Genomic DNA, 56741 nt, shown 5'->3' on the forward strand with positions numbered 1-56741 from the left:
CGGCGGCTCGCCATCGGAGCAACCGCTGCTGGCGACCGGCTGTACTTCTGTCTGTACAATCACAAAGACACCGCACTGGAAGAGCGTGCTCAGCCGTCGCGGTTTCTCACGGACGCGTACCGGCAGTTGCCGTGGGTGAAAGAAGCGACAGAATCAGAGATCAGGAGCCAGCGAAGAGCGGAAGAATATCTGCTCTCTCGCGTCGACAACGCCCTTGCAGACGTCCGTCGCTCTCACAGCCAGGATGTGACGGTCTCTCTCGACGAGGTCGAAGCTGAGCTTTCGGAGATTCAGCACCTCCTCAGTGAAAGCGGAACCCGTGGCGAGCAGCTTCGGGATGCGCTGCAAGCACGTATCGAGTTCGCCGCTGGAGGGGTTCGACGTGACTGACGTTACCTTCCTCTCACCGTCGCGCCTCGCGACCTACGCGGACTGCCAGCGTAAGTTCGATTATGAGTACGTACAGAAGGTCAACGCCCCAGAGAAGACACGGTTGTACCTGAACCAGGGGCGGGCCTATCACGGAACGATCGAGGTAGTCTGCGAAGCAACTAACCCAGAAGATGACGCCCAGCTCATCTACGATCGGGCAGTAGAGGCATTCCCTGAGCAATGGAGAGAGCATATCTCTCCGGACGAGTACGCGTCAAACGCTCACCAGGAATACCAGCGCCTCGAAAATCTAGAGGCAATCAAGACCTTCTTTGACCCTGATGGTGGCCACGGCATCGATCACGCTCGTCAATCCGTTGCGACGGAGAAGTGGCTCGATTGCGTCGAGAACGGCCTCGGATTGCGTGGGAGAGCCGATAATATTCTCCGGACGGACGAAGGGATCCACGTCATCGATTACAAGCGGAAGCTCAGGGACGTAATTACGTCCAATACTGCTAGCGTCCTTGAGGACCATCTAGACGGAACGGATCACGACCCGAAGAGAGTCAAGAACGTATTCCAGGCGGCCACATACATCGAGGGCGTCAAACAATCTGACCTCTACGAGGACGGGATGAATATTCGATTCAGTTTCTACGGTCTCCTGAATCACACGTCGTTCGAAAGTACACCAGACGGATATGAAATCTCTATACGAGGCTATCCACGCGATACCACAGACATCTACGAAGAGTATCATGACACGATATGGAATCTCCTACAACGTGCACACGAAGGGATCACGAGCGGCTCTCACGACCCAGATCCGTTCCCACTCATTCACGATGAGGCCTGTCCCGACTGCAAGTACCGAGAGATGTGCACAGAATCTCTCGCAGAGGGGGTGAAGCGATGAGCGACGACGTGCCTGATTGGCACCCAACCATCGAGGACGATGAGGATCCGAAGCCACAGCAGCGGACGATCATCGAGTCGGAGCGGTATCCCATGCGGGTCCTCGCAGGTGCGGGGACCGGAAAGACGTTCACAATGGTCCGGAAAATCGAGAACCTCATTGACGAGCACGGAGTTTCTCCGGATCGGATTCTCGCGTTGACCTTCACCAACAACGCCGCTGATTCGATGCGTGAGAAACTCAACGCAAAACTCGGACCCGCAGGGTATGACGTCGACGCGTATACGTACCACTCTATCTGCAACGAGATACTGACGGACTATGCCTATGATGCGGGATTAGATCCAGACTTCGAGATCGCAACGGATGCTGAAAAGTACGTCATCGTGCTCGATGTCCTCGACGAAATCGACTACCGTGCCGTCAAACCCAACGTCTACGGCCCAGATTCATACGTGAGCGGCGTCGCATCGAAACTCCTCTCCTTTATCGGGTCGATGAAGCGAAGTGGGATTTCGCCCGCAGAGATCGAGGAGTATCTCGGGTCACCGGAACAAGTCTATGAGCTCGATGCTGTGCCAGACCGTGTTGAGGAGATTGCAAGTGACCATCTTGGTGGTCGTTCAGTTTCGACCGTTCTCGACGGCATCCCGGATACACGAGCCGACCTCGTCGCAGAACGGGATACCCTCCGCGATGAAGGATTAGAGGCGAGCATCAAAGACTTCCTCGACCGACTCGTTGACCTCTGTGACGCACTCGAAGTAGCGTTTGAGGAGCATGAGGCTGGTCGGCGGTCGCTTCCCGAGGATGCACACAAGCTGCCGAAATACCTCCTTGGAGGGTACAGTAGTGCTCCGAGCGGGATACCAAACGACCTGAAGCTCGAACTGACAGACTACCTCCGAAACACTCTCGACGAGTGCAAAACTGCCCTGGATTTGAACACAGGGTATGAGGCATACGAGCGAGAGCTCGACCGTCGAAATCTGCTCGACTTCGATGGTCTCGTGGTCAAGACAGTAGAGCTGCTCGAGACTGACGTCGGAGAGGGTCTGGGCGACCGATGGGACTACGTTTTCTGTGACGAGTTCCAGGACACTGATCGTCTCCAGTTCGACCTCATTACATCCCTCGTCTCAGAGGATCGCCTATTCGTCGTGGGCGATGACGACCAAGCAATCTACGAATGGCGCGGCGCGAACGTCGCAAACATCACTGACGAACTCGACGACGTCTTCGGGCCCGACCTGGAAGACGAACCGCTAGAACAGAACTTCCGGTCACGTCAGCCCATTCTCGACCTCGCAAATGAAGCACTAGAGCAGTTAGCGGATCGGCGGAGTACGAAAACGCTCACGCGTGTCGACGAACCCAACTTCGACGGAGACACGGTCGCAGTCGTTGAGGAAGCCGACGACGAAGACGACCGAGCTGTGCAGTTGGTGACTGTCACCCGAAATCTTCTGAGTGGCGATGCAGAAGCAATAGATCGGGCGTACGATCCGGGGGAGATAGCACTCCTCGTTCGGAATAATGACCACGCAACCCCAATTCTCGAAGGGTTCGACGAGGCAGGAATACCCTATCAGGTTGCGGGAGATCTCTCCACGGAATCAATCGGGGTCGGCACCGTCGTTGCCTATCTAAAGGCGCTGGCTCGTCCCGAAGAAGACGACGTAAGCTGGAACCGGGTACTGACGATGCGTTACCGTCTCACCGATGCTGATCTGCGTCGTGTCAATAGCCACGATGACGGTACATATGCTGGAGTATGCAACCAACCCCTCGAAGTATTCGATGAGCCCGACCGTATTCAGGAAGTACGAGAACACATTTCTCGCCTTCTCAAACTACGTGAAACAGCCTCCCTCAGCCACCTTTACCGGAAACTCAAACGCCTGACCAACATCGATTGGTACCTCAGCGAGCAAGAGCGTCGTGACCTGGCGCAACTGGACGAGATTATCGACCAGTATGGAAACGACGCTGTACAGCCCCCACTCACGCCGCAATTCATCGATTCGCTGCAGCATTATGACTCGCTCCTCGAGGAGAGCGGGTCGGCACCGACAAGTCAGCCAGAACTGGCCAACGACGCGGTCAACGTCATGACCATTCACAAGAGTAAGGGACTCGACTTTCCCGTGGTTCTGATGCCCCGGTTGACCGCTGACGAGTGGGAACCAGGGTCACGAACCTACGACACATTCGAGTCAGCACTGTCTGAAGGTCCAGAATCAGTGTTCGACAAAGATCTCGTCGCACAAGATGCCAACGAGGCCCGCAGAATACTTCACGTGGGGATCACTCGTGCCGAAGAGATACTCGTACTCCACGGAAGCAGAGAGGAAAACGACACAGACGACGAAAGGCCCGTACACGATGCTGTCGAGAGCATCCTTCCAGAATCCGTTCCCTGGCGGCCAAGTAACGGTCACCTCCCGATCTGGCGCGATTTACAGGAGTGTCTTCCATCGAACCATGCTGATTGGACAGCCTCTCTCGCGAGCACAGTAGTTGGGGACGTCTCTGGACAAGTGACGTACGGCTCTGAGAACCTCTCAGCATCAGACGGACGAGACCGCGTGATCACATTCGGAAACAAGCTCATAGAAGGCTCAATCGAGAGAGAACCTGAGAACCGACGATTTTCAATTGACGCCCTGACTGGGCCAATGACCCCAAACCCGGCACTCCAACACAGTTACACCTCACTTGAGGCCTACGAGGAGTGCCCCCGACAGCACTTCCTGGACTACGTCGTCAACGGGTTCTCCGACTACCGTGAGAACGGCTATGGCGGAGACGGTATCTCACAGCGGATAGTCGGGCTTCTGTTTCACGATACCGCAGAAATCGCTGCGAAGGAACAGGCAGCAGAGCGAGCAGAATGGTACGCTATTTGTGAGCGGCTGGCCGGACAACGGCGTGCCACGGATGAATTACCGGTCGCGAAGGAATGCATCGACCGGTATTTCGACCTCGATCTAAGCGGCTGGGAAATCGTCGATGCTGAACGAGAGTTCCAGCTAGAAGTGGATGGCCACGAACTCGTCGGGTTTATCGACGCCGTCTATCGGACCCCGGACGGTGAGTTGGTCGTCATCGACTACAAAGCCACCGAGCGTCACCGAGACATTGACGAGAACAAGCAGCTGCCACTGTACCTGCTCGCCTGTCGTGACCTCTACGAGGAACCGATTACCCGCGCGGGATACGCCTATGTCGGCGATATCGGTCCGAAAGTCGAGACCCGTTCGTTCGGTGAGGGTGAACTAGATTCAGTACGAGCAGCGGTGTCGACGACGATGGATCGAATCAAGGAGACATCGTTCAGCGGGTACGAAACTGGGGAGCACTGTCGGTGGTGCCAGCACAGTTCCCTTCCCTGCGGGGAAGAGTGGCGTCAAGAAGACGGAGGCCGCTAGTAGGTCATCGGGAATGACGGTTGACCGGTCGACCGCTCATCGTCAGCTATAGCGAACAAGGGATGGATGTCTGCGAGCGTATAGGTTTCGAGACACGCATACAGGTTCGAGGCTCGGTTGTCCTCTCCTGCTGCGCTAGCCGTTAGCCACGCCTCGCCGAAGTACGGAACGTCGCTGTTGAATACGGTGGGATCCGCAAGATCGTCAGACGGAGGGTCGCGGTCTTCCTCTCGCATGATCTCCCACTGGCTCTCGCGCCACGTCTGCGGTTCAAGCCCAGTTTCGTAATCTGTCCAGAGCGTCTTCGGTGCGGGCGATCCAACATGTTCAGCCATATCCTCGAGTGAACCCTCCCCAAGCACCCGATTCTTTGCCGACGAAAGGTCGGCATGGTAGTACGACTCGAGTGCTGTACGTACATTCTCTGCTCGTCCAGGCTCACCGATTTCCGCAGCGGCCCGTTCCGCACGACCCACCAAGACTGGAAGGTCGAACCACGCGCCCCCGAAGGTGATGAGAACATCGACATCCCTCGCATCGATCCAGTTCACAACCGCCTCAATAGCGTCGAGTTCTGCAGAAGCCGTCTCGTCTTCACGGAAGAGGACCTCAGCCTCAATCTCCTCGCTCGGACTGCCTCGGTATCCAACGCCGGTACAGAGTAGTTCCTGATGGTCTGGGTTCGGTGGTTCGAGCTCTCGCTCGGAAACAGTCGTAATCGTCTCGATGTCGAGTGCTGCAATGGCATCGGCTGCACCGAGTCGACGAACAATATCAGTCGTATCTGAAGGCGGCATCTCTGGGCGGCCAGAGAGCTGGCGGACCTGCCGATCCCACTTCGCTTTGATACCGATGGTTCCCTGGTACACGTCTGGGTTGACGTCGTCGAACTCATACCAGGTCCCTTCTTCAAAGGAGTAGTCAACGAGATCGCAGTCGTCATCGTCGAAAACTGTGAGCTTCACGTGCGTCCCCAGCACATCTGAACAATGGACCAGCTGCGCCCACCAGTCGTGGTCTGGGGTTCGTTCGACCTTGTCGATCCGCAACGGGACTGTAAGACCGTACTCGCCATCTCGTTCCGCTGCGACGAGATTACTCGCGGTCAGGGTGTCTGTTGCCATAATAGTCCCACCAGACTAGAAGTATAACTACTTTTTGATGGCAGTATTTCCATAATACTGTGTTTGGGATGATTCTAGTCGGAACGCTTATTTCCTGACAGAGTATTGGTGGCCTCAAAGAGGATGGCATATGAACACACAAGCGGCATTCATCCGACAAACGAGCCGGGATTACAGCTAGATGGATCGAACCTACAAATTGTCGTACGGAAAGTGGCCCTAACGAACCTCGGCCGGATTACACCTAAATGATGAAGGACCAATTTCGAATCCAATGAAGTTCGACGTTCCACTCGATACCGGAAGTAGTGATCACAGCCACGTCGAGATTTTCAAGAGCTGGCGGTCATTCTCCGACGTATTCGATGGCGCAAAACGAATGCGTGTCGTCACCTACTGTGACTCTCCCGAGTTTATTCTGGATCTCTTCGAAGACCTCGACGACTTGGAGTCCTTAGAGGTGGTCGTCGGGGACGTCTCCGACTACCGCGAGCGCCTCATCGACAAGCCCGACCTCGCAGATCGGCTTGAACAGCTCAGGAGTGAAGGCAAGCTCGTAATCTACCTCTGTGAGAACAAGGAAGTTCACTCTAAGCTGTATCTCGTCGAGTACAACGACTCTGTCTTAGAAGAAGCGGATGAGGACGGCGATGAGGATCAGATGACCCTTGGCGGAGAGGCTCCGGTTGAAACCGAACCCGAGGACACCGATGACGGTACACCGGCGAAGGTCATCGTTGGCTCCCCGAATCTCTCTCGAAATGCATGGTCGAATCAGACGAACATAGGCGTCGTCTACGATACGAAGACGGACAGTGAGCTCTACGGGGAGTTTGAGGAGCTTTATCGCGATCACCGGGACTCGTACAACAGTGGTGGACCCTTCCTGGAAGATCTCTCCGAACAACTCGAACTCTCTGACGATGACCGAGAAGAAGTAATCAAACTGTACACCGAAGGGCGTGTGGGTACACAAGACGAACTAGGGGAGGTTCACGGTCGTCTCGCGGACCATATCGATGCAGAAGTTGAGGCGGTAGATCTCGCGCTCGATGGAGGCACGGATACCGTCGCAGAGCAGGAGTCAGAGGAGCCAGAGCTCGATACAGAAGACGAACCTGTCGAGAATGATCCTGATTTGGAAGATGCGCCACAGGACCGCATCACCTTGTCTCTACGCGGGTACGAAGAGTCAACAGTTGATACGTTGTCGCAGATGACTGACTTCGATGCGACAGTGTCGAATGATACGTTGACGACGACCCCAGATGCGTTCCAGCGGTATGCCCAACAGGTGTTCGATGTCCCGACAATGCACCTGAACGAGTCCAAGGACGAGCTGAAGTTCCATTACGACGGCACGGTCTATCGTGTCACGCAGCCACCGTCTAATCCAGAACGTGTCGACGAAGCGCTGGCCGAGATTGAGGACTACTTTGCGACGGTGGACAACTATGGGAATTCCAACAACCCAACAGCGGTCAAAGCCCACATGTATGAAGCACTACTCTGGTTCTTCTGGGCGCCGTTCGCCAATCGACAGGCTCAGTTCTATCGTGAGCACGGGATTAACCTCGACAAGGCTCTCCCGTACCTCTACGTCTTTGGCGAGTCAAACGGAGGAAAAGGGACATTCTGTCGATTTGCCCTGTCACTGATCAGTGGAAACCGTGTCGAAGCACCCGTCGACGCAGACGAAATTGGGAAGCGAAAAGTCCGGAATCTGCGTTCAGCACACACGTCGTTCCCCGTCGTCGTCGACGACATCACCAAGCAGAAGGTGAACTCGCTGGATACCCTTCGAAACTATTGGAGTGGATGGACCGGCGAAACGGCCTATCCGATGTTCGCCTTCATCTCGAACGATAAGCGCCCTGGAGAGTGGTTCCGTAACCGTGCTAAGATCCTCCGATTCGACGTGAATTTCATGACCTCACATCAGGGGGAAGCTGAAGTAAACCGTCTAATCGACACGGAGAACCCGATTTTCCAGTGGTTTGGGTACGAGTATCTCAACCGCGATCTCGAACTGGGAACTGACTCTGACGCACTTCGGGAAGTGAGAGCGGCCATGCAGGACCTCTATGAGCATGCCGACCGTCCACTGCCAGACTACTTCCCAACCGAACCGGCTGAGCAAGCATATGACACTGGCAGAGAGCGCTGGCGAAACCTCATCGACCGAGAGGACGTCGAAATTGCTAAAGACAGTGATACGCTACAGGTGACCTTCCCAGAGTCGATGAACTTCGAACTCCACGAGTACAAGCGCGACCCTCCGATGACGGTTCGAATTGAAAAGCGGGGGCTCGATTTGATCATTAAGACGCCGGACGAGTTCTTCGACTGGCTTGGGGAGACGACTACCGGCGATCCGCGAGAAGGATTCCTCTCACGCGCTCGTAGCCTTCTGAAGCGGTAACCAGGAAGCTTGTGTAGATCGGCGGACGCGATGTGACCTTCTCGTGGAACTCAACATTGCTGAATACACTCCATAGATTGTCGTTTGGCCCTCGAGCTGGCGGATTTCGTACACTGGGGAGTCAAATTTGATTGATCTACACCATAGCATCCCCCAACGTAGAGATGTATTTTCCAATTTAGCGTGTTTCGAATGTTGCTAGTGGCAAGATATAAGTCATCCCAGAATAGATGTAGTGGTATGGGAGCTGAAGACCAAGGGGAGGAGAACCGGACGTACCCGATCCACATCGGGAATACGACGATTCGGTTCGACGACCCCGTTCAGACCGCAGAGACGATTATGATCGACGCAGGAACAGACGAGGATAAGACCGACCAGAAGTGGCTCTACGCTCTGGAAGGAAAGAACAAGCCCAAAGACACTCAGTTCGAGGACTCCGACACCGTCGACCTCAGTGACGAGAATCGGAAGTTCTTCCGAATTGTCCCGAAGGGGAGCGGTCGGTCGTGAGTGAAGGCGAAACGTCGACGGGCGAGATGGATGGGCCTTCCCCACCAGCCAGGCTCGCAGAAGAGAATCTGAAACCTTCGTTTCAGAAGGCGCTTTCGGCCCTCCGAGAAAGACACACACCAGCAATCCCGGTCGGAAGACACGACGGGGAAATTGCAGTCTGGCTTGGTGAGTTCGACTTCTCCAAGTACTCACCCCCGTACAAACCGGAACGGGCGGAAGTATACACATTCCTGCCCGAAAATTTCGTGAACAGTGATCCACACTGGGTCGTTACCGTTCCACCAGTCGAGCGTTCCGACCGCACTGGATGGCAAGACAATAACCCTGACCGACGAGATCCAGACCGTCACCTCCAGAATGAGTTAGGTACTGATTCGGGTATCACATTCAGTCTAAGATGGTCGAAGCTGAATTTTAAGCCGGACAAGCCAGAGCACGCTGTGCGTGCAATCGAAGTGATCAACGCCGGCTTCGAAACAGGATAACATGACAGGAGCGTACCGTGCCCGTGCAGTCGGTGAGAAGTCGCCACCCAGTCAGGCGGCAGAATTCCAGTTTGCGCTCAGTGAGGAGGCATGGGACACACTTGATGGATTCCTGAAGCCGCCCGAAGGCCACCATCTGCATGGTTTACCCGAGCGAGGAGCCATCGGAATCATCACCCCCAGCACGGGAGACAGAAGGACGACGTACCTGTTACAGAAGGTCGTCGAACCGGGCCCGGGAGACGTCTACTTCGACGGCCAGCTAAAGTTCCACCCAGACTATACGCTGCGAGCAATCAACGAGGCTGCAGAAGTGCCAGGAGCGGGTCTAATCTTCATCCACACCCATCCGGGAAGCGGTGCGACCCCGTCTGGCCCCGACAAAATAGCTGATAAAGAAGAACTGTACGACATCGGTCTGAATCTCGGCTCGGAGGTCCCGCTCGCAGCGGGTATCGTGACAGATCGACCTAACCCCGAGACTGGCCAACGCGAATGGTCGGTTCGGGCGTATGAGTTCGTCTACCCGAACTCATCAAAGGCTGAAGGGGCAAGCCGTACCGGAGAGGAAACAGGTGAGTTCACGCACGCAACAGCGGTCCGAGTTGTAGGTGAACGAATCAAAAAGCTCCCAACGATCAGGGATGCTGCTGGGCCGGCTGGTACGGGCGGAGCGATCGACTCGGAAGCTCAGGATTCAACGGTAGAGCTCTGGGGGGAACGCGGTCAACAGACGCTTGCTGGCTTCCGCGTTGGAGTCGTAGGTCTCGGAGGCGTCGGTTCGCTCCTCGCCGAACAGTTAGCGCGTCTCGGCGTTGAAGAAACGGTCTTCGTCGACTTCGACTACCTCGAACGTGCGAACCTCAATCGGTCTTACGGCGCTACAGCTGATGATGTCGGTAAGCCGAAAGTCGAGGTGGCAAAGAAAGTCGCGGAGCGGTCGGCGACGAACCCGCGATTCACCGCACAGGCAGAGTACGGAAGCGTAGTCGAGGAAGACGAGGAGCACGCTTGCCTTCCACAACTACTCAACTGCGATGTCATCATCAACGCCGCTGACACGCACTGGGTTCGATTCCTCCTTGACGAGGTTTCGCATGCTCACCTCATTCCCGTTCTTGACGGAGGAACCGAGCTCATCCCGAATGACGAAAAAGATGAACTCGACATCGGGTCTAGATCGCTCATCTCCGCTACGGGACCAGGACATCCCTGTCTCGAGTGTACTGGCCACTGGTTCCACGGAGATGAGGAAGAGGGCGTGATTCACGACAGAGAGCCAGATGCCGCCCGTGGGGCGGGATACGTCCAAGGCCTGGATGACGGTGAAGAGCTGGCAGATGATGGCGAAGGTGATGAGCGGGCGCCCTCCGTGGCCACGAACAACGGGCTCGTGGCATCACTCTTGGCCCTTCGTTTCCAAGCGCTTGCAGTCGGCATCACCTCACAAGCTCTCGTTGGCAGTCAGGAGTACGATGCTCTCTTTGGTACGGTTGGCTGGCAAGAAGATAGCAATAATGAAAAACGGATCTCGTGCAAGGAGGACTGCGCCCGGAAAGAAGCACTCGCACGGGGTGACCACTACGAGTTGCCGACTGAGCCCGATCCGACATTCCGGAAGGTCCTTGAAGAACACAGAGAGGGCGATCAGCAACGAGAGACCGCCGAACCGGATGATGAAGAGCAAACAGAGAGGGGCGTCTTTCAGCGCATTACTGCGTATGTCGCTCGTCTCGTGAACCGAAGCTCGAAGGAATCGTCTCAGTAGAGCGAAAAATAGACAATCACAACATACGATCACGTGAATCGAGAATCGTCCGTGGAGAAGACAATCGAGTGGCTTAGAAACCGGCCCTACTACGAGGGGCAAATCACCCATCAGGAGCGAACGCCAGGGGCCTCGGCCGAAACCTCACCAATCGATCTTGATCACCGGTTAGCGAGCGCACTCTCTCGTCACGATATCAACGAACTCTTCCAACACCAAGCGGACGCAATCGAAGTCGTCCGAGACGGAGACAATGTCGTACTCGCTACTCCGACGGCTAGCGGTAAGAGTCTCGCCTATACGGTGCCAGCACTCGAGCGCGCTCTTGATCACCACGGTAAGACGCTCTATATCGCACCGATGAACGCTCTGATTAACGATCAAAGAGATACTATTTCCAAGATTGCTGCAGGTCTTGAGGGGAGTCGGAGCGTCGACGTTGCGACATATACAGGACTACTGACGGACTCCGAGAAACGTGAAGTCTGGGCCCGCCAACCAGATGTTCTCTTGACCACCCCCGATATGATCCATAAAAGTTTGCTCCCATATTCTAAATCACCAAAACACTGGAAGTGGCTCTTCCAACAGCTCGAGACGGTCGTCGTCGACGAAGTACACGAGTTCCGAGGGATATTCGGAAGCCACGTCTCACTAATTTTCCGTCGTCTCTCGCGTTTGGCAGAGTACTACGATTCTACTCCCCAGTACATCTGCTGCTCTGCAACTATCGGGAATCCAATCGAACACGCAGCAGCAGTCACTGGACAGCAACCCAGCCAGTTCTCACTAATCAACGACGATGCTAGTGCGACAGGCCCTCGCCAGTGGGTATTCTGGAATCCACCGCTAAGAGAAGACGAGGAACTGGAGGCAGAATCGGCGACAGCCGACGGACCACCTTCAAATGCGGAAGGCAGTTCTGAAGCGAGTCCACCACCATCAAGCCCGGTTGAAGTACCCCACCACAACGAGATTATAGGCGGAGAGCGCCGTTCCCATCACCCAGAAACGGTGCGGTTGTTCTGCGATCTTGTTCAACGAGGGTATCAGACGCTCGTCTTCACACGGGCCAGACAGGGAACCGAGCAGTACGCAAACTGGTGCGATAGCAAGCTTCGAAAGCGTGGTGAACACGAGCTAGCCGACCAGGTTACTGCATACCACTCAGCACTCCAGGACGAACGTCGGACCACCATCGAGGCGGGGCTTCGCGATGGATCCATTCGAGGTGTCTGGAGTACGAACGCACTCGAACTCGGCATCGACGTCGGCAGTCTTGACGTCGTCCTTCTCGACGGACATCCAGGAACAAGCATGAGCACATTCCAGCGCGCGGGGCGGGCAGGACGTGGAGAAAATCCGAGTCTCGTTGTCCTCGTAGCAAGTCCGAATCCGTTAGACCAGTACTGTATGGCGAATCCGGATCTCCTGTTCGACGGCGACCCTGAACAAGCAGCAGTCAACCCCGCAAACACCCAGATACTAGATGACCACGTCTGCTGTGCGGCTCAAGAGCTGTTCCTGCGCACCAGTGATGACACCTACTTTGGCGCTGAATATCCGGCGACTGTTGCGTCTCTTGATGACGCAGACCAACTAGAGCGATTTAGCTCTCGAACCGGTCCCCGGTGGAAGTACATGGGAGAGGACAGCCCGCAACACACGATGGACATCCGCTCTATCGATGATCGGCAAATCGAACTGTATGATCGACTGCGTGATAGGACACTTACCTCGCTGCCGTTTGGCGATGCGCTTCGTGATGCACACCCCGGTGCAATCTATCATCATCAAAAGGAGTCGTATCGTGTGACGGAGGCAGAATTCGATGCTGACCGTGTGCTCCTGAAGTCAGTGAACACGATGGGGTATACCCGTCCACTCACTGAGAAACGAATTACTATCGAAGAGGAGCTCAAGACGGGCGGTCTCGCCTCACAGGAGACTGTCTCTGTTGGATTTGCGGATCTCACCGTCGCCGAAGAAGTGACGGGATACATGCTCTATGACCACCCATCAGATGAGGACGGCGTCGAGCGGGCTTTCGACGAGCCGCTTCCTGAACGGACAATTCGCACCCGTGGGCTCTATTTCACAATTCCGCCGCAGATCGAGCAGGACATCAAAGCTGCGAGTGAGGAAGAGGACGGATTTCTCGCGAGTATTCACGCTCTGGAGCACGCACTGATCTCTTTGTTCCCACTCGAGATTCTCTGTGCTCGTCGCGACGTCGGTGGGCTCTCGACCGAGTATCATTCACACACTGGATGGAGCACGATTTTCGTCCACGATGGTCATCCAGGTGGAGTAGGACTTACTCGAGAAGCGTTCGGGAAGCTGGAGACAATGCTTGAGCGCACGCTGGAAATGCTCTCTAGCTGTCCCTGTGAAGACGGGTGTCCATCGTGCGTTCACTCGCCGCAATGTGGGAATGCGAATCGGACGCTAAACAAGCGGCTCGCAATCCGTCTTCTGAAGCAACTGTTAGAGGTTCCTGTTCAGCCATAGGGAAGACTATACTCAGTTATTTCAGTACTCTAAAGATTCACTGGCTGGTGAGAGCATAGTGATTGATAGCTACCACGGATCCCCGCAGATCCACTTTTGAATTCGTCTAACTACTAAGATAGGGACATCGCAGAGTTGCTAGTCAGAAAGTATAAGCCAGAGGGTTACGATAGTGAGTGTATGACCAACACGCGAAACGAGGGACAACCTGCTGATAGCCAACCGGGACAGGGGACAACCACCCACTGAGACATGGCGGGCGACCTTGGAGTACGTCTGCTTGCTCTCCGGTGTGACGCGCTAGTCGACGCTACGACGACCGCCATCGAAGATCTCGTCGATTACTTCGATGCGGATCTCATCTACATTGTCGAAGAAAAGTTGGATATGCGAACCGTAAGCACTGTCGAGCGTACCGCCTCGTGCCCGGTAATTTACACTCGGGGGAGCGCGGTTCACACTGAGACTGTTGACGGGATTACTGTATCCATCGTCAGGTCGCTCGACTTCATTGGTGGAGCCTCTACCGCCAGCGGGCAAGAGATTCCAGACGACGTCGACTACGTCATTTGTGATGAGATACAGACGAGCGTCGACTCGGTCTCTTTAGATGTCTCGCTCGATGGCCTCGAACACCTCGCTCGCTTCCAACACCGAACCGACCGAGAAGCGACGTTCCTCACCGGAGCCATGGAGGCTAGTTACGATTTCGTGTGGAAGGCCGACGTCGACGACGAGAGCGTTCGCCTTCCCGTCCGCGGGCTTGCTCCAACCCGTCGGCAAGGGGCACCCGAACTCGCCTGCCTTTCGCTTGATTCGGGTGGCCGCATCGCTTTGTCCACGACACCGGCGGATAAATTCGGCCTCCGAGCGCTCTCGGGTGTGGGCAAGGGAACCGCCCCGAAGCTCTCTCGGAATGGGTATGAGACGCGTGACGACGTCGCAGCCGCGACGGAACACGATCTTCGTGAGGTTCGAGGTATCGGTGAGTCGAAAGCGCAGAGCATCCGCCAGAGCGCCCACGCATTGTCCGAAGGATGCGTGCTCCGTCTTACAGACGAAGCTGTCCCCGCAGCAGACTACAGTCCGCTATTCATTGATATCGAGACTGACGGCCTCAACCCGAGTATCATCTGGCTCATCGGGGTTTACGACCCTGAAACCGACGAGTACGTGGACTTCATCGATACGGAACCGTCACGAGACAACCCAGGGAAAGCCACTCGAGAGTTTGTTGCGTGGCTAGCCAGCGAGTACGATCGCACGTCCCTCATCGCGTGGAACGGCCACAACTTCGACTTCAAACACCTCAGCCGATTCATCCGAGGACACGCACCGGAGTACGCAGACTACTGGTCGGACTCCGTGTTCGAGTACGACCTGTTCGATTGGGCCGTGCGAAAAGACAACGCCATCCTCCCCGGTCGGACGAATCGGGTCGAAGACGTCGCTGAGGCTCTCGGGCATGGGCGCGACTCGGCTGCTGCCGCTGTGGATGGGAAATCACTGGCGAAGACCATCCAGCGGCTTCTCGTATCTCCAGACCGCGCTCGTGACGTAGACTGGGACACTGCTCGGGCATACTGTGAGGCAGATGTCCGTGAGCTGGCTGGAGTCTACGAATCGATTGCTGAGGCGACACCTGGACACAAGCATGCCCGCGTTTCTGCTGATGAAAACACCACGCAGACCGGACTCATGGACTTCTAACAATGCACGACGACCACGATACTGACCACAGCCAGACAGACCTCACGACCAACCCAAAGGACAACACCAACAACGGTGACATCGATATCGAGACGGACATCCTCCAACTCACCGGCGAGGAGCTCGAGAGTACATACCCGAATAACCGCTACTTCGGGCAGGTTCACGAGAACTTCGAGATTCCCGCTCGTGAGGAGCAGACTGTTCCAGCAGGAGACGTGCTTCCGCCCAAGATCGCTCGAAACCTCGAATTCGACCCGTGGAGCCACCAAGCAGATGCTCTCCAAGTGCTCGAGCGCGGTGACAACGTGTGTGTGGCGACTAGTACATCCTCGGGGAAGACGCTGGTCTACGGTCTCCACATCGCTCGTCAATACCTTGAGGATCCAGAGACGCGGTCGCTTATCGTCTATCCAACGAAGGCGCTCAGTCGCGATCAGGAGCAAGAACTCAACGAGTTCCTTCGTGACACACTTGGACTCGATATCAGTGTCGGCGTCTACGATGGTGACACGAAGAGCGAGGAAAAGTCTCGAATCCGCGATGAGTGCAACGTCGTAATCACGAACTTTGTCGGGCTGAATCAGTATCTGGAGAGCCACCATCTGTGGGCAGACTTCCACTCCAACTGCTCGCTAGTCGTTATCGACGAAGCCCACATGTGGACTGGCCTCGGCGGGATGCACGTCGCTTGGATCCTCCGACGCGCCCAACGGATCATCGATTACTACGGCGGCGATCCTCAGTATGTCCTCACGACGGCGACGATCGGCAATCCTGCCGAACACGCTCTCGCACTCACGGGAGAGCCCGCGGCAGTCGTCGACGAAGATGGATCACCGCGAGGCATCCGTCACCTCGTCTTCTGGGATCCTCCGATGAGTGGTGATGACGGTCTCACCGACGATATTGACTCTCCGGCGCTGTCGAAGCGTCCGGCCACGGTCGAAGCCCCGGAAGTGTGGGCGCACATGTGCCAGAAGAACGTTCAGTCGCTCTTGTTCTGTGACTCGCGAAAGCTCACCGAACTGTCCGTCAATCGCGCGAAGAGGTTCATCAGCGATCCAGAGAACCGGTATCAGGGAAGACCGGACTTCGCATCCTACCACGCCGGACACGGTAAACAGTCCCGTCGGGGGACGGAGTACCAGCTCAAAGACGGACAGCTCGACGGCGTCTCGACGACAAGTGCCCTGGAGGTCGGCATCAATATCGGCGGCGTTGATGGGACCGTCCTCATGGGCTATCCGGGGTCGCGCCAGTCGTTCTGGCAACGAATCGGTCGATCGGGCAGAGGAACGCGAGATGCGCTCTCAGTGTTCGTTCCGAGCCACTCCACGCTCGACCAGTACATTCTCCAGCACCCGGAGTACGTCCTCGAAGAAGACCACGAGAGCGCCGTCGTCGACCTCGACAACAATCCCGTGTACCTCCAGCAACTCAACTGTGCCGCGCAGGAACTTCCCCTCACGCGCGATGATGCGGAGAATTTCGGAGGCGAGGAACGACTGGAGCGTGCAGTCGAGTACGGCCGACGGAAGGGCGACCTCGAAGGATCTCTCGAAGGCGGCGTGATGTATGCTCATCGCGACCGCCCGCAGGACGAGATCAGTCTGTACTCCTCTGGAGGGAACACCTTCGACGTGCGGCTAGCTGGTGATGGATCGATTGACCATCAACCAATCGGTCGTGACCGGGCCTACAGAGACTACCACGAGGGCGCAACTGTTCTCCACCAGGGCGAGCAGTATCAGGTCGTTGAGCTTCGGGAAGACATCCCTCAGCCGTACATCTCACTTGAGAAAGCGAACGTGAGCTACTACACTCAGTCCCAGGGCCAGGTCAACATCTACGACACGGTTGTCGAGGACTCGCGCGAGGTCGGACCGTTCACGCTCAACTGGGGGTACGGAACGGTATCTGTCCACTATAGCACGTACCTCAAGCGAGAGATCGGAAGTGGGGACGTGCTCGAACTGGGCAATGAAACTGGGGTCCCGCCGCTAGAGATGCGAACCCAGCTGTGTTGGGCGGAGACCCCCAACAAAATTGAACGGGCGATGCTCAACAAGCACTCGGAATACCACAACCCGGAATGTATCAACCTTCCACCACGGCTTCACGGGTATCTCGGTGGGATTCACGCCGTGGAACACGCTATGATCGCTGTCTCGCCACTTGAGCTGAAAGTTGATGGTGGTGACATCGGGGGTCTCGCGACCAATCGGCTTCCTGGTAATCCCGACAAAAGTGGATGGTTCATTTACGACGGTATCGAGGGGGGTCTCGGATTCTCGCGGTCGATTTACGAACACTTTGAGGACGTAGCCCAACGCGCCCACGACCTCATCGTCGACTGTTCGTGTGGTCGTGATGAAGGTTGTCCGGCCTGTACAATGGACGACCGTTGTGGTAACGATAATCGTCCACTGTACTCACCAGCAGCTGCGGATGTTCTTGAGCATCTGCTGGCCGATCAGGATGTAGATGACCTCGAGGAACACCTACCGGAGACGGATAGCGAAGTGCATCCTGTCGATGACCAGCGACCACCTGCTTCGATCTCCTAATCGATAGAATCTCTCAGCTTAAGATAGGCTATTCTTGAATCACCTACTCTGAGTGCCGGATCACTTTCCATCGACGACATTACTGGGGTCCGTGAAGGAACTGGTAAAAATGAGTATAACGAACTAAACGAACAAAACGAGTGAAACGAACGTAATGAAGGAAGTCTTAAGAACGAACTGGTTGAGACTGACCTTGCCCCCCGGGCGCAATGAACAAAACGATGGAAACGAACGTAACGAATAGAACGAATAGGTTGATAGCAACGAGTGTGTTTACTTCCACGAACGAAACGAACAGTTGGTTTTAACATCGTAGTAATCCTCACACCGAGTGAAACCCCCTCACCGAACGCACCGAACTAAACGACCAAAACGAACGAAACGAACACAACGAGAGAAACGAAGATAATGACCGACACCAATACTGCACGAATCACGGTGGCGAATCAGAAGGGCGGCGCAGGGAAGACTACCGACGTCATTCATACTGGCGGCGCACTCGCCGCCCGAGGCCACGACGTCCTCCTGGTCGATATCGACTATCACGGAGGGCTCACCTGCTCGCTTGGCTACAACGATCTGTACTACGATACCGACCGTACGACGCTGTTCGACGTCCTCGACTTCGACCAGATGGAGTCGGTGAACAACATCATCGTCAAGCACGAGGAATTCGACATCCTTCCCGCCAGCGAGAAGCTCGCGAACAACAAGAACATCCAGACCCTGCTAGAGGCGCCGAAGAGTCGCGAGCGGCTGGAGATGACACTCGACGAGCTCGACAAGGACTATGACTACATCATCGTCGACACGCCGCCATCCCTGAACGTTCTCACCGACAACGCCCTGGTCGCGACCGGCAACGTCGTCATCCCCGTCATTCCCGAGAAGCTCAACGCCAACAGCCTCCAGATTTTCGCAAAGCAGCTGAGTTCCCTCGAACAGGCATACGGAGACATCAATCGGCTCGCGATTGTCTGTAACCGCGTCGAGCAGAACGCTGAACACCGCGACACCATCGAGGAGATCAAGTCGGCGTACTCCCTCCCGGTGTTCGAAATCCCGAAGCGGACCGACCTCTCCCAGTCGATCGGCGAGGGGGTGTCCGTCTTTGGCTTCGGCAAGGAGAACCAGCGCGTCGAGGATGCACGTGACCTGTTCAACGAGATTGCCGACCTGTTCGACGAGACGTTTGAGAAGACTGCCCCTGAGGAGGTGGAAGCATGAGCGACGGCTGGGGTGATGCTTCCGGCATCGAGGGCAACTACGAAGAGGAGGACGACGAGGCTGATTCCAGCGAAACGAGTGAGGTGAGTGAAACGGTGGAAACCAGTTCATCGACCGAAACGACCGAATCGACTTCAACGAGTGAAACGAACGAAACGAGCAAAACGAAGACGAATATCAAGGACGAATGGAACGGGCGGACGATCTACATACCCGACGATGTCCTCGACGAGATGGAAGATACCTACCTCGAGTCCCAGCTAAAGCTCCGCAAGGCGGGCCAGGACGAGTTCAAGAAGAACCGCCACTTCTACCCGCTACTCGTCCAGTTCGGTGTTGAGGCGCTCTCTGAGGCGGATGCCGAGGAAATCCAGGATCGGCTTTCGGAACTCGGCGACGAATGACCTCTCGGAGAACGAGGCCTGAGATTTTGTATAGCGGTATACGATATATAATTTCCCATAGTGCGGTTTTTCGGTGCTAAGGGGCTCCAGATACTCGATTTCTCTCGATGGGGCGAATACAGCGAGTGGTCCTGATTATGCTGGTAATCACGACCACTTTGAAGTACCCCGACGCCGTCCGGTAAGCACGAATAATGCAATCAGCTCAGAACGGCGCTTCCCCCAGGGTAGAGCCGCCGAGACCCGGCTTCGAGTTTGCTGAGGTTCCAGTCAGCTACGTCGAAGAACGAGCGGAATCTGGCAGTTCGATATAGAACGAATGCCCTCAACCTATATGGAGATAGAGTGTGAACGGTACCGTATGACCGAAGACGAATCGAACTCCAAGGGGCTGATGGAGCGCCAGACCACGGGTGAAGATCGAGTGAGGATGGCCGCCCGGCAGCTGTCGGAGCCGCGGACGGCCAACTGGATCGCCTCCGAAGCGGGCTGGTCACACGAGCCGACCAAGCGGGTCCTCGAACGTCTCGTCGACGATGGTATCCTCCACCGTGATGAGAGCGGGACGCACACGACGTACTACCCCGATTACCGCCGCCAGGCGATGCAGGAAGCGATGCGCCTCCGGGATAGCGGGCACACTGTCGAGGAACTCACGGACCGGCTCGCCGATATGAAGGCGCAGATCCGCGACTGGGAGGACGAATTCGACGTCGAGTCGCCGAATCAGCTTCGCGGAACGCTCGCCGAGGAGGGTCTCGACGCCGACGAAGAAGACCGCCGGCGTGAGATTGCCCGCGAGTGGGAACATCTCCAGCGGCGCATCGACATCGTCGGCTTCGCCATCCGCGAATGGGACTTCCTTACACCAACGAACGAGCCTGCCGAGGCCAGTAGCTGACGGATGTCGGTCCCGCATCCCGGTGGCGACCCGAACGCAAACCTCTACGCCCAGCTGAAGCGGGACGTCCTCGATCGTGTACCACAGATCACGACGGTCGAGTTCGTTCCTGATGATATCGAGGCCAAGCAGCTGCGGGCCCGTTTTGATCCGGCCCGCCTTTCTCCTTCGATAGGGCCTGAGTCGCCAGAACTGTCCATCAAGTGGTATCGACAGGACCCCCACGATTGGTTCCGTATCAACTACACCGACCCGAACACGGGCTTTCACGCTGGCTGGCACCAGGACGAAGACCATCCAGATCTCGGACGAACGCATTTCCAGTACGCAGCCGACGATGAGGAAGATCGCTGGGGAATCACGTTCGACCACGAGACCCCCTCGCTAATCCTCTGGGAGATCATCGAAGCGCTCCTCGAGGATGTCCGTCCAACCTACCAGTACGGGAACGAGGACTCATGACACCACGAGAACGCGCCGACCGGTCGCTTGCGAGCTCTTTCGAACGGTATCTCCAGGACAAGGGGAAGGGTCGTGGTGGCGACGGCGGGAACTATCGACGGAACGCAGCGCGTGAGCTGGAGCGGTTTGCCGAGTGGGCCGCCGGCGACCGTGGTGACGACGACTGGACCGGGATCGTTCCCGACGACGTCGACCGGGAGCCGACCTTCGACGATCTCGACGAACGCGTCTTCCGGGAGTACGCCCGGCATCTCAGTGGAGATCGCGGACTCAAGCAGAACACGGTACAAACCTATTATCGCTATATCTCCGCGTGGTGTGGCTGGTGTGTCAACGAGGGGTACCTCGAAGCGCATTACGCGCAGCGAGCGAGTGCGATGGCGCCGTTGCCGGAGGACGACGGTCGCAAGCCCGGCGACCAGCAGGCCTGGACGTCCGAGCAGCGCCACGCACTCACCCGCCACGTCGACGAACGGGCCCGCGACGCCATCGAGACGTACACGACACTCCCGGAGGACACTGACTCCCTAGACAAGCAGCGAGCGCGCTACGCGGCGCTGAAGGCGGCTCGTGACCGGGCTCTGGTGTTCGTCCTCGCGTACACCGCCGTTCGCGTCGGGGAACTCCTCCGGGATCCGAACGACCCACGCCGGCGCGGTGTCCGCTGGGAGGATCTCTCCCTCGACGACGGGAGTATGGACGTCTACCGGAAGAAACAGCAGTGGGACGCCGCGAGTCTCCCCGACCCGGTGATTTCGCCGCTGCGGAGCTACCGGAAACTGATGGATCCGCCAGCGGACCGATGGCCAGTGTTCCCAACGTTCGATCAGCGGACACTCGCGACGCACGTCCGAGAGGAGCTCGCTGACCGAGGGCTACAACCGGACGCCATCGACGAGTACCGTGATGAGTTCGCTCGCGACCTTTTACTTACGCTTGAGGAGGATATCCGACCTCCTTCTATCACGACTGATGGCGCGCGGTCGATTCTCAAACGACTCTCCGAGGAAGGAGAGGTTGACATTGATCACCCGAAACACGACTATCTCGCTCCTCACGGCGGTCGGCGAGGTATGGGAGAGGTCCTCGTCAGAGCGTTTGGCTATACAGTCGCAGCCCGATATCTCGACAATTCGGAGGAGATGGTTCGCGAGCGCTATTCCCACATCGAAGCGGGCGAGCTTGGAGACGTGGCGACTGAAGCTCTCGACGAGGTTGACCACATAGGGACGTGACCCACCCTCTACAGTTGCTCCCGGTTGATGCTGTGAGCGACACGTACGTTGATAGTGAGTGACTACGTTACTCTCTAGCAGACCGACTGAACGATTCCGACCCCGAACTCGACCGTGAACAAGCCATCAATTCAGTGTACCCATGCCAGTCGATCCCGTCTGTGGGATGGAAATCCCACCCGAATCTGCCGAAGCGACTACCGAGTACGAAGGCGAGTCGTTCCACTTCTGCTCGAACGACTGCCAAGCGTTGTTCGATAGCGCTCCCGAGAAGTACGTCGAGACGCCACACCCTCACCTCATCGAGACAGGCGGTGCCATCATCCCTCGTCTGCCATACGGCCGTGCGAAAGGTGAATTTGACATCGATATTGCAGACCCCACGTCGCTCCAAGAGGGCGACAGTGTCCGTTTCTCGAAGGAGATTACGGACGACGACGTCCGGAAATTCGCCGAAGCGACCAGCGACACGAACGCCCTCCACCTCAACGATGCGTTCGCGGAGAAGACCCGGTTCGGCCACCGGATCGTCCACGGGACACTCGTCTCGGGACTGATCAGCGCGGCACTGGCGTGCTTTCCCGGGCTCACGATCTACATCTCGCAAAACCTAGAGTTCCAACAGCCCGTGGACATCGGCGAGACACTGACGGCTCGATGTAAAATCGTCGATGACCTCGACGGTGCCCGGTATCGCCTCACAACTCGAATCGAGAACGACGCCGACGAAATCGTGTTGGACGGAACAGCGACGGTTTTGATCGATCCGATGCCGGAGTGATCACCAGCACGTTCGACACCAGTAATGGCCATGCACCCATTTACAGCGCCTCTCGAATTGCAGCGTCGAACGCTCGAAAGAAGCGCAGATGCCGTCGAGACGATACGTTTCCTTCCGGAACGCCTCGACGACCTCGCCTCTGTCGAGGTCGGGCAGACGCCAAGTGAGGTCATCTATTCGGAGAACAAACTCGACCTTTTGCACTACGAACCCCTGACCGACGACCGGCACGACGCGCCCCTACTCGTCGTCTACGCGCTGATCAATCGCCCCTATATCCTCGATCTCCAGCCCGACAAGAGCGTCGTACGACGCTTCCTCGAGGATGGCTTCGACGTCTATCTCATCGATTGGGGGGAACCGTCCCGACTCGACGCGTCGCTAACGCTGGGCGACTACGTGAATCGATACATCGACAACTGCGTCGACGTCGTCCGAGAGCGAACTGGAACTGACGAGATCAACGTCCTCGGCTACTGCATGGGCGGGACACTGAGCACGATATACGCGGCGCTCCATCCCGAGAAGGTTAGCAATCTCGGCCTCATGGCGACGGGGCTGTGTTTCGACGATACAGGTGGTATTCTCGAACAGTGGGGGAGCGAGGAGTACTTCGACCCGGGAGCGATCACCGAGACCTACGGGAACGTGCCGGCGGAGTTTCTCGCGGCTGGTTTCGCCCAGATAAATCCCGTCGATACCTACTTCGGGAAGTACACGATCCTGTTCGACAATCTCGACGACAAGACGGCCGTCGAGAACTTCGGCCGGATGGAACGCTGGGTGCGTGACGGGGTCGACGTCGCGGGCGAGGCCTACCGCCAGTTCATCGAGGACATCTACCAGGCGAATGCTCTCTACCGGAACGAACTGGTACTGGATGGCGACCCCGTCGACATCGAGAACCTCACGATACCGGTCTTACAGATCATCGGCTCGTTCGATCACCTCATCCCACCGGGGGCCAGCAAACCATTCACGGACGTGATCCCGAGCGAGGACACCGACATCTACGAGTTCCCGACTGGGCACGTCGGAATGGCCGTCTCGGGCAAGGCCCACGCGGAACTGTGGCCCCGCGTGGCGACGTGGTTCCGGGAACGGTCGGTGACTTCGACCCACGGATCAGATACGACCGGCGCGAGCGAGGTTCCAGAGAGACCCGACCAGGAACAGTCGTTACAGAAGCTCGACGGCATCGGGCCGGCGTACGAGGAGCGTCTCCACGACGCCGGAATTTCTACGGTGAGTATGCTCGCAGGCTCGGATCCGGCCGCGCTCGCCGAGCGACTGGGTATCAGTGGTTCACGAGTGTCGTCGTGGGTCGAGCAAGCCCAACAGCTCTCCAGCTAGTTCGCTCATCGCGCTGTTTCCCGGACAGTTACCTCGGTGATATCTCCGACGGATCCCTATGTGACGACGATTCCACCGTCGATTTCCATGTATGGGTGTCCATAGCCACAGTAGGTCAGGCAGCTCAGCGTGTAATCGCCCCGTTGCGTCGCTCCTAACTGTCGCACGATGGGTCTGGTGGCATTTTGGGGGAGTGAGACAGGGTGCATCATCATCCCGCCGCCCATGTGGACCTGTCCGGAGGGCATGATCGCGAGGCTATGATCTGGGTACTGCTCGTTTGCTTCTTCGAGTAGCTCGTGGAAGTCGCCGTCGGATGGGGCCGGGATTCGTTCCGTATTTCGTTCTTCGAGGGCCTCGTGGTCGGGTAGGGTGTCTCGGATCGTCGGCGGAAGGGACTGGACGGCCTGACTCGCGAGCGTGTTGAACGAAACGACACGCAGAACATCGTTCCGTTGCAGGCTAATGCGGTCCTGTTCCTCCCCGGATTCGTCGACGATGACGAACCCCCAGTGATACGCGCCGACGTAGATCGTTCGATCGACGCCGCCGCTGCTTCCCGGGAGATTGCCGACGCAGCCCGAGAGACTTGCGAGGCCGGCTCCGAGCGTCGTGAGGAACTCGCGCCGCTGTACTGTCGGGGCCATGATTACAGACTACTGCGACTCCTCGCTGGTGAGTTTCGCCCGCCGTTCCTCGAACTCCTCGTCGGAGAGATCGCCGCGTGCGTACGCGACGCGGAGTTCCTCGAGTGCTCTGTCAGTAGTCAGGGACGACCCGACACCACCGACGAGGCCGCGATAGAGGAGATAGCCGATGCCGACGAGGACGACGAGCCAGACGAGCATCATCCCGATGCCCCACAGCGGCGAGAGGCCACCGGCCGTGCCGCCGCCCCACCACCAGCCCATCATCCCCATCATCGGGGCGGCGAAGACCATCATCAGCATCGGGAACAGGACGATCACCGCGAGGACGATCAGGACGATGCGGAGCAGGCCGTCGGAGGAGCGCTCTGTCGACATGGTATACCAGTAGAGACGTTCGTCGACTACGGGCATAAAGTTGGTCGGCTGCCAGTACTGCTCCGGGAATGGCCTGAAAGTGGGAGACAGATACGATGTTGCTCCGCGTCGTTAGCTAAGCGAAGCCGCTCAGCAGCAGTCGTTTTTGTCGGGTGACCACTCGCACGCGTCGCCCGTCGTCAGGTCGTGTTCGTCGATGTACACGGAGAGGCACGCGTAGTTACAGAAGTACGCGGGAGAGCCGCAATCATCGGTGCAGTCTCGAACACAGATGGGATCGTGATCGAAGATTCTCGACCCGCAGTACGCACACGTCTCGTCGGCGTCGGGGAGTTCGACAGTCGTAGCCATCGTGCTATTAGAATTCGATCGCTCCGATCATCGGCTCACCAACACACTTTGGACAGACGTCGGTGTCGTATTTCGCCATACAGTGCTGGTGGCAGGTGATTCCACAGTGCTCGCAGACGAACACCTCGTCGTCGCTGGCACACTGTGACTCACAGATGTAGCACCGAACCATGGTTCCTAGAACGTAGGGTGGGGACCGGCATAAATCGCCGTGCTCACCACTCTCTTCTGATTATACGTGCTCAGTCTGGCTGATCCTCTCCTAACCGCTCCTGTCGTCGCTGAAACTCCTCCTCGTCGATATCGCCGCGTGCGTATCGTCGCTGGAGGGTTTCCATCGCGGAATCATCTCCCAGTGAAGACGCATCTCCCCGACGCAGTGCCCAGTAGAGGAATCCGCCGACTAGTCCGAGCATTCCGAGTGCCCCGCCGACGAACGGCAGTCCGCCGCCCCAGCCGCCGTTCATCATTCCGGGCCCACGACCCATTCCTGGACCCATCATTCCATCACCAGGAGTCCCATTACTGCCCGCGCTCGACCCGTACGCGACAGCGCCTCGCTCGACGATCGTGTCGCTGTCCGGCACGTCGCCGTCTGGAATCGGGCTCTCTTCGGCCGGACCGCCAGGGCTGCCAACGACGATGCGACCGACCATCCCTATCGACTTGTGCGGGATGCAGTAGTAGTCGTACGTGCCCGGTTCCTCGAAGGTGTGCTCGAATCCCCCAGACGAAATGACCCCACTATCGAATGCAGTGGCGGCATCAGGAATCCGACTCTCGTAGGCCGTCGCTGAGTGTGCTCCGGCCGCAATCTCGAACCTGACGGTCGTGCCGGGCTTGACGTGGAGTCCAATCGGGTCGAAGTAGTTGTTCCCCATCCTAACGACGGGCTGCTCCTGGGCAGTGGCTGTCCGGGTGAGTCCCGCTGTCGCGACCGTGCCGGCCCCGAGCGCTCCCAAAAACTGCCGTCTACTGTAGTTCGTTATCTGTGTCATTTGGTTTTTCGTCATCTGCGTATGATGCTGGCCAGCCGTTCCGTGAGTCCGGCCGATTGCTGGTCTGCGTCTTCGATAGCCGCCTCCAGCTCGTCTCGATCGACGATGCCGATGAACTCGGCGGTCCGGTCCCCGTCCGCGTACACCAGCGTCGTCGGCGTCTTTCGGACGCCGTACTTCTCGGCCGTCTCCAGATCGGTCTGGATATCGATCTCCCGGAAGTCGACGTCCGGGTACGCCGCCTCGATACCCTCGTTTTTCTCCCGTTGCGTTGCGCACGCCCCGCAGGTTTCCTGCGTGAAGAGGATTACCTCGGTCATAGTGGTTAGTATGGTTTTGTGCTTTTAGCACATTTCTATTAATCATCGAAAGCTGTGTCCGTCTTGGATTTCAGATTCGAAGGATGGGCACGTGGGTGACCAGGCGTTGGTGGTCGACCCGACTACTCCGAGCGTTCGAGCCTGTCTCGACGCGCCTCGAACTCTTCGTCGGTCAGGTTGCCGCGCGCGTACGCCATCCGCAGTTCTTCCATTGCGGGATTCTGAGCTGACTGCGAGTCCGTCACGCGTCGAAAGACGAGGTAGCCCCCGCCCAGAATGACGAGGAGGAAGACCAGCTGGACGAGCATTCCGACGAGCGGCCACCAGCCACTGGTCGTCCCGTATCCGCCCATCATTCCGCCGTAGCCCATCATCCCACCGAAGCCCATCCCCATCGTGAGGAGGGGCAGGATGATGATCGCCCCGAGGATGAGGAGGACGATGGTCGTCGTGTCGAGCTGGTTCGACGAGGACATCGGCTCTCAGGCCTCCGACGGTGATTCGAGGTCTTCGGCGATGCTCGCGAGGACGCGCTCGAATCTGTCGTGAACCTCGGTCGCAATCGAGTCGAGCGCCTCGTTGTCGGCCATCCCGACGAGCTGTTGGGGGTCGACGGCGCTCACCATGATTTCGCCATCGTCGGTTTCGTAGACGATGACGTTACATGGCAGGAGCGCACCGAGTTCGATCTCCTCGGTCAATCCCTCGTGCGCGAGGGGTGGGTTGCATGCCCCCAGGATGCGGTATTGTCGGAACTCCTCGCCGAGTTTCTCCTCGAGCGTCGCCTGCACGTCGATGTCGCAGAGCACGCCGAAGCCTTCGTCTTTGAGCGCGTCGATGGTCGTCTCGACGACGTCGTCGAACTCGGCGGACACTGCCGTTTGTATTGTGTACGTCATGCAATAGGGTACTCCGTTTGTGGACTTAGTAGTGGGGTTCCGATTCGGTCATCGCAGGGTGGTTCACCATGCCGGAACCGATACCGCATGGCTCACCCAGCACGTTCTAACTGTTCGCGCCGCCGTTCGAACTCGTCGTCCGAGAGTTCGCCACGCGCGTAGCGCTCTCGAAGGACGGACAGCGGTCGTTCGTCGGATCGGTCACCGTCACGTCCCGTGAGCGCGAACACGAGGTAGAGCGGGACGGCGATGAGCAATCCCATCCAGAGGAGCCCCCAGAGACCCATCGCGCCACCGAAGAGCCCCCAGCCGCCGCCCATCATGCCACCACCGTAGCTCCCGCCGCCGTGGGCCGCAGCGGATCCGGTCGTCGCGACCAGTAGCGGGACGGCGAGTATCGCGAGTCGCCGAGCAGTGCGTCCGAGGTTAGTGATGAATTGCGTCATGATCGTGGGTTGGGTGGTGTGTTTCAGTGTTTATTCGATGCGTTCGGGACGGTCAGGGGCCGTCAGCAGTGGCCCTGCCCGTACATTCCGCCGTCGTAGTCGTCGTCGGCCATGTCCTGGGCCATCTCGTCGACGGTCACACCCATGTGCGACTCCATCCACTCGACGCTACCGGGGCCCATGTGGTCGGTCATGTGCGCCTCCATCCAGGCCGCCCAGTCGTCGGCGGTCCCATCGTACGGGGGCGCGTCGTCAGCGGTCGTGTCGGTTCCGTGTGCGCTGACCACGGGCGCGACGAACGCGAGTCCGACGATAGCGAGCACCACGAGCAGCCAGCCGCCGAGTTTGTAGTTGGTCATTGTCTTTCTCCTCGGTTACTCGTAGGACCGGTCGGGAGTTATCACGATGGGTGTGAATCCGCGCAGGAGAACGTTCGAGAACGTGTATAGGGCGTTCTAATCGTTTTTCAGGAATGGAATCGTTCATACCCGCTGAAATCGGTGGGGTGGACTATCCCTCCGTACGCTCAGGTGGCGACCGAAGGGTCGAGAAGGCTGAGACGACGCGCTTTGGAATGTTAACCACAACTGCAGAAAAGGTCCCTCCCCAACTAGGTCGTGTAACGATTCATCGAATCGCGGCAGCAGCGTACAGCTTCGAATTATCGCAGCAATCTCGTCAACTATGCTATTTCAGGGACTCCTCACACAACTCGAACACGCGCTCGCACCGGTTCGCCACGTCATGAAACCGATCCTTTCGGATCCACTCGTGATGGGTATCTGGGCACTCTTCGTGCTCGGGTCCGTCGGTACCCTCTGGTGGGACATCCGAGAGCGCAATCAGGCGCTGCCGTCGCTGATGAAAGGGGTGTGGACGCTCGTCGTCCTTTACTCCGGGCCGTTCGGGCTGGCCGTCTACTGGTACTCCGGGCGGACCCAGATCAGCAACGACTCGCTGTGGCGGCGGGGATTCCGCTCGACCGCCCACTGCTACTCCGGCTGTGGTGCCGGTGAAGTCCTCGGATTCGTCCTCCTCGCGGGGCTCCTCGCACTCGGGAGTTCGCTCGTCATCACGGCAGGAACGTTCGCGCTCGCATATCTGTTCGGGTACGCGCTCACCGTTGGGCCACTGATGCAAGAGGGGGTCAGCTTCGGGGAGGCGATGCTCGACGCCCTCTACAGCGAGACGCCGAGCATCACCATCATGGAGATCGCGGCTATCGGGACGGATCTGCTTATCGCCAGTCAGGCCCACATCTCCGACCTGCTATTCTGGGGTGCACTGGTGTTCTCGCTCTCGGTCGGGTTCGTGTTCGCGTACCCGGTCAACGCCACACTCGTCTACTTTGGCGTCAAGGAGGGCATGAAGAACCCCGCCGAGATGGGGCAGAGTCAGTCGAGCGGACAGGTACAGGCCGCCGATTAGTGACGTTAGGACCGCTCGGCGTCCACATCTAGCCCCCGATACGCCTGTCTCAGCTCCGTGCGTGGCGCCGATAGGCGTCGTACACAGCTGGGAGACCAAGCGGGAACGCGAGGAGCCCGAACGTCGCGAGCGTGTGTTTCGCGTATGATGACTCTCGATACGCGAGGTACGTAGCACCCACGCCGACGACTGCCACCGCGTATGCAAGGTTGCTCCAGAGCGGGTCGTACGTCGAGCAGTAGCCCCAGCAGACGAGTGTGTACGAAGGGGCGTTCCACGTCGGCGGCTGGAGCTTGGGCCAGAAGAACCGACAGTAGGTGGTAAAGGCGAGCATCACCGTCACGGGCAGCGCTGTGAGCCACGTACTCGGCCGAACCGAGAGTCGTGACTCGTATCGGTGGTAGCCGTGCAACAGCACCAGCGGGAGTGTGAAGACGACCAGCCATAGGCCGACAGTGTAGGTGACCGGCCAGTGTTCGATCCGGGGTTGCGTGTAGGCGACTCTGAACGAGTCGGGGAGTGTCGCCCACGGAAAGGACGGATCGGGAACCGGATTCGTGAAAAAGGACAGTCCCATTAGGAGGACGCCGGCGAGGAGTGCGTACGCACCGATCGCCGTTATTCGTGCGAGTGAGGCGGGCAACGGCTGGTGGCCCGAATCTCCACTGTCACTGTCATCGAATGGATCGGGATGGAGGGCATCCGCTCTCATACACTGAGTTACGTTGGAATGATTGATTGCAGTTGTTCTTTCAAATCAGAAGCGCTGGCTCTGAGCGGTTAGATTCCCTAACCCAGACATCCCTCTCGACTACGAATGAGGTCGGCTTTGTCAGGTCTGGAGTTATCGAGCGAGGCGACTTCTGAGAGTTGCCAGCAATCCGGGCTGCGCTCTCGTCGTCTGTTCACCATCACGGGACTCGGATTCTTCGGTCCTCTCCTCCTCTTCGTCGAGCCTCGCCGCTTCGTAGTCCGCAATTATGTGAGCGACGTGGCGATTGCACATGAGCGTTGATACGACGTCTAGCTACAAAACTGTTCGACAGGCGCTCGCAGGTGCTAACTCTGCGTCTGTTTCAGGTCGTCACTCGGGTAGATCCGGTAGGTCCGTCCCTGGCGCTCACGGTATAGTAAGCCGCGTTTCTCGAGGGCGCTGACCGTCTGGCTCACCTTGCTCTTCGAGAAGTCCGATCGGTCCCTGAGTTCGATCTGCGTGATGCCTGGCGAGGAGAGAACCGGTTCGAGGATACGCCGTTCGTCGTCGGGTAAGAGGTCCAGCACGCGGGCCCGAGGCTGGGTTTCTGGATTGATGGTGTCGTTCGAATGGGCGGTGTTGATCGACGGTTCGGAGTCGGACCCGGAGCTAGGGCTCCCCTGGTCGACATCCTCTGATGCACTACTCCGTTGCCGATCGACTGCCTCCGTGCTGGTGACGTCGTCGCGAATCAGCAGATACCCTCCACCGAGAACAGCCGACACGAGGATGGTCCCGAGGACGTACCAGAGCGGATTCGTGCCGTGAACTGCTCCCATCGACGTCCCCATCATCGACCCCATCTGCTCGAACGCCTGCTGTTGCTGGTATGCTTGCCAGCTGAGCACCCCACCGATGACAACGACAGCAGCGACAAGGAGCCCGACGACTGCATCGGCTCGCCGTCGATTCATCCATCCCACCTCGATTTCCTGTGATATTCGTTCATGCCGGTGAATTGGCCGGATGGTACTGTACCAGTTGTGATTGGCCTCGAAGGACCCCAGACGCCGCGCACGCTCTTCGGAGTCGAGACGCGGTGCTCAGTGATGCTCATGGCTCTGTGAAGACCCCGTCCCTCCAACCTCTGGATGCTGGTGGGCGAACTCGTTGGGATGGTTCTCGAACGAGCGCTCGCACCGCTTCGAGCAGAAGAAGTACGTTTCACCGTCGTGGGTGAGACTCGGCCCGCTATCGTCAGTTCGCATTCCGCAGACCGGGTCCCGGTACTGACCAGGCGCACCGAGTCCGCGTCGGTAGACGTAGAGAAGGAACCCAGAGAGGGCGAACGCGATGATGTTGAGGTAGAACGTGTAGTTGAGTTCGAAGTACGTCTGTTCGGACGCCGTCTGCCCGCCGGCGAGGTTCGGAACGATGCCGAGGGCGTTGAACAGTTCCTCCATGAGGAAGCCCGTGAACGCCATTGTCACGAAGAAGACGCCGAGGATGTACAGCATCACGGTCCAGCCGTAGTACTTCCGGTAGACGTTCAGGACGGGGATGGTGATGAGGTCGGCGTAGACGAACGCGATGACGCCGGCGAAGCTGATGCCGCCACCCCACAGGGCGACGGCGAACGGTACGTTGCCCATGCTCCCGACGAAGCTGATGACGGCGATCGCGACGCCCATGATGGCGTTCTCGGCGCTCACCAGGAGTCCCTCTCCCTGGAGGAAGAGTGCGTTCCACACCCACTGCGGGACAAACACGATGACGAACCCCGAGATCAGAAAGCCCGCGATCACGTCCTTCCAGATCATCGACCACTCCTTGCGGTACTGATTGCCCACTTTGTACCAGCCGCCCCACGAGAGGAGTTCGTCACGCCAGCCGCCGCTGCTGGCGGCCTCCTGTTCGTAGGTTTCCATACACCCGGCCGAACAGAACTTCAGCGTCTCGCCACCGTCGGTCGTCAGCGAGTACTCGTCTTTCCCTTCCATTCCACAGGTCGGGTCCTCGGTGACACCGTGTTCTTGATCACGTTGATTCAGCTCCTGTCGAACTTCGTCGAAGAGGTTCTCAGGGAGAGTCAAGTGGACAAGCAGCGCCATCACCGCGATGAGGATAACGCCACCGAGGAGTTCCGCGACGAGGAACTCCCAGCCCAGCAGAATGAGGATCATCAGGCCGAGTTCGACGATGAGGTTCGTCGAGGCGAACATGAACGCGAGGACGTTTACCGCGTGCGCCCCCTTCTTGAACAGGCCCTTCCCGATGGCGACCGCGCCGAAGCTACAGCCGCTACTCGCCGCACCGAACACTGTTGCTTTCGTCAGACCGCTCAGGTTCTCCTCTCCGAGGACCTGCGCCATCCGCTCTTTCGAGACGTAGACCTGGACGAGACTCGTGATCATCAGCCCCATGATGATTGCCCAGGCTGCCGTCCAGAGGAAGCCGACACCGATCCGCAACGACTCGAGGATTCCATCAAGCAGGGCGGCTTGCATACGTACTCAATCGTAAGCATCTATCTTGTTATTTTTTCTTAAGAATATGGTGCCGTGGCAACTCGAAAACTTACATTCGAAAGTAGAATAAGAAGGGAGTTTTGGGTGCCCGCTCTAGTATGGGAGTTCAAGAATCCTAGACCGCGCGCTTTGGTCCTCTGTTCGAAGATCGCTGCGCTCTCCATGGATGATCAGAGTTACGGACAGAGCTCCCATCTCCGACTTTTATCATACGGAAATCCGGTGAGGCTCCGACTGAAGTGCTACTCTTTCGAATTGTAAGAGAAAGTCGATTGAATGAGTCAAGCGTATCTCTACATATGAGCACGACTACCACCTCCCAAGACGCGTACAGTACGGAAGCCCCGGCTAAAGCGATGCAGCTTGACGCGCTGGCACTCGCGGGCGCTGCCGCAGTTGTCTCCGCTGTCGTCATGCTCTTGCTCGGCGTGTTCGGTGCGATCGGTGTCTACGAGGGCGCGGTGACGATGATGGAACAGTGGCACCTGTTCTTCGAGCCAACGGTCGTCGGGACCGTGGCCGGCATGGTCGAAGCCGCCGTGGTCAGCTTCGTCATCGCGTACCCCTTCGCGTGGCTGTACAACGTCTTCGCGCGATAATACGAGGAGACAATCCATGTACGTCACCGACAAAGCCGAAATCATCATCGACGCCAACCCCGAGGAGATCTGGGAGTACGTGACCGACCCGGTTCACTGGACGGCGTCGAATCCCGAAGAACACTACGGACTCGAATACGACACGCCCGACAACCGCCCCCGTGAAGGGGCGACGTTCCATCAGGCCGAAGAGGTCGCCGGGATGTTCGCCGACCTCCACGGCCGATTCCAGTACATCGACCACCCCAACGTGGCGGTCTGGACGGGAACGGCGTACTATCCGCTCCTCCGCGGACTCGTCACCGTTCGGATCCCCGAGGGCGGTACGATACGACTCGTAGAGACGGACGACGGAACCCGGATGTCGCACGCCGTCTGGATGGACTTCTCGAACAACCGCCGCGGCCGGCTGCTGAAGTGGTTGTTCACGACCGCTCTCGATCGAAAGGCCAAGCTCTACGACCACACCAACAAGGAGCTCGTCTTCTTCAAAGACCGCATCGAGTCAGCCGTTCGGGAATCGTCCAAACCGACGGGGGAACGTCCCTAGCACAATCAATCGGCCTTACCACTACAACCATGTACACCGACATCCTCATCCCAACCGGTGGAAGTGATCACGTCAAGCCCGCAATTCGGTACGGCCTGAGTCTCGCTCGACGATACGATGCGACTGTCCACGCCCTCCACGTCATCGATAGTTCCCCCATCGAACGAAAGCTCGAACTGACCGCCATCGAGACGGATCTGGAGACACTCACGGACACGTGGTACGATGCCGGCGATGCCGCTACCCAGGAAATCGCCACTCAAGCCTCAGAACAGGGACTGGACGCGGTAACGGAAATTCGGCGTGGCATTCCAGCACGGGAGATTGCGTCCTATATCACTGATGCTGGCATCGACCTCGTCTGCATGGGAACTCGAGGACATACAGGACTCGACCGATTCCTGTTGGGGAGCGTCACGGCCAGAGTCGTCCGTACTGTTGACGTGCCCGTCCTCAGCGTCAAATCGGGGCCGACTGAAGAGATGTCGGATTCCGAGCTTCTAGAAGACTTCGAGAATATCCTCGTTCCGACCGATGGGAGCAAACAAGCACAGGAAGCGGTCAAGCATGCGCTCGATTTAGCTCGGACGTATGAGGCAACACTCCATGTGCTCTATGTCGTCGATAGAGGTGCGTACGCGTCTCGTCCGGGGTGGACGTGGGACGAACTACAGCAGGTGCTGGAGCAAAGCGGAGAGAAAATACTCGAAAACGTCCGGTCCCAGGCCGATGCCGACGGAGTTTCAACGGTCACCGAGATTCACCACGGCGTTCCTCATCAATCAATACTGGACTACTGCGAACAGCACTCCATCGACTTCGTCGTTTTGGGAACGCACGGTCGATCCGGCCTTTCACGACAGCTGGTTGGGAGTGTGACTGAACGGGTTCTCCGGAGTTCGGATGTGCCGGTTTTGACCGTTCGAGGAGCGTAGACACGTCCGAGCTACCGGCGGAGAGATATGAGTAGAACCAGAAAGCCGAGCCCGATAGCGACCGATTCGATGATGTGGACGACGGCGAGATCGAGGCCTCCGAACTCGAAAAGCACTCCCTCGATGAATACACCGATAGTGATGATACCGAATCCAATTGCGGCATTTCGCATATAGTCCGTCCCCGTTCGTCGGTAGGCCTCGAAACTGTAGTACGTGATCAGGACGCCGAGGCCGAGGACGATCAAGCGGACGGCGAGCAGGATTGCCGTTGTCGTATCAACCATCTATTCACTCCCCCACCCTCTGTGAATCACGACCGTACAATGCATACAGGATGGTGAGCATGCCGATCGCGACGATCGCTGTCGCCACTGTCCCTGCATTGTGGAACGTCAGCCCGACCACGTCGAATAAGATACCCTCGATGATCGCTCCGAAACTGATGATGGCGAAGCCGATCGCGAGATACAGCATCGATTGACTGTTGCTTCGACGGTACCCTCTGTAGGCCTGAAACGCGATGATGAACCCGAGCGCCATCGTGACGAGCTTTGCGATGACGAGGCCGATGTGCATGGTTAGTCGTTCCTCATTGTGTCCCAGAGACGGGCGAACCGGTCAGGCGCATCTTCTCTGAGTTCGATACGGACGTCGAACCCTGATTCCAAGAGTTCGACCTCGACGCGGTCCAGCTGAGCTTCGTATTCACTGTAGTGGTGACCATCGGGATCGATGTGTGTTCGCTCGACGAGTAGATCGTACTCCAGTAGCGTATTGACGCGCCTGGAGACTGTCGAAACGGACATGTCGCATTCGTCGCTGAGTTCCTTGGCTGACATCTGGTTTCGGCGAGTCGCCTCGAGGATCGCGCGTGCATAGTCGTCGTCGAGGATGGCGAGGATCCCCGAGACATCTCGCTCCTCACTCACAGTCGACGTTTCTTCGGAACAGTATATAAAGAAACGGCGATTTGCTGACCCAGCAAATCTGCTTGCCGGACTATATCTTCCGGGTGTGTAGGTCCACTTGCAAGGTGACCGATGCTATGACCGACTCACTCACGCGACGACGGATGCTCCAGTTGACTGGCGGCGCGGCGGTCGTGGGGCTCGCCGGATGTACCGGAACGCAGAACGGCGACGGTGGAGGAGCGAATGCAACGCCGACTGAGGCTCCTCACGATGATGCCGGCACCGAGTCGGGACACAGCGACGAAGAAAGCGGTCACGACGAAGCAGTCGGTGCACCAAGCGACGCCGCCGACGTTCGGATGATCACCGAAGACGGTGGGTACCACTTCGAACCGCACGTCGTGCGCGTCAACGTCGGCGGGACTGTCACCTGGACGAACGAGAGCGGCAGTCACTCGACGACCGCCTACCACCCGGACAACGACCAACCCCAACTCGTCCCGGACGGGGCGACGGCTTGGGACAGCGGCATCGTCTCGGACGAGGGCGCGACGTTCGAACACACCTTCGAGACTGAGGGCGTCTACCACTACTACTGCACGCCCCACGAATCGCTTGGAATGATCGGCACCGTCATCGTCGGTGAACCGGACCCCCACGAACAGGTCGCCCTTGAGGAACCACCCGCCGACAAGCCCGAGCGCGTCCGCGAGAAGCTCACCGAACTGAACGAGATGGTACGGACGGCCCTCGGCGACGACCACTAACGACCCCATCGGTCAGTTGCCGGGCTGTCTGTCACTGTCCGAAATTTGGGCTGACTAATCCCGGTCGTGATTCTACTCCTCGGGTCAGGCAAATACGTTGTACCCGACGTGTGCGAGGGAGAGGACCAGATATCCGAGTATCAGTAGTGCCCCCGTTCGTCGAGAGAGCGACGGGAATCCAATTGCCGCGGTTCCGTGAATCCGTTCTCCGAGCGCGTAGACGAATCGTCCGGCGAGGAGTGCGAACGGGAGGTGCACAAACACCAACGGCAGGAACAGCGAATCGAATCTGACAGTCGTCTCCAATTGTGTCAAGTACTCGAGTTTGAGCAGTATCTCCAGTCCGGCGACAGTGAGTCCTGACGCGATAGTGGCGAACAATCCTTCAGTCTTCGAGAGGAGTCGTCCTCGCCAGTAACTCCAGGCGTAGAACGTGAGAATCAACGGGAGGAATCGAATGAACGCCTCCTCCACGAACCCAACCAGTAGTGTCCACGTCGTACTCGTCGTTGCCGGAAGAAGAGCGAGTTCGGCCAGAAAGGCGAGCCAGACGCCTAGCCCCGTCACGACGGCACTTAACACGGAGATGCCAACGAGTGATGGATAGTGACGCGTCATAGCTCACTCGGGGACATACCTGATACTTAGAGGCAATCGGGATAGACGTACCCGTTTCGACGCGGGGCCACACCCGGAGAGCATTTATTGCTGTGTGCCTGGTAGTCAGTAGCACGAAGCTGGATCGTCCCAGTTCGACACAGTACCATGGCTTCCAACGACCGCACCGCGACTGGTCTCCCGTCCGATAGGGAGAGCGATGTCGTCGGTCGTATCGAGGACGAACTCCTGTCACGGCGAGGATTCCTGACTGGACTCGGTATCGGAAGTGTCGGAGGCGCTGGTGCTATTCTTGGCCTCACACGTTCCCGCAGAGGGGTTCAATCGCTGGCGACACTCGCAGGTGGTGCGACGCTTCCTGCGGAGGTACAGTATTATCTCCCGGCAGTCGATCCGTCTCACGGCGGTCTCATTATTCCTGTCACGTTTTCGTTTTCGACTGGGGATGGAGAGTTGTTCGTCGACCTCGAGAATCTCGAGGTTCGTCACGACCTCCAGCTCGCGCTCCGTGAGGCAGCCGAAACGGCGACCAGAGTCACAGAGGGGAGCCTCGCAGACACAGCTGTCCATGTGACGTTCGAGACGCCGTCCAGCGACGTCCTCACACTCCGGGGGAAAAGCTGGGAGGCGGGGCTCACCGTCGCGTTGATTGCGGGTCTCCGTCGGCAGTCCCTCTCTCGGAAGACACTCATCACGGGCGTCGTCGACGGCGAAGGGACACTGCTGCCAGTCGGGGGAATCGAAGGGAAAGCCCGGGCAGCACGAGCGTTCGGAGCGACGGAACTGATCGTCCCCGATGGCGGTTCTTCTGACGTGTCGGTTCGGGGGATTCGTGTCGTCACGGCCGCGTCGATCGAGGATGCACTCGAGCGTATTCTGTGACCGTCGTTATTAGTTCAGGGTAACGCAGGCAACGATTCGAGGTACTGTGCGACAGCTTTCGATGAGGCGTCTAACTCGCTGGCGATGTCACGAGCACGGAGATACGTCGGCTCGGAGCTGGCCGTCTCGACGAGATACGCGCACACCGTTTGGCGGGAAAACTGGACATCGGTCGGGGAAGTGGCGGTCAGCGGAGGCGACCGAGGAGCTTGTAGTCGTGGTCGGGGGTGTATCGGCGGAACAGCAGGCTGTTCGACAGCACTGACACGCTGGAGAACGCCATCGCGCCGGCCGCCAGCACCGGCTGGAGCAGTCCCAGCGAGGCGAGCGGAATCATCGCGGTGTTGTAGCCCAGCGCCCAGACGAGGTTCTGCTTGATCTTCGCCAGCGTCGCGTCCGAGATGCGGATGGCCTTCACCACGTCGACCGGGTCGTCGCGCATCAGGGTGACGTCCGCGGCCTCGATGGCGACGTCGGTCCCGGAGCCGATGGCCGTCCCGACGTACGCGACGGCGAGCGCGGGGGCGTCGTTGACCCCGTCGCCCACCATCATCGCCTTCCGGCCCTCGTCCTGAATGGCCTCGACGGCGTCGGACTTGTCCTCGGGGAGGACCTCCGCGCGGACGTTCTCCGGGTCGATGCCCACCTGCTCGGCCACCGCACGAGCGGTGCGCTCGTTGTCGCCCGTGATCATCATCACGTCGACGCCGCGCTCCTGCAGTTGGCTCACGGCGTCCTTCGCGCTCTCCTTGACCGTGTCGGCGTCCGCGACCACCCCCACGAGTTCACCCTCGTAGGCGACGAGCATCGCCGTCTTCCCCTCCTCTTCGAGGCGTTCCATGGTATCCTGGGCGGGGGTGGGATCGATCCCGTTGTCCCGGAGCAGCTTCCGGTTGCCGACCAGGACTTCGCTGGTGCCAACCATCGCTTTGATGCCGTGACCGGGAACGTTCTCGAACTCGTCGGGGTCGGCCACGTCGATACCGCGGTTCTCCGCACCGTCGACGATGGCGCGGGCGAGCGGGTGCTCGCTCCCGCTCTCGGCGGTGGCTGCGAGGCGCAGCACGTCCTCCTCGCTAAGCCGGTCACGCGCCGTTAGCTGACCTCCGTCAGCGGCCGGCTCTCCACCGTCCGCGACGGGCTGGCCGTCACCGTCAAAGACGACGACGTCGGTCAGTTCCATTTCGCCCTTGGTGAGCGTCCCTGTTTTGTCGAAGACGACCGTGTCCACGTCCTTCGCGCGTTCGAGGATGTCACCGCCCTTGAACAGGACGCCGTGCTGCGCGCCGAGCGTCGTCCCGACCATCGTCGCGGCGGGCGTCGCCAGCCCCAGCGCACAGGGACAGGCGATGAGGACTGCGGAGGCGAATACGATGACGGCGAACTCGAAGACCGAGACGCCGCCGCCAGCGACTGCGGGGCCACCAGCGACGAGACCCCACAGCGGGAGCCAGTCGACGAACCCGGCGAGCGCTTCGGGAAACAGGAACCAGACGACGCCCCACAGCACGGCGTTCGCGATGACTGCGGGCACGAAGTACGCGCTGATGCGGTCGGCGAGGTTCTGGATGTCGGGCTGGCGGGACTGGGCCTCCTTGACCGTCTGGACGATCTGCTGTAGCGCCGTGTCCTTCCCGACCTTCGTCGCTTCAACCACGAGGACGCCGTTCTCGTTGATGGTCGAACCGACGACCTCGTCGCCCTCGCTCTTCTCGACGGGAACGGATTCGCCGGTCACCATCGATTCGTCGACCGCGCTCTGACCGTCGACGACGACGCCGTCGGTCGGAATCTGCTCGCCGGGCCGGACCTTCATCCGGTCGCCCACCTCGACGTCTTCGAGCGGGATCTCCTCCTCGTTGCCCGCCTCGTCGATGATGGTGGCCGTCTCGGCCTCCATCTCCAGGAGCTTGCGCAGCGCCTCGCCGGCCTGTCCCTTCGAACGGGCTTCGAGGTAGTTCCCGAGCGTGATGAACACGAGGATGAGCGCCGCCGTGTCGAAGTACAGCCCGCCGGCAATTGCGCCGAGCAGCACCGCGACAGAGTAGACGTACGCGGTGGTCGAGCCCAACGCGATGAGCACGTCCATGTTGGCGCGGCCGTTCTTGACGAGTGCCTTGTAGGAGTTCTTGTAGAACGGCCAGCCGAGCACCAGCTGAACCGGCGTCGCCAGCAGGAACTCCACCCAGCCGAACTCGATACCGAGAATCGTCTCCGGAAGGACGCCCCCGCCGAGCAGGAACTTCTCGACGAGGAAGAACAGCAACGGTGCCGACAGCGCCGCGCCGAACAGCGTCAGCCGCAGCTGTCGCCGGATCTCTTCCTGTCGAGCGGCTTCCCTGGCGTCACCACCCGAGCTGTCTTCGCCCTCACTATCCTCTCGCACGGGCGAGTAGCCGGCGCCCTCGATGGCGTCGTAGAACTCCGCGAGCTCCGCCTCAGCCGGGTTGAACGTGACCTGTGCCTCGTCAGTGGCGAAGTTCACGTCGGCGGTGACGACGCCGGGCGTCCGTTCGAGGGCGTCCTGCACCGTCTCCGAGCAGTTCGCACACGACATGTCGGTGATAGCGATCGTCACCGAGTCGGTCACGGGTGAATATCCCGCGTTCTCGATGGCGTCGTAGATTTCTCCCAGCGAAACCTCGTCGGGATCGTACTCGACCGAGCCCTCGTCGGTCGCGAAGTTGATGTTCGCCTCCGAGACGCCGTCGAGCGACCCGAGCGCGTCGGCGATGGTTTGCGAACAGTTCGCGCAACTCATCCCCTGGATATCGATGTGGCTTGTCCGCTGACTCATTGACTAGTACTACGGACCCCTTATTCAATCGATTTGCCCTTTCAGGTGTTCAGCGCGTCCGGTGTGATACCTTCGAATGCAAAGCGATCTGGGAGGCAACCTTTGCTCAATCCGCGCCCTGTTGCAGTTGATCGTATTTCTCCTCGAATCGAGCCTCGCACGACGGACAACAGAACTGGTATAGCTCCCCACCGATTCGGGTCGCCGTTCCCTCGCTGTCGACCGTATTTCCACACTGGGCACAGGTGAGTGCGAACTCCGTCCCGCCCAGGTCGGGCGACCAGTCGGCGGCTGCCAGAAGCGTTACCCCGAAGTCGTCGACCGTTCCCTCCTCGAGGGTGTCGGAGAGCCAGCTCGCGATGTCGTTGTCTGGAACTCTGGCGAAGACGACGAGGTCTGCTTCGGCCGTCGTAAACACGTGCTCGACCGCACCCTCCTCCAGAAGGGACTCTTTGCCTGACGGTACCTCTGGACCAGTCGAGGCAACCTTGAGCGTAATCAGCACTGGAATCCCGGACCGGAGTTGCGAACGGTCGACGGCGAGTGTGAATCGATTGATGACGCCCATGTCCTGTAATCTCGCGACCCGATCTGACACGGCCGGTGCCGAGAGGCCGACGACATCTGCGATGTCGCTGTACGGTCGTCGAGCGTTCGCCATCAGTAGCTGCAGGATTTCGAGATCAGTTTCGTCGAGGTCGCGCATGGTGGAACAACACGGGCAGTGGACTAAAGCATCACGGGGAGAAATGCCTTCAATCCCAAAGTTTGACGAACCAATACCCGGCCATTCAAAGGGATAATTCGCATAAGAGAGGGGTGCGTACATACTACTGTATGACGACAACCATCACTGTTGAGGGAATGACCTGCGGCCACTGTGAACAGACGGTCGAAGAGGCGCTTCGGGATGTCTCCGGCGTGACTGGCGCCACCGCCGATCGGGACGCCGAGCAGGCGAGCGTCGAGGGCGACGCAGACACCACGGCGCTCGTGCAGGCCGTCGAGGACGCCGGATACACCGCCCACGCCTGAGACGTTCACGGACGAGCACCCCGCCGTTCTCTTCCAAGTCTGTTCCCCCACTCGGTAGTCTCGTGGCCCGGACAGAATAATGGGGGACGGTACCAACATTCAACCCATGAGTAACCATTCAACCCACGACCATTCCGAGGCATCTCCGCCGGAGGCTCAATCCGAGGAGACCGTCTACTGCTGCCGTATTTGCCAGTTAGAAGCAGACGGCGGACGGCGAGCGACCGCTGACTCATCCGAACATACAGGCCACGGTCGGCCCAGCGAGAGCGCCCCAGAGTCTGAACAGACAGACGAACACGCTCACCACGAGCACGAGACCGCGTCCGGGCACAGTCACGCCAAACATGAACACGGTCACATTGAGGAGGGCGAGCACGACCACGACACCCACGATCACGGTGGGCACGGCCACGAAGGCGGACACGAGGATCACAAGGCCCACACCGACCATTCGGGGCACGAACAGATGTTTCGGCGGCGGTTCTGGGTGTCGCTCGTCCTCTCGATCCCGGTCATCTTCTTCAGCGAATTCATCCAGGGCGTCTTCGGCTACACGGCACCGACGTTCCCCGGGAGCGTCTGGATCACGCCCGTCCTCTCGGTGATCGTCTTCGCGTACGGTGGTCTGCCGTTCCTCTCGATGGCCCGGACGGAACTCCAAAACCGCGAGCCGGGGATGATGATGCTCATCTCGCTGGCGATCACCGTCGCGTTCGTCTACTCGATCGCCAGCCTGTTCCTCGAGGGGACGACGCCGTTCTTCTGGGAACTGGTCACGCTGATCGACATCATGCTGCTGGGCCACTGGATGGAGATGCGCTCGGTCCGGCAGGCCTCGGGCGCGCTCGACGAACTGGCGAAACTGATGCCTGACACCGCCGAGCGCGTTACCGAGAGTGGGGATACTGAGGAAGTCCCGGTCACCGAACTCTCAGAGGACGACGTGGTGCTCGTCCGTCCCGGTGCTTCCGTTCCCGCAGACGGCGAAGTTGCCGAGGGCGAGTCCTCGGTCGACGAGTCGATGATTACGGGCGAGTCCCGGCCCGTGGACAAAGAGCCTGGATCCGAAGTGGTCGCTGGCACGGTCAACCAGGACGGGAGCCTACGGGTTCGGGTGACGAAGACCGGCGACGAGACGACCCTCGCAGGCATCATGCGCTTGGTCGACGAGGCCCAGAAGTCGAAGTCCCGCACGCAGTTGCTCGCCGACCGCGCAGCTGGGTGGCTGTTCTACATCGCACTCGGGGTCGCCGCAATCACGGCCGTCGCGTGGGTCGTCGCGGTCGGATTCAACATCGGCGTCCTCGAACGCGTCGTCACGGTTCTCGTTATTGCCTGTCCCCACGCACTCGGCCTCGCGGTCCCGCTCGTCGTCGCTATCAACACCTCCACCGCGGCCCAGAATGGGATGCTCATACGCGACCGCATCGCCATGGAAGAGGCCCGCAACCTCGATACGGTGATGTTCGACAAGACCGGGACGCTCACGAAGGGCGAGCAGGGTGTCGTCGGCATCCAGACTGCAGGTGAGTGGGACGAAGAGCGAGCGCTCGAGATCGCCGCCGGCGTCGAGGGCGACTCCGAGCACATGATCGCTCGTGCCATCCGGACCGCCGCCGAGGAACGCGGTGTCCAGCGAGCGAGCGTCTCGAACTTCGAGAACCTCCGCGGGCTCGGTGTCCGGGCCGTCGCTGACGGTGACACAGTCCACCTCGGCGGGCCGAACCTGATCGAGAAACTCGGTATCGAGCGATCCGACGAGATCGTCTCCTTCGCCGAGGACGCTGGGTCGAACGCTCAGACCGTAATTTACCTCATCCGAGACGAGTCCGAGGTCGTGGCGGCGTTCGCCCTCGCGGACGTGATTCGTGAGGAGAGCCGACAGGCCATCGAGGCCCTCCACGGGATGGGCATCGAGGTGGCGATGCTGACGGGTGACTCCGAAGACGTCGCCCGCGCGGTCTCCGAAGAACTCGGTATCGACCAGTACTTCGCCGAAGTGCTGCCCGAGGAAAAAGACACCAAAGTGGAGCAGCTCCAGTCGGAGGGAAAACTCGTCGCGATGGTCGGCGACGGCGTCAACGACGCCCCCGCCCTGACGAGAGCCGATGTCGGTATCGCCATCGGATCGGGTACCGACGTCGCGATCGAGTCGGGCGACATCATCCTCGTCGACAACAACCCGCTCGATGTCGTTCGCCTCGTCCGTCTGTCGAAGGCGAGCTACCGGAAGATGCAGGAGAACCTCGTGTGGGCGACCGGCTACAACGTCGTCGCGCTCCCACTCGCCGCCGGGATACTTGCACCCATCGGCATCCTGCTGTCGCCAGCGATTGGTGCGGTGTTCATGTCGTTGTCGACGATTATCGTCGCGATCAACGCCCGCCGACTCAGAGGGGTCGATCTCTCTGCATGACAACCCTGATCGTCGGAGGCTACGGGTCGGTCGGCCACACGATAGCAGAGGAACTAGCCACCTCATCCGAAGGACCGGATTCTGTGGTCGTCGCTGGCCGTGACGGAACGAAGGCGAAAGCCGTCGCGGCCGAGTACGGTGAACACGTCTCCGGTGTTGCATTCGACCTCCAAGAGATGGATGCGTACGGCCGTGTCCTCGAAGACGTCGATCAGGTCGTGATGTGTGTGGACCAGTCAGGAACGGTGTTCGTCGAGGCCTGTCTGGAGCGAGGCATCGACTACATCGACGTCACGGCCTCCGACGAGTTCTTCCGCAAGGTCGAACAGCTCGACGACAACGCCCATGATGGCGGCGCGACAGCGGTACTGAGCGTCGGGCTCGCGCCCGGCGTCACGAACCTGCTTGCGAAACGCATGGCTAACCAGCTGTCTACTGTTTCGGAGATCCGAATCGGGGTGCTCCTCAGTCTCGGGGAAGCGTTTGGGGCTGCGGCGAGTCGGTGGACGCTCGAGCGAATCGGTCGAGAGTTCACGATACCTGCTGGGGCTGGTAGCCGTTCAGTCCGTGGCTTTGCCATACCGGAGGCTATTGAATTTCCACGGTACGGTCGCCGCCGGGCCTACAGCTTCGACTTCGCGGACCAGCACGTCCTCCATCGAACGCTCGATGTGCCAGCGAAAACGTTCCTGTGTTTCGACTCGCGGGCGATCACGTCGGCGGCGTACGGCCTCTCGCGGCTCGGCTTGTACCGCCATGCCGTCGACGCGATCGGACTCGACCGATTGACGGAACTTGTCTCGACGCTCTCGGTCGGCGGGGATGGCTTCGCCGTGACGGTCGAGGTCGATGGCCAGCAAGATTCGACCGCGAAGACACTGATGACCGCAATCGATGGCCGAGAACAGAGTCGAGTGACCGGCATCGTCGCGGCAACCGTGGCGATGACCATTCACAATACGACGGTTCCCGACGGGGTTCACCACGTCCACGAGATTCTGGATGCCGAACCGATTCTCGACGTCCTGCGAGAACGGGGATACCGTCTCACGAACAGCGAGCGAGTTCGCGGAACGAGCGAGACACTCACTCCAACACTTTGAGGCGAGACCGATGATGACACAGCCAGTTTCCGTGGGTGGACGCACAATCGCGCCGGGGGAGAAGGAGGCATTCCGTTTCGCCTGTAGTGAGACGTATCACGGAGACACGCTCGAGATTCCGGTCACTGTGATCAATGGGACGTCGGACGGCCCGTGTGTCTTCCTGACTGCGGCCGTCCACGGCGACGAACTCAACGGCGTCAAGATCATCCAGGAGGTCGCAGCTCGCTACGAGCCCGAGGACCTCCACGGGGCGCTCGTCTGCCTTCACGTGTTGAACGTGCCAGGCTTTCTCGCTCAGCAGCGGTACATCCCCATCTACGACGAGGACCTTAATCGGTCGTTCCCCGGGAACGCCCGGAGCACGATGGCCAAACGGCTCGCGAACACGATCTACGAAGAGTTCATCTCGAAGTGCGATCTCGGACTCGACTTCCACACGTCGACGCGCAATCGGACGACGATGTACCACGTCCGCGCCGACATGCGCGACCCGGACGTTGAACGGCTCGCTCGGGCGTTCGGCACGAGCGTCATCCTCGACGGCGAGGGCTCACGTGGGACGCTCCGGAGTGTGGCCTGTCGGGATGGTATTCCGACGGTCACGGTCGAGATGGGACGCGCCCACCGGTTCCAGACGGCGCACCTCGACCGGGCACTCCACTGCGTCGCGAGCGTTCTCGCCGAACACGAGGTGCTCCCTGACCACCCAGTCTCCTGGCCCGGGTGGACCCGCGTGGTCGCCCGCGACGGTGAGAAGACGTGGCTTCGCGCCGAGACCGGCGGGCTCGTCGAGATGGAGTGGGGTCCGCACCCGCTCGTTGAGGAAGACGAGCCGCTGTTCACGATTTCAGACCACTTCAAGAACGACATCGAGACGATTCGAGCACCGTCGACTGGCCTCGTCGTCGGCGTTCTCGAAAATGCAGTAGCGTACCCGGGCCACCCGCTGTGTCACTTCGTGAGCGTCGACGAGGAAACTGCCGACATCATCCGGGACGACATCGAGCGAGGCGTTTTCGACGTCTACCGCGAGGGCGGATTCCTGTGGCCCGAACCGCGCTGGTACGCAGAACACGGCCAACAACCGAACGGTGAACACGGTGGTGATTCTCATGACACGACGTAAACTCACAGTCGATAGGCCCGGTGGAAACGAGCAAACAACGACCGAGTTCGATGTGATCGGTGAAAGCCCGGTTGATCCGTCGTTCCTTCGAATCGAGCACGCGACAGCGAGCATCGAAATTCAATCAGAGCCGCAAGCCTTCTTCGACGCGTTCACCCGGTTTGCGCAGTACGATCAGTGGGCACCCGAGGTACAGGGCTCTGCTCACTGGCTGACCGTCGAGGAAGCGGGACCGGGGTCGAAGTTCATCGCCTACGACAAGCCGGGGACTACTCACCTCGCACACTACGGCGAAGTCGTCGATGTAGATCGCCCCACTTACTTCGCGTGGCGAGCACCGTTCAGCGAGTGGCAGCGAGCCTATCTCGGGACGATACTCGATATCGACGAGACGAAACAGGAGACAACGACGGTCACCGAGACGTTATACTTTGACGTAAGAGAGGAGCACCTCCCCGTTCTCGCCGGCTTCACCGACACGGCGAGTCTCCATCAGGAACGCATCGAAACGTTCCTCGAGACGCGACTCACGGGCCTCGATGCACTCCTCCAGGAAGACGACATCCCGGAGGACGAACGGTCGTTCCTCTTCACAGAAGACCGTATGGTGGCCGCAGATTGGGCCGGCCGGATTTCGGACGGCGAGTGGGTTCGCGTGCTTTACGCTGACGGTGAGGTTGACTTCGACGCCCCCGCAAACGAGGTGTTCAACGCCTTCTCCCGATTCGCACGCTACGCTGACTGGACGCGCGATATTCACGTCGGCTGCGAGTGGCTCGACGTGAAGGAAGGCGGCGTTGGCTCTCGATTCCTCATCTGGGAAAAACCCGGTGACCGTCACGTGATGCACTACGGGGTGGTGACCGAATGTGAGCAGAATCGGCGGTTCACCTGGCGGGCACCATTCGCTGAATGGGGGAAGGTCTTCCTTGGGACCTCGCTTCAGCTAACGCCACGTGCAGACGGCGGAACGACGGCGTACCACGTCCTCTACGTCGATCTTCCAGTCGAGTATCTCCCGGTCTTCGGTGGCTTCGGCACGCTTCCGGGATTCGACATCGAGTTCGAGACCTTCCACATCTACGAGGAAGCCGATGGATTCCAACGGCTCATGGAAAACGACGAGTTCACCGAGGAGGACACCTCGTACCTGTTCGACGAAGATCGCCAGTACGCCCATGACTGGCCCATGCAGGAGGGGCGTCCGTGGCCCGACCAGGCGCTCACGCTCGAACCGGACCGAACGATCTCCTACGAGGAGCTGCTCGTCGAGCTGTCGGAAGTCTTCGCCGACGCACTCCCATCGCCGAAGTTCACGCGCGAGTATCGCGACCTGAAGCGGCTCTGGGCCCACGCCGACCAGGAGGACGAATAATGATCGGACGGGTTCGTGAGGGAGTGCGAACGACCACTCGGTTCGTAGAGATCCTTCGATATACGCTCGCAGAAGCGCTTCGCTATAGATTCAGTACGGAACCGTTACCAGAACACGTCCATCGACTCGTCGTCCGATTGGGGCCAACGTTCATCAAACTCGGTCAGATCGCTTCGACGCGGCCCGATCTCGTTCCGCCCGATGTCTCAAAGCGACTGGAAGACTTACAGGAGAACGTCCCCGCGTTTCCCCACCACGAAGCACGAGCAGTCATCGAATCCGAACTCGACGCGCCACCAGAGGAGCTATTCCAGGAGTTCCCCACCGACCCCATTGCATCGGCATCGTTGAGTCAGGTGTACTTCGCGACGTTAGATGACGGGACTGATGTCGCCGTGAAGGTCCAGCGGCCAGATATTCGCCCGCGTATGGAGCGGGACCTCCGCATCGTCCGGACGCTCGCCCGGCTGGGGTCCGTACTCGGAGTGACGCCACGACAGCTTCCCGTGACTCGGATCGTCGACGAGTTCGCCTCGTGGACGTTGAAAGAACTCGACTTCGAGGTCGAAGGCCACAACCTCGAAGAGTTCAGACGGAATTTCGCAGACTGGGACGATGTGACGTTCCCGGCGGTCGCCTGGAGTCACACGACGAAGCGCGTCCTGACGATGGAGAAGGTCTCGGGAATGCGACTTGGAGAGGTACCGGATGCCGTGAGCGAGCAACGTCGGCATACGCTCGCCCAGCGCCTTTCAGAACTGCTCATCAAGATGTTCGTCTCGGATGGCTTCTTCCACGCCGACCTCCACCCAGGGAACATCTTCTTCCAGCGGAACGGAAGCATCGCGATCCTCGACGTCGGGATGGTCGGTCGGATGACGACGGCCCAACGAGATCGATTCCTCGCGTACTGGATCGCCATCACACGTCGGCAGCGCGACCGAGCCTTCCACCACCTCACCGAGATGGCCGACTCGACCGACCAAGCGGACCTCGACGCCTACCGCGACCAGTACGACGTACTCCTCGATCGCTTCTACGACAAGGATCTCTCCGAGCGAAGTCTCGCACAGACCTACCTGGAGATCGTCTACGCTGGCGCCGAACACGGGGTTGTCTTCCCTTCTGAGATGGTGCTACAGGCGAAGGCGGTCGTGACGGCCGAATCGCTGACGCTCGTCCTCGCACCCGACTACCGCTTCAGCGAAGAGATCCGTCCAATCGTCGCCGAGGAACTCGCCAAGCAGGCGACGCCCCGGGCCACAATGGACCGGGCGTGGGGTGAGCTCGTCGACTGGATCCTTCTCGGGCAGGGGGTCGGTGGAGAAGCGCCATCGGCAGCCGATCCTGAAGAGGCGGCGTTTCGCAGGGAAGCGATTCAGGCGCTCGCCGACGTCTGGACGGACGACATAGATGCATTGCTGCAGGACATTCAGGACGACGTGCCAGAGTATACATCCGCAGAGTACTGGCGTGACCACCCGGAGCACTACGTCCTTCTCGAGACGGCACTCGGGTTACTGCGGACGTTCGCGACGGAACTCGCGCGCCTCGAAGAACGCAGCGACATCCAGAGCGAAACCGACGCCGTACCCCTGCTCGCGGTCGACGATGCAGATGATATTGAAGAGAAGCTCCTGACCGGTGAACTCTCCCAGATGATCGATACGTTGCAGGACGACACGGACCAGTACACATCAGCGGAGTTCTGGGACCAGAACCACGAATCGCGTGCGGCGCTCATTTCGGGATTGACGGCACTCCGATTGCTCCTCTCACGACTGAACCAGAGCGTCGACACGGCGTACGCCTCGGAATCACGGGACAAGAGTACACCTGAGACAACAATGGAGGACATCGATGACTGAGCCCCATCATCCGATATTTGCACGACTGTACGACCCGGTGATGCGACCGGCAGAACGAACTGTATTCACCGAGCACCGGCGATATCTCGCGAGTGGAATCTCCGGTGCAATCTTGGACCTCGGTGCGGGGACGGGTGCGATGTTCCCCTATTTCAGCGAGGCCACGACAGGCGGTACGGAAGTCACGCTTTCCGCGATTGAACCGGATCCGCATATGCGGCGACAGGCGATCGAGCGAGCGCGAGATCTCCAACTCGATATCACGGTCGAGGACGCCGGTGCTGAAGCATTGCCGTTCGCAGACGAGTCGTTCGACGTGGTGATTGCATCGCTCGTGTTCTGTACGATTCCCGATGTCGAGGCCGCGCTCTCAGAGGTCGCACGGGTGCTGAAGCCCGGCGGTGAGTTCCGATTCCTCGAACACGTTCGGGGCGACGGGACGGTTGGGATTGCCCACGATGTGCTCGCACCAGCGTGGCACACCGTGGCCGGCGGTTGTCATCTGAATCGAGAGACGGACGAGGTGTTTCGGACTGACGATCGGTTCGAACTCGTCGATTACACGAGAGTGGACGACGACTTCATCGGAGTCGTACCGTTGGTCCGAGGGACGCTCCAACGCGACAGTGAGACGTCGTTACTTGCGCGAGTCGTGCAGCAGTATCGAGACAAGTGATGATTATCGGGGCAGCTGATCAGACGAGATCAGGAACAGAATTGCGAAGACGAGAGCGACCCCCATGACTACCAATGAATAGGTGATATCGACACCGGCAAGCAGCGCTGCTCCGATGAGTGATGCCCCCGCAAGGAGCGCATAGCCGAGCGAGCGGGACTCCTGTTGTTGCGTCCGAGCGAAGGTTCGTGTCCGTTCCTCGGCTCGTGCATCCAGCTCTCGTTCGAGCTTCGTCGGGAGTCGAAGCAGGGCCCAGAGCGACGCCTCGAGCTCACCTCGCATCTCGGCGAGCTTCATCCGGGCCGCTCGTTCCATGAAGCCGTGCTCACGGAGGAACGTCTGTGCAGCAGCGAGGAAGTCGAACTCCGGATCAAGCTGTCTGAGAACACCCTCGCTAATCGAGCCGACCCGGAGAACGAGCATGATGTCGGGAGGAATGCGAAACGGGAACTCGTGGAGCATCCCGGTCACTTCGCTGATGATCCGCTGCCAATCCACAGTTTCGCTGCCCTCCAAATCCTCGATGACTAATTCGAGGACGTGTCCGACGGCAGCCCGATCAGCGTCAGGATCGAGCGCGCCGAGCGCGATGAGCTCGTCAATGATTCCGTCCACGTCCCGATTGACAGCGGCGAGGTAGAGGTTCACGACGCTGTTCTGCATGGCGGGCGTGAATCTCCCGCTCATCCCGAAGTCGTAGAAGACGATACGGCCCTCCTCGTCGACAGCGAGGTTGCCGGGATGAGGGTCACCATGATACACGCCGTGTTCGAGGCCCATCGTGAAGTACGCGTTCGCGACGTCTCGGGCGACCTCGGTGGGATCGTGGCCCTCTGATTCGAGTTCGTCGACGTCGGTGACCTTCGTCCCCTCGACGTAGGCCATCGTGAGCACACGTTCCGAAGAAACATCCTCGTAGACTCGTGGGATGACGACCGTGTCGTTCCCGTCACTCTCGAAGTTGGCCCGGATCTCGTCCATCATCCGGGCTTCCCGCTCGAAGTCGAGTTCCTCCAGAATGATGCGCTCGAAGTCGTCGGCCATGTTTCGGAGGGAAAACTGGAGGCGCTCGGGGGCAAGCAGCATCACCAGCGGGATGAGTCGGCGGATGATGCGCAGGTCGGTCTCGATGAGGTCTTTGATGCCCGGTCGTCGAACCTTCACGACGACCTGATCGCCTTGATACGTCGCCCTATACACCTGCGCCAGTGACCCACCAGCAATCGGTTCCGGATCGAAGTCGTCGTAGGAGTGATAGCCGACATCGTCGGCGAGTGCGGGGATCATCTCGCGATATGGGCCCGTCGGAACCGCATCCTGCAGCGTGACGAACTCTTCGGCGTACACCTGAGGGACGACGTCGGGGCGAGTGGAGAGGACCTGTCCGATTTTCACGAATGTCGGTCCGAGATCCAGCATGGCGTCCCGAAGCCGGCGAGCACGCTGTTCGTGTGTCTCTCGAGAGAGCGAAAGTGAGCGTCCAAAGAGCAAAAACCGACGCCGGTCGCGAAGGAATAGTATCACAAACGGGAACAACTTCCTCAGAATTCGGAGTAGACGAAGAGAAAATCTGGCCATCAGAGACAGCACGAAATTCGCCCGTCATTCCCTAATAGATACGTGTTGGACCGACTCCGAAATGACCATTCGACTGGGGATCTAACCCGAATCTCGAATGCCAACCGACCCAGTCTGTGGAATGGAACTCTCATTTAGCGACGCAGTCGCCACTGTCCAGCACGATGGGACGGTGTACTATTTCTGTAGCGACGAGTGTCGACAGCGATTCGAGGAACAGCCGTCGGTGTATACGGAGTAATCTTCAGGCTGATCGCCCTATTGGTCGCCGAAATACGATATCTCACAGTCACCCCGGACAGTAGGGGGGTTTCGTCCTCGTGTATCACTACGACTCTCCGTATCGACTTGAGGGCAGGTTATCTCTCGGGTCCGGATTATCTCTGTAATAAGGACTGTAGTTCCCCAGTCTCAAGATACTGGTTCTCCCAGTCTCGTCGGGCCTCTATTTCGCGCACCCCCCGCTGTGTGATTGTATAGACGTTGGTTCGTTTATCGAGTTCCCCTTTCTCCAGTAAGCCTTTGTCGACGAGGTCGTCGAGATTCGGGTAGAGCCGCCCGTGATTGATCTCTTGCTCGTAGTAGTCGTCAAGTTCGTCCTTGACTGCGAGCCCGTGTGGTTCCTCGAGCCCGGCAATCACATACAAGATGTCCCGCTGGAACCCGGTTAAATCGTGCATCCGTCTGTTCCCCTACTTTTGACGGGTTGCATATGTGCTCTCTGGTGCGCGCAGGCGGATTATCAGCTCCTATTGACCAAATTCTCGCGTGAAAAGTTCGAACTTTTATATAGTGTACAGGAGAACACCGCGATGGAATGTCTGACCTAATCGTCAAAGCAGCCGTGAAGGACGCACTCTCGGACCACAACGTCTCGGCGGATTTCTACGATTCCCTCAACGAAGAGGTCGCCGAACTGCTCGACGACGCCGCAGAGCGTGCCGAGGCCAACGACCGAAAGACGGTCCAGCCACGCGATCTGTAAGCCTGCGTAACGCAGCTAACCCCGCCCCTCGAACGTAGCTTTTTGAGGTTCCTGATCAGAATGTAGGAAACGGAGATGGCGGACGCACCGGATACCGAACGGCAGGCGGTCGAACCCGATGCGAGAGAGGTTCTCAGCGTGTCACAGCTGAACGACCGGATTGCGTCGGTCATCCAGAACACGCCTGCCCTCAACGGCGTCCGCTGCATCGGGGAGGTCACTGACCTCCACCAGAACAGTACGGCGCTTTACTTCACGCTCACCGACGGCGACGCCGAACTCCCCTGTATGATCTGGGCCAACCGCTATCGAGAGATGGATGCTGGCCTCGAAGACGGCACCGAGGTCATCCTCGAGGGCGATATCGACTACTGGGTCGAAGGTGGGAAAATCGACCTCAAACCGTGGGAGGTGATCGTCGTCGGCGACGGCGACCAGGCGGCTGCCGTGGAGCGACTGCGAAGCGAACTCGAAGAGCGTGGCTGGTTCGACGACGAGCAGAAACAGCAACCGCCGGCGTTCCCGGAGCGGGTCGGCGTCGTCACGTCCCTTCGAGGAGACGCCCGGTACGACATCCAGAACGCGATTCACGGACAGGACCCCACCCTCGACATCCTGGTGAAGGACGCAACCGTCCAGGGGTCGAACGCCCCGACGTCCATCGCGAACGGCATTCACCATCTCGACCGCTCGGAGGACGTCGACGCCATCATCGTCGGCCGCGGCGGTGGCAGTGATTCGAACCTCCAAGCCTTCAACACCGAACGGGTCGCGGAAGCCATCTTCACCGCCAACACGCCCATCGTCACCGCGATCGGGCACACTGACGACCGACTCATCGCCGATCAGGTGGCGGATGTCGCAACGATCACGCCGACGGCCGCCGGCGAGTATACCGCGAATTCACGTGAGGAGTTCATCGCGAGCGAGATCGAGCCGATGGAGCAACAGCTTGAGACCGCGTACGAAACGTTCCAGCAGGAACACGAACACGAACAGGAACTCGCCGAAGCAGTCGACGAAGCGGCCGCTCCCGAGGGTCTTCCGCCGATCTACTACAAAGCCGCCATCGGTATGTTGCTGTTGTTGCTGCTGATCATCACTGCGCTGTGGCTGGGGGTGCTCTAAGCGTGGCAAACGATTCAGCGATTCACGACCGCCTGAGCCGCGTCGAGGAGATAATCGAACAACTCGATGCCGATGACTGTGACCTCGAGGAGGGTACGCGGCTACACGACGAGGGTCAGGAACTCTTGGCCGAGGTGCGGGAAATCCTCGACGAGGGTAGTGGGGACGTCGTCGAAATCGAGTAGAACTTCGCATCAATCTTAACCAACACTCTGTTCGCAACATCCGCTCATGTTGGTTAACTCTATTATCCGTAGTGAACGAGTCTATCGATTATAATTTACTTTAGATTATTGCGCCCGTGTTGGCCAGAAAATATTTACTAGCTTTCCAGCTACCGTGTCAACATGTACCGGGATTCAGCCGGTGCATACCCATACCCGCACGTATGATTACACGGTCAGTCACCATCGAGGAAATCGATGACCTGTACCTGATGTGGAACGACCACATCAACGCCTCTGCCCTCTATCGTCGCGCCCTCCGCGAGGAAATGGACGTCCGCGGTGTCGATCCCGATGAACTCCGCGACCTCCTCGACCGGGCCCGCGAACAGGGCTACACGCTCGAAGAGATCGCAGAGGAGACGAACCGCTTCGATGATCTCCAGTCGCTCGTTGAGGAGCCACGGGGCTGCTCACCGGCTGGGGAAGCGTCCAACGACTAACCCGCTATGACACAGGATAGTACTCCCTCCGACCCTGAGCGTAGCTCCGAAACAGAATCGTCGTCTGGAAGCAGGCTTCCCAGGCAAGCTGCAGTTACGATTGTCCTCCTGAGCCTGTTCGCCGTTCAACCCGCTGCCGCACAGACCAACGCGGTCTGCAGCGCGGATAACCTCCCGAGTATGATTGAGGGATTCTTCCAGCTCACCACCGCGCTGGGGATCGTCGGCCTCGCCATCGTCTGGCAAGCTGACTCCCTCATCGAGATGTTCACCCTCAATCCCGAACAGAAGAAGGGCCTCAAGCGCCACAAACGCTCCGCGATGAAGTCCGCGGTCGTCCTTGTGGTGCTCGGCCCGCTGTACACCGTCGCCGGGTCGATGATGGGTCTCCCGCTGGCTCAGTGTGTCGACCTCGTCCCCTGGTAAACCGCTCCCACCCCCGCTGTGAGCCCTATGGAACGTCGAGAGCTCTCCATAATCGTGGCCGCGCTGTGCGTGACGAGTGTAGTCACGGGTATCGTCACGGCTACTCCACCACGGCCAGGAACGGAGGACAACGGGCTCACAGAGAACGAATCGGCGACGCTGTGGTCTCGCGACGCGGACGACTACATCAGCCAAGAGGCGTACCAAGAGCGGTACGGCGAATCTCGGACTGCGATGCAACAGCTCGCGAACGGGACGGACATCACGTTCAAGCGCCCACCAGCGACCGCGGCGACGTGGACACGGAACGACTTCGAGGATCTGAACGCAGGCGGGTCGGACACCTCCATTCACCCACCACACGCCTCGCTGGAGGACGGCGTCTACATCGAAGATGCACACGCCACGATATTCGCCGTCCAACCATCGACGCGAGGCCACCTAGAGTCGGGTGAAACCCCGCTCTACATCGCGCCGAACGGAACGATGCGTGGGTTCGTCGACTACCGTGTCCGTGTCCCGAATGGGAGTTCGTCCGGCAATCGGACGGTCGAGTGGTCGCTGACGAGCCACGAGGTCGACGAGGTCCGCCTCATCAACGATGGGACCACCATCGTCGAACAGGAGGGCTCTCACACCCCTGCGTTGGAGTACAAGATCGAGGACGACTGGAGTACGACACTCACCCTCGAAGCAGAGATAGACGTTCGGTTGAAGAAGACCGTCCGGATCGACCGAGGTGATGAGACGGATGTCGATGTCACGTACCAGACCGAGTCGCTCAACGTCACGGACTCGATCGATGTCGAGATCTACGACCTTGCGGCGTACCCCTACTACGCCGAATACCCGAACGGCGATGCCGGGGTGGCGATCTTCCAGTCCCGTCCCTGGCAGGGCTACACGCTAACCGAGAACGGAAGTGCTCGCGTTCGCGGTGTCTGGCGGTTCTACACAGCACGGAACACGAACTGGGATACGCTCGTGCAGTCCAGCCGGACGGGGAGCACGAGCGTCGAGTCTGACGCGATTCCCGTCTACGTCCACGCGTATCCCTCCCGGATCGGGCCCCGTGCTGAGCCAGTCCGTGATGGGCCCGAGATCATCGATACCTGGGGGACGGACCGTCCGTCGCCGGTCGGAACCCTCGGCGAGAACATCAACATCGAGATCGTCAACCAGTCCTACACGACGACGTATGGTCTCGCCGTCCGCGCCGAGACAGTCGACCGTGAGGACCTCCACGTTGCAGGCATCGTCCGCGGTGTGAACGCCTCTATCGTCGCCCCTGACGCCGGTTCTGAGCGACAGCTCCGGCGCAGTAATCTCACCATCGAGGTCATCCACCAAAACCAGTCACAGGCGACGCTCCGTATCGAGCTTCGAGATAACCAGACGGGGACCCCGATT

At 59.1% G+C, this 56741-nt stretch carries 59 protein-coding genes (2 of these 59 cut by a window edge); 37 read left to right on the forward strand and 22 right to left on the reverse strand.

Going from position 1 to position 56741, the window contains the following annotated elements; all coding sequences use genetic code 11:
* The 3 genes in view from P0592_RS19370 to P0592_RS19380 are tightly spaced (each overlapping or abutting the next) and all read left to right on the forward strand, a layout consistent with a single transcriptional unit that may run on beyond the window.
* Nucleotides 1–390, forward strand: partial view of a DNA helicase UvrD gene (locus P0592_RS19370; protein ID WP_276274290.1) — the 3' portion only. The gene continues 1674 nt to the left of window position 1, outside the view; 390 of the gene's 2064 nt are visible here — the last part of the coding sequence; its start codon lies off the left edge, out of view; it ends in the stop codon at nt 388–390.
* The gene (locus tag P0592_RS19375) at nt 338–1291 is read left to right on the forward strand and encodes a PD-(D/E)XK nuclease family protein (protein WP_276274336.1); all 954 of its coding nucleotides are present in this window, start codon (nt 338–340) and stop codon (nt 1289–1291) included. Before P0592_RS19370 ends, P0592_RS19375 begins: the two co-directional genes overlap by 53 nt.
* Nucleotides 1288–4722 carry an ATP-dependent helicase gene (locus tag P0592_RS19380; protein ID WP_276274291.1) on the forward strand — a complete coding sequence of 1145 codons (3435 nt, stop codon included), beginning with the start codon at nt 1288–1290 and terminating at the stop codon, nt 4720–4722. The genes P0592_RS19375 and P0592_RS19380 overlap by 4 nt, the downstream gene beginning before the upstream one ends.
* On the opposite strand, the gene P0592_RS19385 is transcribed toward P0592_RS19380, so the two are convergent.
* Nucleotides 4719–5846: a hypothetical protein gene (locus P0592_RS19385; protein WP_276274292.1), complete on the reverse strand. Its 1128-nt coding sequence runs from the start codon at nt 5844–5846 to the stop codon at nt 4719–4721. The genes P0592_RS19380 and P0592_RS19385 overlap by 4 nt on opposite strands.
* Before the next feature lie 274 nt (nt 5847–6120).
* On the opposite strand from P0592_RS19385, the gene P0592_RS19390 reads away from it, so the two are divergent.
* From P0592_RS19390 to phaC, 14 genes are all read left to right on the forward strand, one after another.
* Nucleotides 6121–8268, forward strand: coding sequence for a tyrosyl-DNA phosphodiesterase (locus P0592_RS19390; protein ID WP_276274293.1), 2148 nt, complete (start codon nt 6121–6123; stop codon nt 8266–8268).
* Between the two features lie 240 nt (nt 8269–8508).
* The gene (locus P0592_RS19395; RefSeq protein WP_224215113.1) at nt 8509–8781 is read left to right on the forward strand and encodes a hypothetical protein; all 273 of its coding nucleotides are present in this window, start codon (nt 8509–8511) and stop codon (nt 8779–8781) included.
* Nucleotides 8778–9269, forward strand: a complete 492-nt coding sequence (locus tag P0592_RS19400; protein WP_276274294.1) for a hypothetical protein — start codon at nt 8778–8780, stop codon at nt 9267–9269. The genes P0592_RS19395 and P0592_RS19400 overlap by 4 nt, the downstream gene beginning before the upstream one ends.
* Nucleotide 9270: 1 nt before the next feature.
* Complete coding sequence (locus P0592_RS19405) at nt 9271–11037, forward strand: HesA/MoeB/ThiF family protein (RefSeq protein ID WP_276274295.1); 1767 nt, start codon at nt 9271–9273, stop codon at nt 11035–11037.
* 51 nt (nt 11038–11088) lie between these two features.
* Nucleotides 11089–13548: a DEAD/DEAH box helicase gene (locus P0592_RS19410; RefSeq protein WP_276274296.1), complete on the forward strand. Its 2460-nt coding sequence runs from the start codon at nt 11089–11091 to the stop codon at nt 13546–13548.
* A 252-nt stretch (nt 13549–13800) separates the two neighbouring features.
* Nucleotides 13801–15258: a ribonuclease H-like domain-containing protein gene (locus tag P0592_RS19415; RefSeq protein ID WP_276274297.1), complete on the forward strand. Its 1458-nt coding sequence runs from the start codon at nt 13801–13803 to the stop codon at nt 15256–15258.
* Between the two features lie 2 nt (nt 15259–15260).
* Nucleotides 15261–17828: a DEAD/DEAH box helicase gene (locus P0592_RS19420; RefSeq protein WP_276274298.1), complete on the forward strand. Its 2568-nt coding sequence runs from the start codon at nt 15261–15263 to the stop codon at nt 17826–17828.
* Between the two features lie 408 nt (nt 17829–18236).
* Nucleotides 18237–19055, forward strand: coding sequence for a ParA family protein (locus tag P0592_RS19425; protein WP_276274299.1), 819 nt, complete (start codon nt 18237–18239; stop codon nt 19053–19055).
* Nucleotides 19052–19459, forward strand: a complete 408-nt coding sequence (locus tag P0592_RS19430; protein ID WP_276274300.1) for a DUF8160 family protein — start codon at nt 19052–19054, stop codon at nt 19457–19459. Before P0592_RS19425 ends, P0592_RS19430 begins: the two co-directional genes overlap by 4 nt.
* 361 nt (nt 19460–19820) lie before the next feature.
* On the forward strand, nt 19821–20360 hold the full coding sequence (locus P0592_RS19435) for a DUF7342 family protein (protein WP_152417683.1): 540 nt from the start codon (nt 19821–19823) through the stop codon (nt 20358–20360).
* 3 nt (nt 20361–20363) lie between these two features.
* Nucleotides 20364–20822 carry a hypothetical protein gene (locus P0592_RS19440; RefSeq protein ID WP_276274302.1) on the forward strand — a complete coding sequence of 153 codons (459 nt, stop codon included), beginning with the start codon at nt 20364–20366 and terminating at the stop codon, nt 20820–20822.
* Complete coding sequence (locus P0592_RS19445; RefSeq protein WP_276274303.1) at nt 20819–22057, forward strand: tyrosine-type recombinase/integrase; 1239 nt, start codon at nt 20819–20821, stop codon at nt 22055–22057. Before P0592_RS19440 ends, P0592_RS19445 begins: the two co-directional genes overlap by 4 nt.
* A gap of 142 nt (nt 22058–22199) precedes the next feature.
* On the forward strand, nt 22200–22838 hold the full coding sequence (locus P0592_RS19450) for a MaoC/PaaZ C-terminal domain-containing protein (RefSeq protein ID WP_276274304.1): 639 nt from the start codon (nt 22200–22202) through the stop codon (nt 22836–22838).
* A gap of 24 nt (nt 22839–22862) precedes the next feature.
* Nucleotides 22863–24191, forward strand: a complete 1329-nt coding sequence (phaC, locus tag P0592_RS19455) for a class III poly(R)-hydroxyalkanoic acid synthase subunit PhaC (RefSeq protein WP_276274305.1) — start codon at nt 22863–22865, stop codon at nt 24189–24191.
* 56 nt (nt 24192–24247) lie between these two features.
* Here the strand turns inward: phaC and P0592_RS19460 are convergent, their stop codons facing one another.
* The 9 genes from P0592_RS19460 to P0592_RS19500 all read right to left on the reverse strand — a co-directional run bounded on the left by P0592_RS19460 (nt 24248) and on the right by P0592_RS19500 (nt 28589).
* Nucleotides 24248–24838 carry a hypothetical protein gene (locus P0592_RS19460; RefSeq protein ID WP_276274306.1) on the reverse strand — a complete coding sequence of 197 codons (591 nt, stop codon included), beginning with the start codon at nt 24836–24838 and terminating at the stop codon, nt 24248–24250.
* Nucleotides 24839–24847: 9 nt separating this feature from the next.
* Nucleotides 24848–25216 carry an SHOCT domain-containing protein gene (locus tag P0592_RS19465; RefSeq protein WP_276274307.1) on the reverse strand — a complete coding sequence of 123 codons (369 nt, stop codon included), beginning with the start codon at nt 25214–25216 and terminating at the stop codon, nt 24848–24850.
* Between the two features lie 129 nt (nt 25217–25345).
* Nucleotides 25346–25567 carry a hypothetical protein gene (locus P0592_RS19470; protein WP_276274308.1) on the reverse strand — a complete coding sequence of 74 codons (222 nt, stop codon included), beginning with the start codon at nt 25565–25567 and terminating at the stop codon, nt 25346–25348.
* Nucleotides 25568–25809: 242 nt separating this feature from the next.
* On the reverse strand, nt 25810–26565 hold the full coding sequence (locus P0592_RS19475) for a plastocyanin/azurin family copper-binding protein (protein ID WP_276274309.1): 756 nt from the start codon (nt 26563–26565) through the stop codon (nt 25810–25812).
* A gap of 11 nt (nt 26566–26576) precedes the next feature.
* Nucleotides 26577–26885 (reverse strand): thioredoxin family protein, encoded by a 309-nt coding sequence (locus P0592_RS19480; RefSeq protein ID WP_276274310.1) that lies wholly within the window; start codon nt 26883–26885, stop codon nt 26577–26579.
* A 122-nt stretch (nt 26886–27007) separates the two neighbouring features.
* Nucleotides 27008–27361, reverse strand: coding sequence for an SHOCT domain-containing protein (locus P0592_RS19485; protein ID WP_276274311.1), 354 nt, complete (start codon nt 27359–27361; stop codon nt 27008–27010).
* 6 nt (nt 27362–27367) lie between these two features.
* Nucleotides 27368–27784 (reverse strand): DUF302 domain-containing protein, encoded by a 417-nt coding sequence (locus P0592_RS19490; protein WP_276274312.1) that lies wholly within the window; start codon nt 27782–27784, stop codon nt 27368–27370.
* 92 nt (nt 27785–27876) lie between these two features.
* A complete protein-coding gene (locus P0592_RS19495; protein ID WP_276274313.1) occupies nt 27877–28230 on the reverse strand; it encodes an SHOCT domain-containing protein in 354 nt (117 codons plus the stop codon).
* Nucleotides 28231–28292: 62 nt separating this feature from the next.
* Nucleotides 28293–28589: a hypothetical protein gene (locus P0592_RS19500; RefSeq protein ID WP_276274314.1), complete on the reverse strand. Its 297-nt coding sequence runs from the start codon at nt 28587–28589 to the stop codon at nt 28293–28295.
* A 325-nt stretch (nt 28590–28914) separates the two neighbouring features.
* Between P0592_RS19500 and P0592_RS19505 the strand changes: the two genes are divergently transcribed.
* Nucleotides 28915–29658, forward strand: a complete 744-nt coding sequence (locus tag P0592_RS19505) for a DUF4396 domain-containing protein (RefSeq protein WP_276274315.1) — start codon at nt 28915–28917, stop codon at nt 29656–29658.
* 49 nt (nt 29659–29707) lie between these two features.
* Here the strand turns inward: P0592_RS19505 and P0592_RS19510 are convergent, their stop codons facing one another.
* The 3 genes from P0592_RS19510 to P0592_RS19520 all read right to left on the reverse strand — a co-directional run bounded on the left by P0592_RS19510 (nt 29708) and on the right by P0592_RS19520 (nt 32859).
* Nucleotides 29708–30370 carry a hypothetical protein gene (locus P0592_RS19510; RefSeq protein WP_276274316.1) on the reverse strand — a complete coding sequence of 221 codons (663 nt, stop codon included), beginning with the start codon at nt 30368–30370 and terminating at the stop codon, nt 29708–29710.
* Between the two features lie 347 nt (nt 30371–30717).
* Complete coding sequence (locus P0592_RS19515; RefSeq protein WP_276274317.1) at nt 30718–31326, reverse strand: helix-turn-helix transcriptional regulator; 609 nt, start codon at nt 31324–31326, stop codon at nt 30718–30720.
* A 129-nt stretch (nt 31327–31455) separates the two neighbouring features.
* Nucleotides 31456–32859, reverse strand: coding sequence for a permease (locus P0592_RS19520; protein WP_276274318.1), 1404 nt, complete (start codon nt 32857–32859; stop codon nt 31456–31458).
* 377 nt (nt 32860–33236) lie between these two features.
* On the opposite strand from P0592_RS19520, the gene P0592_RS19525 reads away from it, so the two are divergent.
* Genes P0592_RS19525 through P0592_RS19535 form a run of 3 tightly spaced genes read left to right on the forward strand, consistent with a single transcriptional unit; the run spans nt 33237 to nt 34964 of the window.
* Nucleotides 33237–33479, forward strand: coding sequence for a hypothetical protein (locus P0592_RS19525; protein ID WP_276274319.1), 243 nt, complete (start codon nt 33237–33239; stop codon nt 33477–33479).
* A 16-nt stretch (nt 33480–33495) separates the two neighbouring features.
* On the forward strand, nt 33496–34029 hold the full coding sequence (locus P0592_RS19530) for an SRPBCC family protein (RefSeq protein WP_276274320.1): 534 nt from the start codon (nt 33496–33498) through the stop codon (nt 34027–34029).
* 29 nt (nt 34030–34058) lie between these two features.
* Nucleotides 34059–34964: a universal stress protein gene (locus tag P0592_RS19535; protein ID WP_276274321.1), complete on the forward strand. Its 906-nt coding sequence runs from the start codon at nt 34059–34061 to the stop codon at nt 34962–34964.
* A gap of 11 nt (nt 34965–34975) precedes the next feature.
* On the opposite strand, the gene P0592_RS19540 is transcribed toward P0592_RS19535, so the two are convergent.
* Genes P0592_RS19540 through P0592_RS19550 form a run of 3 tightly spaced genes read right to left on the reverse strand, consistent with a single transcriptional unit; the run spans nt 34976 to nt 35896 of the window.
* Entirely contained in the window at nt 34976–35251 is a 276-nt protein-coding gene (locus P0592_RS19540; RefSeq protein WP_276274322.1) for a DUF7521 family protein, read from the reverse strand.
* A 4-nt stretch (nt 35252–35255) separates the two neighbouring features.
* On the reverse strand, nt 35256–35543 hold the full coding sequence (locus P0592_RS19545; RefSeq protein ID WP_276274323.1) for a DUF7521 family protein: 288 nt from the start codon (nt 35541–35543) through the stop codon (nt 35256–35258).
* Between the two features lie 2 nt (nt 35544–35545).
* Nucleotides 35546–35896, reverse strand: a complete 351-nt coding sequence (locus P0592_RS19550; RefSeq protein WP_276274324.1) for an ArsR/SmtB family transcription factor — start codon at nt 35894–35896, stop codon at nt 35546–35548.
* Nucleotides 35897–36012: 116 nt separating this feature from the next.
* On the opposite strand from P0592_RS19550, the gene P0592_RS19555 reads away from it, so the two are divergent.
* The gene (locus P0592_RS19555; protein WP_276274325.1) at nt 36013–36645 is read left to right on the forward strand and encodes a plastocyanin/azurin family copper-binding protein; all 633 of its coding nucleotides are present in this window, start codon (nt 36013–36015) and stop codon (nt 36643–36645) included.
* A gap of 84 nt (nt 36646–36729) precedes the next feature.
* Here the strand turns inward: P0592_RS19555 and P0592_RS19560 are convergent, their stop codons facing one another.
* Nucleotides 36730–37263, reverse strand: a complete 534-nt coding sequence (locus P0592_RS19560) for a hypothetical protein (RefSeq protein WP_276274326.1) — start codon at nt 37261–37263, stop codon at nt 36730–36732.
* A 147-nt stretch (nt 37264–37410) separates the two neighbouring features.
* Between P0592_RS19560 and P0592_RS19565 the strand changes: the two genes are divergently transcribed.
* On the forward strand, nt 37411–38145 hold the full coding sequence (locus P0592_RS19565) for a S16 family serine protease (RefSeq protein WP_276274327.1): 735 nt from the start codon (nt 37411–37413) through the stop codon (nt 38143–38145).
* Between the two features lie 14 nt (nt 38146–38159).
* Here the strand turns inward: P0592_RS19565 and P0592_RS20310 are convergent, their stop codons facing one another.
* The 3 genes from P0592_RS20310 to P0592_RS19575 all read right to left on the reverse strand — a co-directional run bounded on the left by P0592_RS20310 (nt 38160) and on the right by P0592_RS19575 (nt 41648).
* The gene (locus P0592_RS20310) at nt 38160–38378 is read right to left on the reverse strand and encodes a DUF7123 family protein (protein WP_473092249.1); all 219 of its coding nucleotides are present in this window, start codon (nt 38376–38378) and stop codon (nt 38160–38162) included.
* Entirely contained in the window at nt 38333–40942 is a 2610-nt protein-coding gene (locus tag P0592_RS19570; RefSeq protein WP_276274328.1) for a heavy metal translocating P-type ATPase, read from the reverse strand. The genes P0592_RS20310 and P0592_RS19570 overlap by 46 nt, the downstream gene beginning before the upstream one ends.
* A 106-nt stretch (nt 40943–41048) precedes the next feature.
* On the reverse strand, nt 41049–41648 hold the full coding sequence (locus tag P0592_RS19575; RefSeq protein ID WP_276274329.1) for an AsnC family transcriptional regulator: 600 nt from the start codon (nt 41646–41648) through the stop codon (nt 41049–41051).
* A gap of 131 nt (nt 41649–41779) precedes the next feature.
* Here P0592_RS19575 and P0592_RS19580 point away from each other — a divergent pair, with 131 nt between their 5' ends.
* The 7 genes from P0592_RS19580 (at nt 41780) to P0592_RS19615 (ending at nt 50547) form a co-directional block, all read left to right on the forward strand.
* The gene (locus P0592_RS19580; protein WP_276274330.1) at nt 41780–41977 is read left to right on the forward strand and encodes a heavy-metal-associated domain-containing protein; all 198 of its coding nucleotides are present in this window, start codon (nt 41780–41782) and stop codon (nt 41975–41977) included.
* A gap of 106 nt (nt 41978–42083) precedes the next feature.
* A complete protein-coding gene (locus P0592_RS19590) occupies nt 42084–44396 on the forward strand; it encodes a copper-translocating P-type ATPase (protein ID WP_419181152.1) in 2313 nt (770 codons plus the stop codon).
* Nucleotides 44393–45499 (forward strand): saccharopine dehydrogenase family protein, encoded by a 1107-nt coding sequence (locus tag P0592_RS19595; RefSeq protein WP_276274184.1) that lies wholly within the window; start codon nt 44393–44395, stop codon nt 45497–45499. The genes P0592_RS19590 and P0592_RS19595 overlap by 4 nt, the downstream gene beginning before the upstream one ends.
* 10 nt (nt 45500–45509) lie before the next feature.
* The gene (locus tag P0592_RS19600) at nt 45510–46628 is read left to right on the forward strand and encodes a succinylglutamate desuccinylase/aspartoacylase family protein (RefSeq protein WP_419181150.1); all 1119 of its coding nucleotides are present in this window, start codon (nt 45510–45512) and stop codon (nt 46626–46628) included.
* Nucleotides 46629–46680: 52 nt separating this feature from the next.
* A complete protein-coding gene (locus P0592_RS19605) occupies nt 46681–48003 on the forward strand; it encodes an SRPBCC family protein (RefSeq protein ID WP_276274185.1) in 1323 nt (440 codons plus the stop codon).
* The gene (locus P0592_RS19610) at nt 48003–49871 is read left to right on the forward strand and encodes an ABC1 kinase family protein (RefSeq protein WP_276274186.1); all 1869 of its coding nucleotides are present in this window, start codon (nt 48003–48005) and stop codon (nt 49869–49871) included. The genes P0592_RS19605 and P0592_RS19610 overlap by 1 nt, the downstream gene beginning before the upstream one ends.
* On the forward strand, nt 49864–50547 hold the full coding sequence (locus P0592_RS19615) for a class I SAM-dependent methyltransferase (RefSeq protein WP_276274187.1): 684 nt from the start codon (nt 49864–49866) through the stop codon (nt 50545–50547). Before P0592_RS19610 ends, P0592_RS19615 begins: the two co-directional genes overlap by 8 nt.
* A 3-nt stretch (nt 50548–50550) precedes the next feature.
* Here P0592_RS19615 and P0592_RS19620 read toward each other — a convergent pair whose 3' ends face one another.
* Nucleotides 50551–51966, reverse strand: coding sequence for an ABC1 kinase family protein (locus P0592_RS19620; RefSeq protein WP_276274188.1), 1416 nt, complete (start codon nt 51964–51966; stop codon nt 50551–50553).
* A 256-nt stretch (nt 51967–52222) separates the two neighbouring features.
* On the opposite strand from P0592_RS19620, the gene P0592_RS19625 reads away from it, so the two are divergent.
* Nucleotides 52223–52366, forward strand: a complete 144-nt coding sequence (locus P0592_RS19625; RefSeq protein ID WP_276274189.1) for a YHS domain-containing protein — start codon at nt 52223–52225, stop codon at nt 52364–52366.
* Between the two features lie 136 nt (nt 52367–52502).
* Here P0592_RS19625 and P0592_RS19630 read toward each other — a convergent pair whose 3' ends face one another.
* Nucleotides 52503–52805: a PadR family transcriptional regulator gene (locus P0592_RS19630; RefSeq protein WP_276274190.1), complete on the reverse strand. Its 303-nt coding sequence runs from the start codon at nt 52803–52805 to the stop codon at nt 52503–52505.
* Between the two features lie 137 nt (nt 52806–52942).
* On the opposite strand from P0592_RS19630, the gene P0592_RS19635 reads away from it, so the two are divergent.
* The 6 genes from P0592_RS19635 to P0592_RS19660 form a co-directional block, all read left to right on the forward strand.
* A complete protein-coding gene (locus P0592_RS19635; RefSeq protein ID WP_211087823.1) occupies nt 52943–53110 on the forward strand; it encodes a DUF1931 domain-containing protein in 168 nt (55 codons plus the stop codon).
* Nucleotides 53111–53185: 75 nt separating this feature from the next.
* The gene (gene xseA, locus P0592_RS19640) at nt 53186–54238 is read left to right on the forward strand and encodes an exodeoxyribonuclease VII large subunit (RefSeq protein WP_276274191.1); all 1053 of its coding nucleotides are present in this window, start codon (nt 53186–53188) and stop codon (nt 54236–54238) included.
* Nucleotides 54239–54240: 2 nt separating this feature from the next.
* Entirely contained in the window at nt 54241–54423 is a 183-nt protein-coding gene (xseB, locus tag P0592_RS19645; RefSeq protein ID WP_008458693.1) for an exodeoxyribonuclease VII small subunit, read from the forward strand.
* 203 nt (nt 54424–54626) lie between these two features.
* Complete coding sequence (locus P0592_RS19650) at nt 54627–54905, forward strand: hypothetical protein (protein ID WP_008458695.1); 279 nt, start codon at nt 54627–54629, stop codon at nt 54903–54905.
* Between the two features lie 6 nt (nt 54906–54911).
* Nucleotides 54912–55331 carry a DUF7985 family protein gene (locus tag P0592_RS19655; protein WP_008458696.1) on the forward strand — a complete coding sequence of 140 codons (420 nt, stop codon included), beginning with the start codon at nt 54912–54914 and terminating at the stop codon, nt 55329–55331.
* A 27-nt stretch (nt 55332–55358) separates the two neighbouring features.
* Nucleotides 55359–56741: the 5' portion of a DUF8186 domain-containing protein gene (locus P0592_RS19660; RefSeq protein ID WP_276274192.1), read on the forward strand. 354 nt of this gene lie beyond the right edge of the window; only the first 1383 of its 1737 coding nucleotides appear in the window; the start codon lies at nt 55359–55361; the stop codon falls past the right edge of the window.

The organism is Haloarcula litorea, from assembly GCF_029338195.1.
GTDB lineage: Archaea > Halobacteriota > Halobacteria > Halobacteriales > Haloarculaceae > Haloarcula > Haloarcula litorea.

Coding starts and splice junctions, on each gene's coding strand:
- P0592_RS19375 (WP_276274336.1), top strand. CDS start 338: ATGCGCTGCAAGCACGTATCGAGTTCGCCGCTGGAGGGGTTCGACGTG.
- P0592_RS19380 (WP_276274291.1), top strand. CDS start 1,288: ATGAGCGACGACGTGCCTGATTGGCACCCAACCATCGAGGACGATGAG.
- P0592_RS19385 (WP_276274292.1), bottom strand. CDS start 5,846: ATGGCAACAGACACCCTGACCGCGAGTAATCTCGTCGCAGCGGAACGA.
- P0592_RS19390 (WP_276274293.1), top strand. CDS start 6,121: ATGAAGTTCGACGTTCCACTCGATACCGGAAGTAGTGATCACAGCCAC.
- P0592_RS19395 (WP_224215113.1), top strand. CDS start 8,509: ATGGGAGCTGAAGACCAAGGGGAGGAGAACCGGACGTACCCGATCCAC.
- P0592_RS19405 (WP_276274295.1), top strand. CDS start 9,271: ATGACAGGAGCGTACCGTGCCCGTGCAGTCGGTGAGAAGTCGCCACCC.
- P0592_RS19415 (WP_276274297.1), top strand. CDS start 13,801: ATGGCGGGCGACCTTGGAGTACGTCTGCTTGCTCTCCGGTGTGACGCG.
- P0592_RS19420 (WP_276274298.1), top strand. CDS start 15,261: ATGCACGACGACCACGATACTGACCACAGCCAGACAGACCTCACGACC.
- P0592_RS19425 (WP_276274299.1), top strand. CDS start 18,237: ATGACCGACACCAATACTGCACGAATCACGGTGGCGAATCAGAAGGGC.
- P0592_RS19430 (WP_276274300.1), top strand. CDS start 19,052: ATGAGCGACGGCTGGGGTGATGCTTCCGGCATCGAGGGCAACTACGAA.
- P0592_RS19435 (WP_152417683.1), top strand. CDS start 19,821: ATGACCGAAGACGAATCGAACTCCAAGGGGCTGATGGAGCGCCAGACC.
- P0592_RS19440 (WP_276274302.1), top strand. CDS start 20,364: ATGTCGGTCCCGCATCCCGGTGGCGACCCGAACGCAAACCTCTACGCC.
- P0592_RS19445 (WP_276274303.1), top strand. CDS start 20,819: ATGACACCACGAGAACGCGCCGACCGGTCGCTTGCGAGCTCTTTCGAA.
- P0592_RS19450 (WP_276274304.1), top strand. CDS start 22,200: ATGCCAGTCGATCCCGTCTGTGGGATGGAAATCCCACCCGAATCTGCC.
- phaC (WP_276274305.1), top strand. CDS start 22,863: ATGGCCATGCACCCATTTACAGCGCCTCTCGAATTGCAGCGTCGAACG.
- P0592_RS19460 (WP_276274306.1), bottom strand. CDS start 24,838: ATGGCCCCGACAGTACAGCGGCGCGAGTTCCTCACGACGCTCGGAGCC.
- P0592_RS19465 (WP_276274307.1), bottom strand. CDS start 25,216: ATGTCGACAGAGCGCTCCTCCGACGGCCTGCTCCGCATCGTCCTGATC.
- P0592_RS19470 (WP_276274308.1), bottom strand. CDS start 25,567: ATGGCTACGACTGTCGAACTCCCCGACGCCGACGAGACGTGTGCGTAC.
- P0592_RS19475 (WP_276274309.1), bottom strand. CDS start 26,565: ATGACACAGATAACGAACTACAGTAGACGGCAGTTTTTGGGAGCGCTC.
- P0592_RS19480 (WP_276274310.1), bottom strand. CDS start 26,885: ATGACCGAGGTAATCCTCTTCACGCAGGAAACCTGCGGGGCGTGCGCA.
- P0592_RS19485 (WP_276274311.1), bottom strand. CDS start 27,361: ATGTCCTCGTCGAACCAGCTCGACACGACGACCATCGTCCTCCTCATC.
- P0592_RS19490 (WP_276274312.1), bottom strand. CDS start 27,784: ATGACGTACACAATACAAACGGCAGTGTCCGCCGAGTTCGACGACGTC.
- P0592_RS19495 (WP_276274313.1), bottom strand. CDS start 28,230: ATGACGCAATTCATCACTAACCTCGGACGCACTGCTCGGCGACTCGCG.
- P0592_RS19500 (WP_276274314.1), bottom strand. CDS start 28,589: ATGACCAACTACAAACTCGGCGGCTGGCTGCTCGTGGTGCTCGCTATC.
- P0592_RS19505 (WP_276274315.1), top strand. CDS start 28,915: ATGCTATTTCAGGGACTCCTCACACAACTCGAACACGCGCTCGCACCG.
- P0592_RS19510 (WP_276274316.1), bottom strand. CDS start 30,370: ATGAGAGCGGATGCCCTCCATCCCGATCCATTCGATGACAGTGACAGT.
- P0592_RS19515 (WP_276274317.1), bottom strand. CDS start 31,326: ATGAATCGACGGCGAGCCGATGCAGTCGTCGGGCTCCTTGTCGCTGCT.
- P0592_RS19520 (WP_276274318.1), bottom strand. CDS start 32,859: ATGCAAGCCGCCCTGCTTGATGGAATCCTCGAGTCGTTGCGGATCGGT.
- P0592_RS19525 (WP_276274319.1), top strand. CDS start 33,237: ATGCAGCTTGACGCGCTGGCACTCGCGGGCGCTGCCGCAGTTGTCTCC.
- P0592_RS19530 (WP_276274320.1), top strand. CDS start 33,496: ATGTACGTCACCGACAAAGCCGAAATCATCATCGACGCCAACCCCGAG.
- P0592_RS19535 (WP_276274321.1), top strand. CDS start 34,059: ATGTACACCGACATCCTCATCCCAACCGGTGGAAGTGATCACGTCAAG.
- P0592_RS19540 (WP_276274322.1), bottom strand. CDS start 35,251: ATGGTTGATACGACAACGGCAATCCTGCTCGCCGTCCGCTTGATCGTC.
- P0592_RS19545 (WP_276274323.1), bottom strand. CDS start 35,543: ATGCACATCGGCCTCGTCATCGCAAAGCTCGTCACGATGGCGCTCGGG.
- P0592_RS19555 (WP_276274325.1), top strand. CDS start 36,013: ATGACCGACTCACTCACGCGACGACGGATGCTCCAGTTGACTGGCGGC.
- P0592_RS19560 (WP_276274326.1), bottom strand. CDS start 37,263: ATGACGCGTCACTATCCATCACTCGTTGGCATCTCCGTGTTAAGTGCC.
- P0592_RS19565 (WP_276274327.1), top strand. CDS start 37,411: ATGGCTTCCAACGACCGCACCGCGACTGGTCTCCCGTCCGATAGGGAG.
- P0592_RS19570 (WP_276274328.1), bottom strand. CDS start 40,942: ATGAGTCAGCGGACAAGCCACATCGATATCCAGGGGATGAGTTGCGCG.
- P0592_RS19575 (WP_276274329.1), bottom strand. CDS start 41,648: ATGCGCGACCTCGACGAAACTGATCTCGAAATCCTGCAGCTACTGATG.
- P0592_RS19580 (WP_276274330.1), top strand. CDS start 41,780: ATGACGACAACCATCACTGTTGAGGGAATGACCTGCGGCCACTGTGAA.
- P0592_RS19590 (WP_419181152.1), top strand. CDS start 42,084: ATGAGTAACCATTCAACCCACGACCATTCCGAGGCATCTCCGCCGGAG.
- P0592_RS19595 (WP_276274184.1), top strand. CDS start 44,393: ATGACAACCCTGATCGTCGGAGGCTACGGGTCGGTCGGCCACACGATA.
- P0592_RS19600 (WP_419181150.1), top strand. CDS start 45,510: ATGATGACACAGCCAGTTTCCGTGGGTGGACGCACAATCGCGCCGGGG.
- P0592_RS19610 (WP_276274186.1), top strand. CDS start 48,003: ATGATCGGACGGGTTCGTGAGGGAGTGCGAACGACCACTCGGTTCGTA.
- P0592_RS19615 (WP_276274187.1), top strand. CDS start 49,864: ATGACTGAGCCCCATCATCCGATATTTGCACGACTGTACGACCCGGTG.
- P0592_RS19620 (WP_276274188.1), bottom strand. CDS start 51,966: ATGCTGGATCTCGGACCGACATTCGTGAAAATCGGACAGGTCCTCTCC.
- P0592_RS19625 (WP_276274189.1), top strand. CDS start 52,223: ATGCCAACCGACCCAGTCTGTGGAATGGAACTCTCATTTAGCGACGCA.
- P0592_RS19630 (WP_276274190.1), bottom strand. CDS start 52,805: ATGCACGATTTAACCGGGTTCCAGCGGGACATCTTGTATGTGATTGCC.
- P0592_RS19635 (WP_211087823.1), top strand. CDS start 52,943: ATGTCTGACCTAATCGTCAAAGCAGCCGTGAAGGACGCACTCTCGGAC.
- xseA (WP_276274191.1), top strand. CDS start 53,186: ATGGCGGACGCACCGGATACCGAACGGCAGGCGGTCGAACCCGATGCG.
- P0592_RS19650 (WP_008458695.1), top strand. CDS start 54,627: ATGATTACACGGTCAGTCACCATCGAGGAAATCGATGACCTGTACCTG.
- P0592_RS19655 (WP_008458696.1), top strand. CDS start 54,912: ATGACACAGGATAGTACTCCCTCCGACCCTGAGCGTAGCTCCGAAACA.